This is a genomic window from Sphingobium sp. WCS2017Hpa-17, assembly GCF_031843765.1.
Classification (GTDB): Bacteria; Pseudomonadota; Alphaproteobacteria; order Sphingomonadales; family Sphingomonadaceae; genus Sphingobium.
The window spans coordinates 1-55,857 of sequence record NZ_JAVTIV010000006.1 but is presented as its reverse complement, the minus strand read 5'-3'; the positions used below and the strand labels follow the sequence as shown (position 1 = coordinate 55,857).

Below are 55,857 nucleotides of genomic sequence, written 5' to 3'. Positions count from 1 at the left end.
GAAGGGGATCAGCGAATTGACCACCGTCTTGCCGACCGCCGTCGCAATCTTGCCGGTGCGGTTCTCGTTCGCCGTGGCGCCCACGGTGAAATCATCACCCAACACGGCGTTCAATTCGCCCAGCGACGCCTTCAACCCCTTGCAGGTGCGCGATGGCGGTGCGGCATAGGGATTTTCCACCGCCTTCAGCAGGATCGGGGGAATCTCCTCCTTGTCCAGCCCCACGTCGCGGGCCGGCTGGGTCGCGATCTTGCCCGCCTTGTCCAGATTGCCCTCTTTCTTCTTCGCCTCTTCCTGATTGGCCTTGTCCGCAGACTGGTCCTGATTCTGGGCGAGCGCGGCGCAGGGCATGAGCAGCGCCAGAGCGGTTACGATTGCGATTGATTTCATGATGATCCTCCGCTCCGCAAAACCAGCGATCACGGCCATCGGTTCCCTTCCGAAACGAACAGCGAAGGAGACAGCTACATGCAGCCCCGCTATGCGAGGCCCATCCCCATGCAGGAGGCCCATCCTTGTCCGCATCCGACCCGCATTTCACCATCGCCTCTCCCGCCTTGTCCGCCACTATCGACCCGCTCGGCGCGGAACTCTGGTCGCTGACGGACAGTGAGGGCCGCGCGCTGATGACCGATGCCGATCCGCGCTGGTGGACGGGCCACGCCCCCCTGCTTTTCCCCTTCGTCGGCCGATCGCGCGGCGACGTCTACCGCCTCGACGGGCAGGAACATTCCATGCCCCAGCATGGCTTCGCCCGCCGCCGCCCCTTCGCCCCGGTGGCGCAGGACGATGCCAGCATCACTCTGCGGCTGGAGGCGGACGACGAAAGCCGCGCCATCTACCCCTTCGACTTCCGCCTAGACATGCGCTTTGCCATCGAAGGCGCCACGCTGCGCATGACCGCGACCGTCACCAACCGGGGAGAGGCCCCCATGCCCTTCTCCTTCGGCTATCATCCCGCCTTCGCCTGGCCGCTCCCCTATGGCGGCGCCGTGGAGGATCATCGCATCCGCTTCGAAAAGCCCGAATCCGCCCCGATCCGCAAGGTCGGCGACGAACCCGGCCTCATCGCCCTTGAGAATGCCCCCTCTCCGGTGGACGGCGACACGCTCGCCCCGGCTCATGCAATGTTCGAGGGCGACGCGCTGATCTGGGACGATCTCGCCAGCCGATCGCTGACATGGGGCGTGCCGGGCCGGCCGCACCTCAAGATCGACTTTCCCGACACGCCTTGGCTGGGCCTGTGGCAGAAACCCGGCGCCCATTATCTGTGCGTCGAACCCTGGGCCGGGATGGCCGATCTGGTCGGCTTCGACGGCGATGTCTGGGCCAAGCAGGGCATCATGACGCTGCTGCCGGGCGACGCCCGCAGCTTCCGCATGGACGTGACGCTGATTGGCGATTAAGTAGCCCGCTTTCCGTTCGTCCTGAGTAGCCGCTGAGCTTGTCGAAGCGGCGTATCGAAGGATGGGTTTCGCGCGGGTGCTTCGATATGGGCCTTCGCCATGCTCAGTCCCTACTCAGCACGAACGGCTGTTGATATTTCTGGAACTGTCATGACCATCCCATCCCGCCGCACCTTCGCGATCATCTCCCACCCGGACGCCGGTAAGACCACGCTCACCGAAAAGCTGCTGCTGGAAGGCGGCGCCATCCATCTGGCCGGCGAGGTCAAGGCGCGCGGCGCCAACCGCCGTGCTCGCTCCGACTGGATGAAGATCGAGCAGCAGCGCGGCATCAGCGTCACCTCCTCAGTCATGACGTTCGAGCGGACCCGCGATGGCGAAACCATCACCTTCAACCTGCTCGACACGCCGGGCCATGAAGATTTCAGCGAAGACACTTATCGTACCCTGACCGCCGTGGATTCCGCCGTGATGGTGATCGACGCGGCCAAGGGCATCGAGCCGCAGACGCGCAAGCTGTTCGAAGTCTGCCGCCTGCGCAACCTGCCGATCATCACCTTCGTCAACAAGGTCGACCGCGAAGGCCGCGAAGTCTTCGGCCTGCTCGATGAAGTCGCCGACCAGCTGCAACTCGACGTCTGCCCGATGAGCTGGCCCGCCGGCATGGGCGGCGAGTTCGAAGGTATCTACGATTTCGCCACCAACCGACTGATGCAGCCGACCGGCCCCAGCCGCGAATTTGACGGCACCCGCCACCAGTTTGACGGCCTGGACGACCCGAAGCTGGCCGATCATCTGTCCGACCGCGCGCTGGGCAGGCTGCGCGAAGAGGCGGAACTGGCGCAGGGCGGCTATGCCGAATTCGACCATGACCGCTATCGCGCGGGCGACCTGACCCCGGTCTATTTCGGATCGGCGCTGAAGCTCTTCGGCGTCACCGAGCTGATCGACGCCCTGTCCGCCCATGCCCCCGCGCCCCGATCGCAGCCGGCCGAACCCGCCGCCGTCGAACCCGACCAGAGCGAAGTCACCGGCTTCATCTTCAAGGTGCAGGCCAATATGGACCCCATGCACCGCGACCGCATCGCCTTCATGCGCCTCGTGTCCGGCAAGTTCCGCCGCGGCATGAAGCTGACGCCGTCGGGATCGGGCAAGCCGCTCGCCGTCCACTCGCCGATCCTCTTCTTCGCGCAGGACCGCGAACTGGCGGACGAGGCGTTTCCCGGCGACATCATCGGCATCCCCAACCATGGCGCGCTGCGCGTGGGCGATACGCTCAGCGAAAAGCCCGGCCTGCGCTTCACCGGCCTGCCCAATTTCGCGCCGGAAATCCTGCGCCGCGTCCAGCTGAAAGACCCGACCAAGACGAAGCAGTTGCGCAAGGCGCTGGACGACCTCAGCGAAGAGGGCGTGATTCAGGTTTTCTACCCGGAAATCGGCAGCAACTGGATCGTCGGCGTCGTCGGTCAGCTTCAGCTTGAAGTGCTGATCAGCCGGCTGGAGGCCGAATATAAGGTCGCGGCGGGCCTGGAACCCTCGCCCTTCGACACCGCCCGCTGGATCAGCGGCGACGAAGCCGCGATGAAGGATCTGGTCAGCTATAACGGCGCCAACATGGCCAAAGACCGCGACGGAAACCTCGTCTTCATGGCCCGCAGCGCCTGGGACATCGGTTACCAGCAGGAACGCCACCCCAAGGTGAAGTTCAGCGCGACGAAAGAACGCTAAGCATTCTGAAGTCGGCTGGAACGGCCAACGGCTCGCAGAATGCGAAAATAAAAAGGCTGATTGGTGATTTGAAATCATGAATGGGTAGATTGCTTCCGCCCATTCATGAAATTACACCTATCGTTTTGCCTGTCCAACTCGCTGTCTCACTTATGCGGCTCAGGCCGTCACCCAATCCTTGCGCAGCGCCTTGCCCGCCAGCGCCATGAACAGCCCCGCCAGCAGATAAAAGCCCAGCGCCGCGACGATCGCATAGCGTAGCGCTTCGACCCCATAGGTCGGCGTCAGCGCGTCGGACAGCGCGCCGACACTCCATGACCCAAGCCCCAGCCCGACCAGATTGTTGATCAGCAGGAAGGTCGCCGACGCACTGGCCCGCATATGCGGCGGCACCAGATGCTGCACGGCGGTCAGCACCGGCCCCAGCCAGACATAGACCAGCGCCTGCGGGATCAGGAACAGGGCGAAGGCGAAGGTCACGCTGCTCGACAGCACGCCGACCACGAACAGGGGCATCCCGACCACATAGCTGACCGCCGGCACCCAGGCATAATAGGCCTTGTCCTTTCCGCCCATCGCGTCGCCCAGAAACCCGCCCAGCAACACGCCCGCGACCCCGCCGATCAGCAGCAGCCCGCCCAGAAACTGCCCCGCGCCCAATATGTCGAGGCCGAAGCTGCGCATCAGCAGGCTGGGCAACCAGAAGGCGACGCCATAGCCGCACATCGAACTGCACGCCGCGCCCAGCGCCAGCATCCAGAAGCTGCGCTTGGCGGCGAGGATGCCGAACACGGCACTGACCGGCACGGCACCGCCTGTCTGCACCGGGCGCGCCGGCTCCCGCACGACAAGGCGGAAGATCGGCGCGATCAATATGCCCAGAACGCCGACCGCAATGAAGGCCGTCCGCCATTCCACCGCCTGTGCGATATAGCCGCCCAGCAGCACGCCGCCCGCTGATCCCAAGGGGATGCCCAGCGAATAGATGGACAGCGCCCGCGCCCTTTGATGCGCCGGGAAATAGTCGGATATCACGGCATAGGATGGCGCGACGCCGCCAGCCTCCCCCACACCCACGCCGATGCGGAACAGGAACATCTGGGTGAAGCTGCTCGCGACCCCGCACAGCGCGGTGAAGCCGCTCCAGATGGCGAGGCTGACGGTGATGACCCATGTCCGGCTGGTCCGGTCGGCTAGCAGCGCCAGCGGGATTGCCAGCGTCGAATAGAGCAGGGCGAATGCGATACCGCCCAGCGCGCCCAGCTGGGTATCGCTCAGCCCCAGCTCCGCCTTGATCGGCCCGGCGAGGATGCCGAGGATCTGCCGGTCGAGAAAGTTGAACGTATAGACCAGCAGCAGCATCGCCAGCACGACACCGCGATAGGCGGGGGAGGTAGTTCGGTCGGTCATGTGGGTTTCCTGTGAACCATTTCCATATCCGTTCGTCCTGAGTAGCCACTGAGCGAAGTCGAAGTGGCGTATCGAAGGACCGATGTAGCGCACAACCCTTCGATACAAGGCTTCGGCTTCGCTCAGCCTTTACTCAGGGCGAACGGAATTTCAGTGTCCAAACCGGTGCCAACTCAGAACTTCAACGTGCCCGTCACGAACACCTGCCGCGGATTGCCGTAAAAGGCGGTCAGTGTCCCCTCACGCCCCAATGATGGCGTCGGGAAACCGGCTGCATTGTTGATGATCGCGCCTGTCACCGGGTTGGCCGCGACGAAGGTGTAGCCCGACGTCTTATATTCCTTGTCCAGGATATTCTTGCCATGGACGCCCAGCGACCAGCGATCATCGGGCGCGGTATAGACGATGCTGGCGTCCCACAGCGCATAGCCGCTCTGGTCGATATAGGGATTGGGGATTTCGAACTGATAGGTCTTGGACCGCCATGACACCGTCGTCCCGGCATAGAGGCTGCCTTCGCCGATGGGTGTGTTGTAGCTCAGCGTCCCGCTCGCCGTCCATTTGGGCGTATTCTGCACCCGGCGATATTGCGCCACGTCGGTCGGCACACCGCCGATATTGGTGATATATTCCTGATATTCCGCGTCGATATAGCCGATCGCGGTAGACAGGTTCAACCGGTCGCCGCTCGACAGCAGGTCACGCCCCAGGCGGGCGTTGCTCTCGAACTCCAGCCCCTTGAACCGTGCCTTGCCCGCATTGGACACGATGCCGCAGAAGGACGGCGTCGCCACGCCGCCGACATTGACGGTACAGGCGACCGACCCCGGAATCTGCACATCCTTATAATCGGCATAGAAACCGGCGACGGCGACATAGAGCGCGCCGTCCATGAAATTGCCCTTGTAGCCGACCTCATAGCTGTCGACCTCTTCCGGGCGGAAGCTGAGGAAGGAGGCGATTTCGCTATCCTGCCGGATGCCGTCGCCATTCAGGTCCGGCGCATTGGTGCCTACGCCGCGCGGATCGAAGCCGCCGCCCTTGAAGCCCTTGGAATAGCTGGAATAGATATTATGATCCTGCGTCGGCTTGTAGCTGACGGAGAAGCGCGGGGTGAATTTCTTATATTTGGCCGATCCCCGGAAATCGGTGCTGGGCGCGCCAAACGGCAGGCCCGCACCACCGAACACCGGCGACCCGCCACCCAGATAGCTTTGCCGCAGGATCGCCGCGCGCCGCTCGTCCCAGGTATAGCGCCCACCCGCCGACACGCTGAATTGCGGGCTGAAATCATAGGTGAAGTCGCCGAAGATCGCATAGGTTTCGGTGTCGACATCGGCCTGCGTGAACGCCGTCAGGCCCGCCAGCGTGGTGAAGATACGCGTGTCGAACTGCGTGTCGGCACTGGCATCCAGATAATAGAGACCGATCATGCCCTTCAGCGGCCCGGCATCGACCTGCAACTGCACTTCCTGACTGAGCTGCTCGTTGCGGTAGAAGGCCGGCACGTCGACATCGACGGCGGGCAGCGCGTCGAAATCGATCGGCGACGCGCTGTCATCCTTGCGCCAGGCGCTGATCGACTTGAGCGTGAAGACATCGTTCAATTCCGCCGAGATATTCATCGACAGGCCATAGCTTTTCACCTGCTGCCGGGGATCGACCAGCCCGCCGCGCGTGTCGAACACGTTGCCCAGCACCGGCGCGCCCGATGCCTGCCCCGGAATCAGCCGATGGCCGCCACGCGGATTGCTCTTGTCCTTGGTATAGTCGCCGGTGATGCGCACCAGCACCGGCTCGCCATAGCCGCCCATTTCGAAGGTGGCGCGGCCGGCCCAGATATCCTTGTTGTAATTTTCCTGACCAGTGGTGAGGTTCTTGCCGAACCCGCCGCGCGACAGGCGGGCAAAGGCGCCGCCGACGCGGATCAGGTCGCTGATCGGCGCGGACACACTGATCAGGCCATCCGCCTGATCGTAACTTCCGTAAGTGCCCTTCACCTTCAGTGAAAAATCCTGTGGCAGCAGTTTGGTGACATATTTCACCGCGCCGCCGATCGTGTTGCGGCCGTAGAGCGTGCCCTGCGGTCCGCGCAGCACCTCGATCCGCTCCACATCATAGATGTCGAGCAGCGCACCCTGCGGCCGGTTGAGATAAACATCGTCCAGATAGATGCCGACGCCCTGTTCAAATCCCGACACCGGGTCCTGCTGGCCCACGCCGCGGATGAAGGCGGTCAGGGTCGAATTGGTACCGCGCGATGCCTCCAGCGTGGTGTTGGGGGTGATGTTGGCCAGATCGGTAATGTCGATCGCGCCACCCTTTTCCAGCGCCTCGCCGGAAAAGGCGCTGACTGCGATCGGCACGCTGACCAGAGTCTCCTCGCGCCGGCGCGCGGTGACGACGATCGCTGCGCCATCCTCGTCGGCGGCGGCCTGCGGCGTGGCGTTCTGCGCCAGTGCAGGCAACGCAATCATGCCGCCCCACGCGGCGGAAGCGAGGGCAATCGCACGGATGGTCTGATGGGCCTTCATCGGGTCGGTCCTCTCCTGGAAATGGCGCGCCCGGTCTGCCGGGTCGCTTTGCCTTGCCAACTCGATAATGAAAGTTGAACCAGCTTTCAACTTGAAATAAGGGGCTGGGGACGACAGTGCGCCGGTGCGGCAAAAAATACACATAATCAGGAGTGGAGATGACCGAGCAAGGCGCCGAAAAGGACGACAAGACGCCCCGTACCGCGCGCGGCGAACGCACCCGTCGCGCCCTGCTGTCGGCCGCTGCGGCGGAATTTGGCGAGAAGGGATTTCATGATGGGTCGATCAGCGGCATCACCCGCCGCGCTGGTTGTGCGCTCGGCAGCTTTTACACCTATTTCGATACCAAGGACGATATCTTCCGCGCCTTGGTGAACGACATGTCGGGGCAGGTGCGCGACTATGTATCCCCGCGCATCGCACAGGCGCGCGACGGCATCGACGCGGAACGGATCGGCTTGCTGAGTTTCCTGGAGTTCGCCCGCACCCACAAGGAAATCTACCGCATCATCGACGAATCCGAGTTCGTCGATGCCGTCGCCTATCGCGCCCATTATGAAAATACCGCCAGCCGCATGGCCGCCCGTCTGTCCGCCGCCGCCGCCCGCGGCGACGTGCGCCCCGATGTGGAGGAAGTCCATGCCTGGGCGATCATGGGCATGAACGTCTTCCTCGGCCTGCGCTACGGCGTATGGGATGACAGCCGCTCCGCCGAAGAGGTCGCCGCCATCGCCAACGCCCTCATCGAAAAGGGCATCGGCCCGCAGCGCTGACACGGGCTCCATCCGCCGCACGGCAGCCCCGGACTGGCGAGACGCCTGCAACCACCCGCCCTCCTCAAGACTCCTTCCCATGACCAACCATCATGCGAGAAGGATCATGGACCTCCCCCCACGCGCCAAGCGCTCCAATGTCTTCATGGACGCCCATCTCAACCTGGGCGAGCCGTTGTCGGCCAAGCAAGTCGTGCGCATCCGCGACATATCCGCCGGCGGCGCCCGCATTCAGGGCAAATCGCCCGGTGTGGGCGTCCGCATCGTGGTGACGCGGGGCGAAACGGATATGCCGGGCCGCGTCGTCTGGACTGCTGACCGTCATTTCGGCATGGAATTTGACGAACCGGTCGATGTCGATGCGGTGCTGAAGGCGGTGCCGCCCAAATCGCCCGATCGCCCGGTCTATGCTGCCGCCCTCACCTCCGGATTGGCGCATTTCCAGCGCTACACGCCACGCGGCCGCGCCACGTCCTTCGGTCAGCGGCTGGCAGGAGTGGCTCGCTAAACTATTTGCGCAGCAGGAACACCGCATGCTCCGCGAAGAGATTGGCGTTGGCGTGCGTCGTTTCCTTGTCGCCCTTCAGAAACCATTGCCCGTCGATGGTCCAGCCGCGCTCCTTCACCAGCGCGCGGAAATCATCGACTGTGACATGATGGATGTTGAGCGTATCATACCAGGTGTCGGGCAACAGCCGCGTCACCGGCATCCGGCCGCCCCACAGCAGCGAAATCCGCCCGCGCCAATGCGCGAAATTGGGGAAGGACACGAAAGCCTGTCGCCCGATGCGCAGCAATTCCTCCACCACCAGGTCCGGCCGCCGCGTCGTCTGCAACGTCTGGCTCAAGATCGCATAGTCGAAACTGGCGTCGGGATAATAGCCAAGGTCGGTGTCGGCATCGCCCTGCACCACCGACAGGCCACGGCCCACCGCGGCGGCCACGTTCGACCCGTCAATCTCCAGCCCGCGCGCGTCCACCTGCGCATTGTCGCGCATCGCCGCCATCAGCGCGCCATCGCCGCAGCCCACGTCCAGCACGCGCGCGCCCTGCCGCACCGTCCGTGCGATCAGCGCCAGATCGGGGCGCAGGGTCTCGCTCATGCCCGGCCGCCTTTCAGGAATCCGTCCACCACCCGGTTGAGTTCGGGACATTCCAGCAGGAAGGCATCATGGCCGAACGGGCTGGACAGTTCCACGAAACTGGCCTGCGCGCCCGATGCGTTGAGCGCATGGACGATGATCCGCGATTCGGTGGTGGGGTAGAGCCAGTCGGTATCGAAGCTGACGAGGCAGAAGCGCGCCTTGGTCGCGGTGAACGCCTTGGCCAGCGATCCGCCATGATCGTCGGCAATGTCATAATAATCCATCGCGCGGGTGATGTAGAGATAGCTGTTCGCGTCGAACCGCTCGACGAAGCTCAGCCCCTGATGCCGCAAATAGCTTTCCACCTGGAAATCCGCGTCGAAACCGAATGTCTTGGCGTCGCGCCCCTGCAAGCGTCGCCCGAATTTCTCGGTCAGCCCCGCTTCGGACAGATAGGTGATGTGCGCGGCCATGCGCGCGACGGCGAGGCCCGCGCTCGGCACCTGCCCGTCGGCATAATAATCGCCACCGCGCCAGTTCGGATCGGCCATGATCGCCTGCCGCCCCACCTCGTGAAAGGCGATATTCTGCGCGCTGTGCCGCGCGGTGGAGGCTATGACCACGCAGCTTTCAACCCGATCGGGGAAGAGCGTCGGCCAGGTCAGCGCCTGCATCCCGCCCATCGACCCGCCGATGACGGCGGACAGGCGATCGACGCCGAGATGATCGAGCAGCGCCGCCTGCGCGCGCACCATGTCAGCGATGGTCAGCACCGGAAAGCGCATGGCATGCGGTTCACCGGTCGCTGGGTCGATGCTGGCCGGGCCAGACGACCCCATGCAGCTGCCGATGACGTTGGAACAGACGATGAAATGGCGCGCCGGATCGACCGGCTTGCCCTCCCCGACCAGTCGCCACCACCAGCCGGGCTTGCCGGTGACGGGATGGTCGGACGCGACATATTGGTCGCCGGTCAACGCATGGCAGATCAGGATGACGTTGGATTTGTCCGCATTCATCGTGCCATAGGTTTCATAGGCGATATCGACCGGGCCAAGCAGCGCGCCGCTCGACAGATGCAGGGGACCGGTCAGGCGGGCCTGCCGGCGCAGACCGAAACGGCTGTCTTCACTGATGGGAACGCTGGCCATGATGCAGGCGGGGCTAGGACCGCCGCCCCACTCTGTCAATCTGGCGCATCGGCGGCACAGTCCCTAGATGGCCGGCATGACCAATGCCTTCCGCCCCCCGATCGTCGCCTATGGCCCCCTGAACCCCTATATGGACGCCGAGCTGGCCCGCCGCTTCACTGTTCATGCCGTAGCGGCAGACGCCGACCTTACCGCCCTGCCCCCACAGGTGCGGGCGGCGCGCGCGCTGGTCAGCTTCGGGTCGGTCGGCGCATCGGCCGCAATCATGGACGCGCTGCCCAAGCTGGAAATGATCGGCCTCTTCTCGGTCGGCTATGACAAGGTCGATGTCGATCACGCCCGTGCGAAGGGCATCCGCCTGACCAATACGCCCGATGTGCTGACCGACGATGTCGCGGATCTTGCCGTCGGCCTGCTCTATGCCACTGTGCGCAACATGGTCGCCAACGACCGCATGCTGCGCGCGGGCGACTGGGCGCGGGGCATCAGGCCGGCCTTGTCCGGCCGGGTGACCGGCAAGCGCATCGGCATATTGGGCCTTGGCCGCATCGGCCGCGCGATTGCGGCGCGGCTGGAACCGGTGGCTGGCGAAATTCTCTACCACAACCGGCGCGAAGCGGCTGACACATCCTGTCGCTATGTCGCCGACCCGATCGCTTTCGCACAACAAAGCGATGTCATCATCGTTGCCACTTCGGGCGGCCCGGAGGCGGCGAAGCTGGTCGATGCCGCCATGCTCGACGCGCTCGGCCCGGATGGTGTGATCGTCAATATCAGCCGGGGCAGCGTGATCGACGAGGATGCCCTGATCGCCGCACTGTCCGAAGGCGGTATCGCCGGCGCCGGACTGGACGTCTTCGCCCATGAACCCCATGTGCCGCCAGCGCTGATCGCGATGGACCAGGTCGTACTCCAACCCCATCAGGGCAGCGCCACCACCCACACGCGCAAGGCGATGGGCGACCTCGTCCTCGCCAATCTGGATGCATGGTTCGCGGGCAAGCCGTTGCTGACGCCGGTGGTGTAAAGGGGGGGGGGAGGCGCCACCTTCTAAACCCTCTCCCGTTCTTCACGGGAGAGGGTTTAGAAATGCTCGCTGCCATTCACTAACGGCCCGGCCGCAAGCCATCCAACATGCTTCCAATGTAGGATTTCCTCTGATCTACCCTGTCCGATGGACAGCCTCCCCCCTCGCCCTTTTCCGTGTCGCCTCCCTGTCGCAAGACAGACGCGCAGCCGTCGCTTCGCGTCGTCCAGCGGTCGCGTCGATGGCGCGCTGCTGTCACTTCCGCATCGCGCAGGTGGCGCGTCCGTGGCGCCTGGGAGAGGCTTCGCGAAAGCCTCGCGAGCGCTTCGGCCCCTTTTTACCCCTGCAACGGTGTGAACTTCGCCTGTCGCGTCGCTGTCGCCCTTCCACCCACTTTGCCTTTCGTCCGGAAGCCGCTAAAGCCCGCACCCATGACAAAGCCTGCTCCCAAAGACTGGATTCTCGGCATTCACGCCTATGTGCCGGGCAAATCGGCGGCCGACGACGGCCGTCCCCTCATCAAATTGAGCGCCAACGAAAATCCGCTCGGCACCAGCAAGGCCGTGCGCGAAGCCTTCGTCGCCGCGACGGCCGACATGGCAACCTATCCCGATCCCGCCGCGGAAAAGCTGCGCGCGGCGATCGGCGCCGTCCATGGCCTCGATCCCGACCGGATCATCTATGGCACCGGGTCCGACGAACTGCTGCATATCGCCGCCTCCGCCTATGCCGGGCCGGGCGATGAAATCCTCTATGTCCGCTATGGCTTTGCCGTCTACGACATCGCCGCACGCCGCGTCGGTGCGACGCCGGTCATCGCCCCGGACAAGGATTATGCGACCGACGTCGATGCCCTGCTCGCCGCCGTCACGGACAGGACCAAGGTCGTCTTCCTCGCCAACCCCAACAACCCGACCGGCACGATGACCAGCCGGGAAGAGATTGCCCGCCTGCATGCCGGGCTGCGCCCCGACATCCTCTTCGTCCTGGATCAGGCCTATGCCGAATATCTGGAAGAGGGCGAGGATGACGGCGGGCTGGAACTGGCGAAGACCGCGTCCAACATCCTCGTCACCCGCACCTTCTCGAAAATCTATGGCCTGGCCGCCGAACGGATCGGCTGGGGCTATGGCTCGCCCGAGGTGATCGACATCCTCCACCGCATCCGCGCGCCGTTCAACGTGACGACAGCGGGTCAGGCAGCGGCGATCGCAGCGATCGGCGACAGCGAATGGGTCGCGTTCAGCCGCACCCACAATGCCCGCTGGCGCGACTGGCTGGCGAGCGAAGTCGCTGCGCTGTCCAATCACGGCCTGCGCGCGGTGCCCAGCAAGACCAACTTCCTGCTGATCCTGTTCGACGGCAAGCTGACTGCGGAAGCCGCCATGAAGGGGCTGTGGGACGAAGGCTATGCCACCCGCTGGCTGCCCGGTCAGGGCCTGCCCAACGGCCTGCGCATCACCATCGGGACCAAGGCGCAGAACCGCGCCGTCGCGGCCAAGCTGCGCGCCATGGCGGAGGCCGCCTGAGCCCATGCTGCCGTTCGCGCGCGTCACCATCATCGGCCTGGGGCTGATCGGCTCCTCGCTCGCCCGCGCGATCCGGGCGGACATGCCCACCGTGCGCGTGACCGGCTATGACGCCGATCCCGCCGTGCGCGAAACCGCCCGGCGGATCGACCTGACCGACGATGTCACCGACACGGCGGGCGCGTCCGTCACCGACGCCGATCTGGTGATCCTGTGCGTACCGGTGCGGGCGATGGGCGCGGCTGCGGCGGAAATCGCCGACGACCTGCCGGCCGACGCGATCGTCAGCGATGTGGGTTCCTGCAAGGTGGATGTGCTGGCGCAGCTCAACGCCGCGCTGCCGGGACGGACCATCATCCCGGCGCATCCTGTGGCCGGCACCGAAAATAGCGGGCCTGAAGCGGGCTTTGCGACCCTGTTCAAGGGCCGCTGGTCCATCGTCACCCCACCCGCCGACGCCGATCCGACCGCCGTCGAACGGGTCGCCGAACTATGGCGCCGCGTCGGCGCGGATGTGGAGGTGATGGACCCGGCGCATCATGATCTGGTGCTGGCGGTCACCAGCCATCTGCCGCACCTCATCGCCTACACCATCGTCGGCACGGCCAGCGACATGGAAAATGTGACCCAGAGCGAAGTCATCAAATATTCCGCCGGCGGTTTCCGCGACTTCACCCGCATCGCCGCATCCGATCCGACGATGTGGCGCGACGTGTTCCTGGCGAACAAGGACGCGGTGCTGGAAATGCTTCAGCGCTTCTCTGAGGATCTGTCTGCGTTGCAGCGGGCGATCCGCTGGAATGACGGCGACGCGCTGTTCAACCTGTTCACCCGCACCCGCGCGATCCGCCGGTCGATCATCGAACAGGGCCAGGACGACGCCAAGCCGGACTTCGGCCGGTCGCACTGAAGCGGCTTAAAATCGCTTTCCTACTTTAGCCGGCCCGGCTTAATTGAGCGCGTTGATCGCCGCATGGACCCGCGCCTCGGCCTCCTTGCGGTCCAGGCCGACCGGAACGATCTCCCCCACCTTGTAGGTGATGGTGCCGGGACGTTTGAGGAATTTGCCGCGCGGCGACACCCGCCCGCTGTCGATGGCGATCGGCACGACGGGCAGGCCGAGCAGGCTGTACAGACCGGCGAACCCCGCCTTGAGTGGCGGCGATTCGCCATGGGGGACGCGGGTGCCTTCGGGGAAGAGGCAGATGGCGCGGCCCTGCCCGATCCGGTCCTTCGCCGCCGCGCGCAGGACGCGCAGCGCGCTCGCCCCGGCGGCGCGCTCGATGGGGATGAGGCCATAGCGGCGGGCGATGCCGCCCCAGAGCGGGATATCGAACAATTCCCGCTTGGCGCCGATCGCCGGCCGGTCGAACAGGCACAGCATGTCGATCGTCTCGAACATGGATTCATGCTTTGCGATATAGAGATAGGGACCGATCGGCAGGTCGCCCTCCACCACGATCCGCTGCCCCAGCAACTGCTGGACGCACCAGCGGTGGAACCGGCTCCAGTTGGTCGCGGTGTTCTGCACCATCAACGGCGTGGTCCAACCAAAGGCCATGGCCCACAACACGAAGATCAGGCTGCCGGTGTAAAAGGCCAGCGCAAAGAGAAGCGAACGGATGACGGTCAAGATAAGGTCCGATCAGATACCGATGAGCGCGGCGATGCGCCGCAGCAGATATTTATTATATTCCCGCGCCAATATGGTCAGGCTCGGGCGGCTGGGCACCGCGTCATAGACGATCGTGACCTTGCCGTCGGGCATCGACTGGCGCAGTTCCAGCGCAGCGCGGCGCATATGCCAGTCGGTGGTGATCAGGCGGACGGTCTTGTAATCACGCCGTTCCAGCCAGCGCGCCGTCTCCAGCCCGTTCGAGCGCGTGTCGATCGCTTCCCGACCCAGCGTGATACAGCAGTTGAACAGGCTTTCGGGCGCTTTGTATTGCACGGCCAGTTCCACCGGACGGACCGAGCGGTCGACCCCGGAAATCAGCATCCGCTTGGCCGCACCATCCTGCAACAGGGCGATGCCCCGGTCGATGCGGCCCGCCCCGCCGGTGAGCACGACGATGGCGTCGGTCTGCCGCCCGTCCAGCGGCTGCGGCAGGAAGATCCCGAACCAGGCAAAGCCCAGCATCCAGGCCAGCAGCGTAATGGCGACGAAGCGGACGATCACAGTGCCCGGCCCAAGGCGCGCAGTACCGTCCAGCGCGCCGTCAACGTCGCCAGCAGCACGCCGAAGATCGGCAGGGCCACAAGAATCAGCCAGCCGCGCATATCCAGTTCGACCGCACCGATCAGATCCGACCCGGTGGCGGCAAGGCGCAAGCCGATCAGCAGGATGACGAGCGCGGCAAAGGAGAAGCCCAGCGCGCTGCCCATCAGCGCGTCGAGGCCGATTCGGCGCTGGAACAGTCGGGCGATCTGCACGTCGGTCGATCCCATCAGGTGCAGCACGTCGATCGTGCCGCGATGGCTGTCATGTGCGCCCCGCGCTGCCAGCACCACGACCGCGCCGGTCGCTAGAATCATCAGCAGCACGACACCCGCCGACAGCCAGCCCAATGCCGTCAGCAGTCCGGCCAGCGGCAGCAGGAAGGCGGCATGCGGCTCGATCCGTAGCTTGGGCGAAACATCGGCGAGCAGGCGGCGCAAGCCACCGATCTTGGCCTCTGCGTCGCCCGGCGTCAGCATAACGTCGATCAGCGCTGGCACCGGCAGGTCGCCGCTGGTCGCCGCATCGCCCAGCCAGGGGCGCAACTGGTCGGCCAGCGCCGCCGGATCGACCGGCTCGGCGGCGCGCACGCTGCGGGAGGATCGCAGAGCCGTCAGGGTCCGGCCGGCCAGTTGCGCGCGGACCTGTGCGTCGGCCTCCACCACCTGCACGCTGGCGCGGCCGGCAAGGTCGGCGCTCATGGACCGGACAGCGGCGCCCAGGCCGAGGCCAGCGGCCGCGGCCAGCACGGTCAGGAACATCATGATGGCGATGATCCACGGCATGGGCCCGGCCAGACGACCGCCTGGCAGCAGGCGATGGCGCGCGGCGGCAGACGCCTTGCGATCTGCATGGCTGGGCATCAGGCGTTGCCCTGCGGTTTCGACTGGGACTGAGGCGGGTAGCGCAGCGTGCCGGTGGGGTCGGCCAGCCGCCCCTTGTCCAGCCGCATCATCTGCGCCCCGGAAACCTGCGCGATGAGGGGGAGGTCATGGGTGGCGACGACGATGGTGGTGCCCAACCTGTTGAGCGCCTCGAACAAGGTCATCAGGCGGCGAGCCATGTCGGCATCGACGTTACCGGTCGGTTCGTCCGCGACCAATATTTCCGGGCGGCCGATTACCGCGCGGGCGATGGCAACGCGCTGCTGCTCCCCGCCCGACAAGGTGGCGGGACGCGCCTGGCGACGATCGCCTAGGCCCACCCAGTTGAGCATCTCCGCCACCGGGGCGTCGATCTCGCCCTCTTCCATGCCCGACACGCGCAGCGGAAGGGCAATATTGTCATAGGCGGACAGATGGGGCACGAGCCGGAAATCCTGGAACACCACGCCGATGCGGCGGCGGAAGCCGGGCAATCTTTTCCGAGGAAGCGTCACCACGTCCTCGCCGAACAGGCGGATGACGCCGCGGCTGGGCCGCTGGGCAAGGTAGAGCAATTTCAGCAACGACGTCTTGCCCGCGCCCGATGCGCCGGTCAGGAAATAGAAGCCGCCGCTGGCCAGCGAGAAGCTGACATCGGACAGGGTTTCGCTGTCCAGACCATAGCGCAGGCCGACATTTTCGAACTGGACGATGGCCGACATGGCTGAATATTATCGCGCTGTCGCGCTCCCTGCTTCCCGGAGCATCAGCCATGGCACAGCGGGCGCCCCGCCGTAAAGCCCGCGCCGCACGATGCCACGAGTCGCGGCAGAATGACTCGGGTCGTCGTTGGCATCTTGCGCCCGAGTCCCTGCCATGCCTATGAAGCGGAATGATCCTGGTGTGCCCCAATTGCGCGACGCGCTATGTCGTGCCCGACACAGCCGTCGGTACGAACGGCCGCCAGGTCCGCTGCGCCGCTTGCAAGCATAGCTGGTTCCAGGCGCCGCCGGTCCTGCCCGAACGGGAAACGCCCGTTGCTGCCGCACCGGTCGAGGCTCCGGCACCGATAGCGCCGCCCGAACCCGTTGCGCCGCCTCCGCCGCCGCCCACAGCACCGCCGCCTCCGCCCGTCGTCGCGCCCGAACCGGTCGCCGCCGATCCTGTTGTGGTGGAAGACGCCGCCGTCGTCGCCGAACCGTCAGTCGCAGCATCCGTGACGGCGCCGGTTACCGCGCCTGCCGATCACCGGTTTGATGACATCTATGCCGGCGCGCCGGTTGATCCGGTCGAGGAAAGCCGTTTCGTCCCTGTCCCGGCCGTCAAGGCACGACGCAATCCGATCAAGCTGTGGACCTATGCCGCGATCGGATTCTGCCTGATCGTCGCCGCATTGGGTGGCGCCTTCACCTATTTCGGCCCGCCCGCCTGGATGGTGTCGATGGGCCTGGTCGCCGAGGAGGGCGATCCCGACCTGCTGTTCTACCTGTCCAAGCCTGCGGAACGCCGCAAGCTGCCGACGGGCGAGGAATATTTCGCCTTTGGCGCGCGGATCGTGAACAGCGGGACGCAGACACTGCCGGTGCCGCCGGTACTGGTGCAGTTGCGCGACCGGCAGAACCGGCTGGTGTTCAGTTGGACCACCAAGGCGGACAAGACGCGGCTGAAGCCCGGCGAGGAAGCGTCGATCAACGAGAGCCGGATCGACATTCCGAAAAATGCCGAAAATCTCTCGCTGACCTTCGTCCAGTAATTGGCGTTCAATAGGGCAATCGGTCAGGGATAGCTGACCGTCTTCGGACGCCCCTGCGGGATGGGGATGAACTCCTGATCGTCGCCGGGGATCAGCGGGAAGCGCATCGCTTCCCAATCCTCACGCGCCTGCATCAGCCGGTCCTGGGTCGAGGCCACGAAGTTCCACCAGACATGGCGCGGGCTGGTGAACGCCTCCCCGCCACACAGCACGACGCGGCCGCCATCGACGCTCATCAACGTGGCCGATGTGCCTGGGCGGAGGACGTAGAGCGTCTGCGGTGCCAGCATCCGGCCGTCGAGCGCCGCGTCGCCTCCCGATACATAGAGAGCCCGTTCGTCGGCGGACGGGTCGATGGCGATCCGGCCGCCGGGCGACAACTGGATATCGGCATAGATGGTCTGGGCATAGGTGGTGACGGGCGAGGTCTCGCCCCAGAGCGATCCCATGATGACGCGCGCGCGGACATGGCCGTCGTCGATCACCGGCATGCCACCCTCCCCCACATGCTCGAAAGCGGGGTCCATTTCCTCGAACCGGTCGGGCAGAGCGAGCCAGGTCTGGATCGCCGACAGCTTCGACAGTTTCACCCGCTCATCGTCGGGCGAGCGTTCGGAATGGACGATGCCCTTGCCCGCCGTCATCAGATTGACCGCGCCGGCCTCGATCAACTGCTCCGTGCCGAGGGAATCGCGGTGGAGAAAGGCGCCTTCATACATATAGGTGACGGTGGCGAGGTTGATGTGCGGGTGCGGGCGGACGTCGATCCCCTGTCCCGCGCCGATCTTGGCAGGGCCGGCCTGATCGAAGAAGATGAAGGGGCCAACCATCGTACGCCCCTTGACCGGCAAGGACCGGTACACCCGGAAATCGCCCAGATCATGGCTGGTGGGCGTGATCGTCTGGATGATGAGATCGTCGGCGATCATCAGGCTTCTCCGGGTGCACGGGCCTTGATGGCAAGGGCGTGGACCTTTTCGGCGAGCAGATCGGCAAGGGCGTCGTTGACGAGGCGCTGGCGCGCGACGCGGGTCTGGCCGGTGAAGCGATCGGACACGATCTCCACCGTGAAATGGCTTTCGCCCGAACCGTCATGGCCGGCATGGCCACGATGCTTTTCGCTGTCGTCGATGACGGCGAGATGCTCGGGCGTCAGGGCAGCGCGCAGGCGCGCTTCGATTTCGGTGGCAACGGGGCCTTTGAGGTCTGTGGTCATATTTCCTATATAGGCTGCTTTGCCAGCAGATCATCAGGACAATCTTGAGCAGCGACCCTTTCTCGACACGCCGTTTCAACCGTTTCCATGGCCGGGTGGAGGGCGACCGGCCCTGCGCCGCGCCCGGATGCCCGGAGCCGGGCGAGTTCCGCGCGCCCCCGGCAGAGGGCAGCGCCCGGCCGGGTGACGAAGGCCCGCGCTGGCGCTGGTTCTGCCTGGAGCATGTGAAGGCCTTCAATCAGGGCTATAATTTCTTCACCGGCATGTCGCCCGATGAGATTGCCGCTGCACAGCGCCCCTTTGCCGGGTGGGAGCGGGAAACGCGGGCCTTTTCCTCCAACGCCCATAGCCCGCCGCCCAAATGGGCGGATTTTTCCGACCCCCTCGACGCGATCGGCGCCAAGTTCAGGGAACGGATGGCCAAGGCGAAGGCGGACGCGCAAGTGCGGCAGGACGGGAAGTTCCTGTCGGCCGAGGATCGCAAGGCCATGTCGGTCATGGGCCTGTCCATCAATGCCGACCGCAAGGCGTTGCGAACGCGCTATACCGAATTGCTGCGCCGCTATCATCCCGACCATAATGGCGGGGATCGCAGTCATGAAGGGGCGTTGCAAAGCGTGATCGAAGCCTATGGTCATTTGAAGAAGGCTTCGGTTTTCGCTTAACTTCGCACTTTTCCCGCATATTTCGACATTATCGTGCGGGAATAGGAAATTTTGCTGCGCATGTGAGGGGTGAGCCGATGGGTAGAAAGAGCCGGCTGCCTTCATAGCATCAGGGCAGGATGTAGGACAGCGCAGCCCCCTTGCCCCCGTCCGACAGGGCTGTCATAGCGCCCGGCCTTTCAGAATCCCGGAGACTTTTCATGCAGCAGGTGCCGCGCGCGCTGGGCCTCGATTTCGGCACGACCAACAGCGTGGCCGCGCTGGCGGCAGGCGGGGATTCGCAACTGGTGGAATTTGCCGGCGAACAGGCGACCGGCGCGGTGTTTCGCTCCGCGCTCTGTTTCTGGCATGACGATGTGGTGAAAGGCGGCATGGCGCATGAGGCAGGGCCATGGGCGATCGCCGAATATATGGAATATCCTGAGGACAGCCGATTCCTGCAATCGTTCAAGTCGGTGGCGGCCAGCCCCATTTTCGAAAGCGCCAATGTGTTCGAAAAGCGGTTCCGCTTCGAGGAACTGGGACAGATGTTCCTGAATCGGATGATCGGCCATGCCGGCGGCATGCTGGACAAGCGGCCGGAGCGGATCGTTGTCGGCCGCCCGGTCGAATATGCCGGATCGCGGCCCGACGAGGCGCTGGCCCGCAAACGCTATGACGCGATGTTCGACGGGTTCGGCACCGAGGTGCATTATGTCTATGAGCCGCTGGGCGCAGCGTTCAGCTACGCCAGCCGGATCGACCACGCCGCCACCATATTGGTTGCGGATTTCGGCGGGGGTACCAGCGACTTTTCGCTGGTGCGGATCGAGGCACCGGGCGCGGCGCGACGGGCGACGCCGCTGGGGTCGGCGGGCATCGGCCTGGCCGGCGACCGGTTCGACTATCGCATCCTCGACAATCTGGTGCTGCCGATGCTGGGCAAGGGCGGTAGTTATCAGAGTTTCGGCAAGGAACTGGAGATACCGCGCAGCTATTTCGCCGACTTTGCCGACTGGTCGCGACTCGCCCTGATGCGCAATCGCCGCACGATGGAGGAACTGGCCCGGTTGCAGAAGACGGCGAAGGAGCCGGCGGCGATCGGCCGGATGATCACCGTCATCGAAAAGGAATTGGGCTATCCGCTTTATGATGCGGTGGGCGCGCTGAAACGGGCATTGTCGGAACAGGAAAGCGCGACTTTCCGCTTTTCGGGCGGTGGGCTGGAGATTGAGCAAAAGGTGTCGCGCGCCGATTTCGAGGGCTGGATCGGGCCCGATATCGCGCAGATCGAAGCGACGGTGGACAAGGCACTGGCCAAGGCCAATGTGACGCCTGATACTATCGACCGGGTGTTCCTGACCGGCGGATCGTCCCTGATTCCGGCGATCCGCGACATTTTCCGGGCGCGTTTCGGGCAGGACAGGCTGGCGACCGGGGGCGAACTGACCTCCATCGCCCATGGGCTGGCGCTGATCGGCGAGGAAGCCAATTTGGCGGAATGGGCAGCTTGATCGTCGCGTTGCGAAGCGCCACTCTATCGACACGCGCTTTGAATCTGGGTTAGGGCGCGAGTGACTCGCAGAAAGATGACGGACCCGATGACCGATATTTCCAACGTCCAGCCTGACACCCGCGCCGAAACGCTGCTGGAAGCGCCCGATCGCGAAGTGGATGCGCGGGAGATTTTCGGCATCGATATCGACATGAAGATCCCGGCCTTTTCGGAAGCCGACGAGCGCGTCCCCGACCTCGACCCCGCCTATGTGTTCGACCCGGACACCACTTTGGCGATCCTGGCGGGCTTTGCCTATAATCGCCGCGTCATGGTGCAGGGCTATCATGGCACCGGCAAGTCGAGCCATATCGAGCAGATCGCCGCGCGCCTGAAATGGCCGTGCATCCGCATCAACCTGGACGCGCATATCAGCCGTATCGACCTGGTCGGGCGCGACGCGATCGTGTTGCAGGACGGCCAGCAGGTGACGCAGTTCAAGGAAGGCCTGCTGCCATGGGCGTTGCAGCGTCCGGTCGCTCTGGTGTTCGACGAATATGATGCCGGTCGCCCGGACGTGATGTTCGTGATCCAGCGCGTGCTGGAGACGGACGGCAAGATGACCTTGCTCGACCAGAATCGCGTGATCCGGCCGAACCCGCATTTCCGCCTGTTCGCCACCGCCAACACGGTGGGTCTGGGCGACACGACCGGCCTCTATCATGGCACGCAGCAGATCAACCAGGGCCAGATGGACCGGTGGAATCTGGTCGTGGCGCTGAATTATCTGCCCGCCGCGACCGAGGCGCAGGTGGTGCTGGCGAAGTCGGGCGAATATGATCATGAGGGCGGCCGCAAGGAAGTCGAGAATATGATCAAGGTGGCCGAACTGACGCGGCAGGGCTTCATCAACGGCGATATTTCGACCGTCATGTCGCCCCGCACCGTGATCAGCTGGGCGCAAAATGCGCTGATCTTCAAGAATGTCGGCTTCGCCTTCCGCCTGAGCTTCCTCAACAAATGCGATGAGGCGGAGCGGGCGCTGGTCGCCGAATATTATCAGCGCGTGTTCGGTAAGGATCTGCCGGAAAGCGTGGCGAGCCGGGCGAACTGACCGTTCGCCCTGCTAGTGGCGCTTTTTGCACGGCAGGGAGACAGAAGATGATCGTCGTCGAACGGATCGACCCCAATGGCGGCACCGCGCACCGGATCAGCATCCGGGGCCATGAAATTGTCGCCGACATGTCGGCGCCGGACGGGCATGATGCCGGGCCGGACCCGCATGACCTCTATGATACGGCGCTGGGCGCGTGCAAGGCGATGACCATGCTCTGGTATGCGCAGCGCAACGCCATTCCGGTGGAGGCCATCCATGTCGGCGTGGTTCGCGATGCGAGCCAGGAGCGCAAGGGCATCTACAAGCTGACCACGCGTATCGCGCTGACCGGAGACATGAGCGACGAGCAGCATGACAAGCTGATCGCGGTGGCGGCGAAGTGCCCGATCCACAAGCTGATGAGCGAAGTCGAGACGCAGATCGAGACGATCGCCGTGCCCCGCGTCGGGGAGGCGGAGCGGCCATGAGCGAGGAAGCGGTGATGGAACGCAGCGGACTCCCATTGGCCAGCGCATTTAATTTGCGCGATTTCGGGGGTTATCCAACGGCCGATGGGCGCACGATCCGGCGCGGCATGCTGTACCGGTCGGGCACGATGGCGTTGCTGACGCCGGAGGACAGCGCGCAATTGCGATCATTGGGCATCCGGGCGATCTGCGATTTTCGGCGTCCGGGCGAGCGCAGGTCGGAGCCGACCAGTTGGCATGACGCGAGCGTCGATTATTATTGCCGCGACTATAGCGGGGCGACCGGCGTGCTGGTCGACATGGTGCGCGAGGAGCGGACGACGGCGGCCGACATGAAGGCCGCGATGCTGGCCGTCTATCATGAGATCGCAACCGACCATGCGGAGGCCTATGCCGCGATGTTCCGGCAGATGCTGGCGGGCCATTTGCCGATCCTGATCAACTGTTCGGCGGGCAAGGACCGGACCGGCGCGGGCGCGGCGATGGTGCTGGCGGCGCTTGGCGTGTCGCGCGACGTCATCATCGAGGATTATCTGCTGACCAACAGCCATGCCGACTGGACATGGCGACTGGCGCAGGGCGAGAGTCACCTCAGCCGGTTGAAGAAGGCGCGGGCGGATGTGCTGGAACCGTTATTGGTTGCCGACGTCGCCTATCTGGAAGCGTTGTTCGCGCATTTCGACCGGCTGCATGGCGGCGTCGACGGCTATTTGCGCGATGTGCTGGGTGTAGGTGTGGTCGAACAGGCAGCGCTGCGTGAGGCGTTGCTGGTTCCATGACCGAACGGTCCCCCATCGACGCCTTCAAGGATGTGCTGTCCGGCGTGGCGCGCGCGATCACCCGCGACGCAGAGGTCGAGGTCGGCTTCACCGCCGATACGCCCCATGCCGTGGGCAAGGCGATCAAGGTGCCGACGCCCGGCCGCGCTTTGCCCGCCGATCAGGTGGCGCTGGCGCGTGGCTTTGCCGATGCGTCCGCGCTGAAGCTGCGCCATCATAACCCCAGGATCCACGCCCATTCGGCGCCGGGCGAGGCCGTGGCGCGCGCGGTGTTCGACGCGGTCGAGCAGGCGCGGGTCGAGGCGATCGGCGCCCGGTCGATGGAGGGCGTGCGCGCCAACCTCAATCATGCGCTGGAGCTGCGGCTGAAGTCCGATGCGATCCGCCGGGCGCGGTCGGCCGACGAAGTGCCGCTGTCCACTGCGCTGGTATTGAAGGTACGCGAGCGGCTGACCGGTCAGGCGATCCCTAAGGATGTGGCGGCGGGCGTCGCGATGGTCGACCAGTGGATCGAGGACAAGGCCGGTGCCGATCTCGACGCGCTGACGATGGCGATCGACGACCAGCGCGCGTTTCAGAAGCTGACGACGGCGATGCTGGAGCATCTGCAACTGGTCGACGCCGATGTGCCGCCCGATACCGAAGAACCCGAAGCCGAGGACGAAGGCGAGGATCAGGAAGATCAACAGGAGGAAGGCGAGAGCGGCCAGGAGGAATCCGGCGACAGCGACATGAACGCCGAGGCGCGCGCCGAGGACAAGGGCGGCGACACCGAAGACGGCGAAACCGACTATAGCGACGAATTCGACGCCGACAGCGACGAAGGCGCGGACGATATGGGCGAGGAAGGCATGATGCCGGTCCGCCCCAACCGGCCGATGTCCGACCTGCCACCCGGTTTCGACTATAAGTCCTATACGATGAAGTTCGACGAGGTCGTCGCGCCGGAAGAGCTGTGCGACGAGGATGAGCTGGCGCGGTTGCGCGGCTTCCTGGACCAGCAGCTGGTCAGCTTGCAGGGAGCGGTCACGAAACTGGCCAACCGGTTGCAGCGGCGATTGATGGCGCAGCAGTCGCGGTCGTGGGACTTCGATCAGGAAGAAGGCATGCTGGACGCGGCCCGGCTGGCGCGGATCGTGATCGATCCTACCCATTCGCTGTCCTACAAGATCGAACGCGATACCGAATTTCGCGATACGGTCGTCACGCTGCTGATCGACAATAGCGGTTCCATGCGCGGGCGGCCGATCAGCATCGCGGCGATCAGCGCCGACATCATGGCGCGCACACTGGAGCGGTGCGGGGTCAAGACCGAGATTCTGGGCTTTACCACGCGGGCGTGGAAGGGCGGGCAAAGCCGCGAGGAATGGCTGGCCGCCGGACGGCCGCCGATGCCGGGTCGTTTGAACGACCTGCGTCATATCGTCTATAAGAAGGCGGACGATCCGTGGCGGCGCGCGCGCAAGAATCTGGGCCTGATGATGCGCGAAGGGCTGCTGAAGGAAAATATCGACGGCGAAGCGCTGCTGTGGGCGCATAGCCGACTGATCGCGCGGCCCGAAGAGCGGCGCATCCTGATGGTGATTTCCGACGGCGCGCCGGTGGACGATTCGACCCTGTCGGTGAATAGCGGCACCTATCTGGAGCGGCATTTGCGGCAAGTGATCGACTGGATCGAGAATAAGTCGCCGGTGCAGCTGGTGGCGATCGGCATCGGGCATGACGTGACGCGCTATTATCGGCGCGCGGTGACGATCATGGACGCCGAGCAGCTGGGCGGCACGATGGTCGAGCAGCTGGCGGGCTTGTTCGACGAGGATTGATCCCGACATAGGGACGGGTTGAGCCATGCGCCGGACAACGTTCGGGGCATGGTTCGCTATTTTCAGGAGAGTGATGACGTGAGTGTCGCCTTTCGTCGCGAGAGCGACGATGAGCATATGGAGCCCAAGTTCGAGCTGCCGATCCCTTCCGGCCCCAATTGGGTGACGGTGCGGGGATTGCGGCTGACGCGGGAGATGGTCGAGGCGCTGGAAGCCGTCGATACCGTCGGCATGGAGGAAGAGGCGGCCAAGAAGCATAAGCGGGTGCTGCGCTACTGGCGCACGCGGCTGGCGACGGCGGAATTGCGGCCGCCGGCGGATGGCGAGGTCGTCGCTTTCGGCACGCGCGTCACCTATCGACTGAACCGGCAGGAAAAGACGATCGCGCTGGTCGGTGATGACGAGGCGAATCCGCATGAGGGACGGATCAGCTTCTCCTCCCCCCTCGCCCGCGCGATGATGGATGCCGAGGTCAGCGAGAAGGTCGATTTTGCCGGGAAGGTAGAGGCGGTGGAGATCGTGGCGATAGCGGTGGTCAGCGAAGACTGATCTGCCCCCTAACCGACACAAAAAAGCCCGCCGGTTTGCGCCGGCGGGCTTTTTCATGACATAAAAAACGAATCAGGCGCCGCGGGCGGCCTCGAACAGGAACCATGCGCGCTGTTCGGCCTGATCGGTCCAGTCGTCGACAATGCCTTCAGTGGCATTGTCGCCCGCTTCAGTCGCGGCCGCCTTTACCGCGCGGAAAGTTTCGACCAGCGCCAGATTGTCGTCGCGCAGTTCCTTCAGCATATCGGCGGGCGCGACGAATTCGGCGTCATTATCCTTCACCGTCTGGTGGCGGGCGATGTCGCCGATGGAGCGCAGGGTGACATTGCCGGTCTTGCGCACGCGCTCCGCGATCAGATCGGTCACGCCCAATATCTCGGTCGCCTGCTCATCGAACATCAGATGATAATCGCGGAAATGCGGGCCGGAAACGTGCCAGTGGAAATTCTTGGTCTTGAGATACAGCGCATAGGCATCCGCCAGCGCGCCGTTCAGCGCATCGGCCACGGACTTGGTGGCGTTGCTCTTGAGATCGGTCGGGGTCTTCAGATCGGGGGCCGTCATGCCATGTCCTCCTGTTTCGCGAGAAATGATTTCGGACATATAATGATCGCGGGCGAAGTTGGTGCCATTTTTTGCAGCGCAAAATCCCGATCAGCCTGATCCAGCCGGTCGATCAGAGGCCGGCGATCAGAGCAGACCAACCGCCGAAAGGGCCATGAGCGCGCCCGTGGCGAGCATCAGCCCGCCGCCGCTCCAGCGGATCGCCCGCAGCGGCAGGACCGCCAGCATGCGGTCGCGGGCCAGCACGACAGGCACCAGCGCGGTGATGACACCGATGGCGCCGCCGATACCGGCAAGCCAGGGATCGGCGGTGCGGGTGGCGATGCCGAGTATCAGAAATTGCGGGCCATCGCCGAAACCCAGGATTAAGAGGCCGATGGCGGTGGTAAGGCAGGCGCCCAGCCGCCAGCCACTGAGCGTGTCGGGCTGACTGACCGGCCAGAACAAGCCAGCGCCCAGGAAGAGGACGGAAAGCGCCATGAACAGGAGCCGCGCGTCCGGCCCCAGCATCGGGCCGATCCACGCCCCGGCGAAGGCGGAGATGGCGGCATTGGCGATTGCGGCGATCATGATGCCGGCGATGATCGCGCCGTTGCGGTCATAGCGGGCGGCGAGCGCGAGGACGAGCAACTGGCTCTTGTCGCCCATCTCGCCAAGCAGGCAGCCGAGCAGGGCGATGAGTAGTGCGTCCATCAGGTCGTGCGAATCAGGCGCGCAACGGCAGCGTGGCGACCGCAGCGGTGCGCGGGATCATCGGGATGATCGCGGCGTCGGGCATATCCTCCGCAAGCGAATCACGCATCAGGTCGAGATAGGACAGAACGATCGGGCCGAGGCCGTGCAGCAACAGGGCCGATTCGAGCGTGCCGGCCAGCCGCTCGATCGTGTCGAGGCGAAAGGCGCGGGCGATATGGCGGATCTGGGCCAGTTCGTCCTGCATACGGAGTGCGGAGACATGGCCGCGCTGGCTCGCGAGGCCGTCGACCCGGCGCATCAGGTCGCTCAAAATGGCCAGTTTCGGATCATGTCGCATGGGAAAATCCCCCGTCTATCGCCCCATGAGAGATGATGCGCCCGATTGGTTAAAGCCATGTAAAGCGTGGATCGGACGCCGCCGATTATCGCCGCAGCCTTGACATGGAGCCGAATCTGCCCCAAGGGCCAGCGCTGAAACGGGGCGGTCCGCTGTGGGCCGCTTTTCTTTTTACGCATTTCAAGACCAGGGAATAGGGCCATGGCCAAGCCGGCAACCGTCAAGATCCGTCTCGTCAGCACGGCTGACACTGGTTTCTTCTACGTCACCAAGAAGAATCCGCGCACCAAGACCGAGAAGTTCAGCTTCAACAAGTATGACCCGGTCGTGCGCAAGCATGTCGAATTCAAGGAAGCCAAGATCAAGTAAGCCGCTTGCGGGCATCACGCCCGCGCGCCTGATCAGTCGCTTCTGACGAACAGGAAAAGGTCCGTCCCATGTGGGAGCGGGCCTTTTGCTGTTGCTGTCGATTCGGACTGTCCCGTGCTCTTGATTCAAAAGGAAAGGGCGCTCCTTGCGGAACGCCCCCACCCCAACCCAGGGCTGGGCCGGCCATGCCCCCGGCATGGCCTGAACAGCGCGGGGCGCCGTTCACCCAGCCCTCCTGAAGGGGAGGGGCTTTTCAAGTGCAATGCTTAGTTGCCGACCGGCTTGGCGTCGGTGCGACGCACGACGATGGTCGAGGAACGCGGCTGCTGACCAGCGACCGGCCAGTCACCCGTGGGATGCTGGATGTTCACGAAGAAGGTCTTGAGGTCCGGCGTATAGGCAAGGCCAGTGATCTCGCAGCCCTTCGGGCCGACGAGAAAGCGCGAGGACTTCTTGGTGGTCTGGTCGATGTAGAACATCGCGTTCTGGCCGAAGATCTGCTCGATCGTGCGGGCCGAATCACCCGAATTGCCCGGAACGCTGTGGTCGGTCTGGACCCACAGGCGACCCTTGGGGTCGATGCGGATGCCGTCGGGGCTGGAGAAGGTGTCGCCGTTGATATTGCCTTCCAGCTTGTCGCCGAAGCCGGCCAGCGACGGATCACCCGCCAGCAGGAAGATTTCCCAGCTGAACTTCATGGCGAGCGGCGAATTGCCCTCTTCCTTGAACTTGATGATGTGGCCATGGCGGTTGCGGGTACGCGGGTTGGCCGCATCCACGACGGCGCGGCTGCTGTTGTTGGTCAGGGTCACGAAGACGGCGCTGTTGTCGGGCGCGACCGTGATCCATTCCGGACGGTCCATGACGGTGCCGCCGGCAACGCGGGCAGCCGAGATGGTGTTGATGAGGACATCCGCCTGATTGTTGAAGTCGACGGTAGCGGGGGTCTGCGGACCCTGGCTGACATTGCCCGGATCAGTGGCGCCGACGATGAGGCCGTTCTGGCCCTGGACCAGCGCGCGCCATTCGCCGGTGCCGTCCGCGTTGAAGCGGGCGACATAGAGCGTGCCATGGTCGAGCATGTCGCGGTTCTGGCTGCGGTTGCTGCTGCTGAAGGCGCGATCGCAGACGAATTTGTAGATGCAGCCCGGCGTGCCGTCATGGCCCATGTAGAAGGCGACGCGGCTGTTCGCGTCGGCCATATAGGCGGTGTTTTCATGATCGAAACGGCCAAGTTCGGTGCGCTTGGTCGCCGCGTCCAGTTCCTGATAGGGGTCGATTTCGACCACCCAGCCGTAATTTTCGGCGGGCTGCGACGGATCGAGATAATTGTCGGTCGATTCTTCGCAGGTCAGGTAGGTGCCCCAGGGGGTACGGCCCGACGAGCAATTGTTCAGCGTGCCCTTGATCGAGGTCGAGAGCAGACCCGCAGCGCGGCCGCTGGCGCGGTAGAGGCTGTTGCCGGTGTAGCGCTTATTGTACTTGGAGCCGGCCTTGACCGCCCACTTGCCGTCCGAACCCTTGGCGATTTCGACGACGCCGACACCTACGGCCGACAGGGCGATGGCGCGCTGCTCTGCGGTGGCGGTGGTGGGGTCTGGCTGGCCATCGGCGAACAGGATGTTGAAGTCGGGCAATTCAAAGTTGGTCGCCAACAGGCCGCCGCTGTTCGCGTCGGTGCCGGACAGTTCATAATATTCCATGCCGTCATGATTGCCGCCGGCCCATTTTTCAGCCTGGTCCGCCGTCGGGAAGCTGCCCGAATAGGGCGTGCCGGCTTCGACCGAGTCGCCGGCCTTGAGCAGGATGTCGACGGTGTAACCGGTCGGCACGGTAACGGTATCGTTCATGTTGGCGGCGACGGGGGCGAAGCTGATCGCATAACTGTCCGTCGGGGTCGGCGTGGGGGTTGGCGTCGGCGTGGGCGTACCCGAATCATTGTCATCGTCACCGCATGCAGCAAGCGAGCCGAGCAGCGGCAGGACGGACAGGCCGAGCAGGCCGTTCTTGAGCACCGAGCGGCGGCCCGGATTGGCGGCAATGATCGCTTCCAGGCTCTGGTCGCCCATATCGATGGTGGGCTGCGCGGCGCGATAAGGCGCGCGCGCTTCGTCGGTCAGATGAGACATGTGAAAACTACCCCTGTGCCTACAGGCTGTCGGCAACGCGCCGCGCCCTTGCGCAGCGGGGGATGGCGCAGAAGAATGACGCACAAAGGGCGGGTTGATGAAGCCCGCATGAAAGGAAAATGACGATCCCGTGAAGTGCGTTACGGGACCGTTACAGAAGCGCGTTCACCTGTTCGACAAAGCGCAGCACCGAAATGGGCTTGGACACATAGGCCTGTGCGCCGGCGGCCCGGATACGATCCTCATCCCCCTGCCCCGCATAGGCGGTGACGGCCATGATCGGCACGGCGGACAGGCGATCATCCGCTTTCAGCGAAATGATGAGATCGAGGCCGCTGACATGGGGCAAGTGAATGTCGGTGATGACGAGGTCGGGCAGGAAGTCGCGCGCCTGGGCCAGTACGTCGCGCCCGTCGCGCAGGGGCAGCACTTCATGCCCGTGCGCGCGCAGCAGGTCGCAAAAAAGTTTGAGATTGAGTTCGTTGTCCTCGACAACGAGCACGCGCTTTGCCACCAGTCACCCGCGGTCCGAAAATGATTTTGGAGCGCCCGAACAGCCGCTCCGCCCCGAAAGCCGATCATGCGACCCGACACAGAGAATGGCAAGCAGGATAGCAGTCCCGACCCTGCGACTTTGGCGCTGATGGCGCTGGGATGGACACTGAGCGAGGGGTCGCGTGCCGACCGGTTGCTGTCGCTGACCGGGCTGGACGTCGACGCATTGCGCGCCGGGATCGGCGATCCCACCATATTGAGCGCGGTGCTGGCCTTCCTGGCCGACCATGAACCGGACCTGATCGCCTGCGCCGAGGCGATCGACACCACGCCCGCCGCACTGATCGTGGCGCAGGAGAGATTGAGCCGATGACCCGTCCCCTGATCATCACCGATTGCGACGAAGTGCTGCTGCATATGGTGGTGCCGTTCCGCCAGTGGCTGGACGAGACGCACGCCGTGCATTTCGACATGCAGGAACGCGGCTTTGCCGAGGCGCTGCGTCACAAAGATAGCGGCGTGGTCGTGGAGCGCGAACTGGTGTGGGAGCTGCTGCGGGGTTTTTTCGAGACGGAGATGCACCGGCAAACGCCGATCACGGGCGCGGTCGAGGCGCTGCACCGGCTGTCGGCGATCGCCGACATCGTCGTTCTGACCAACATCACCGAGCGGCACCAGCAACCGCGCGCCGATCAGCTGGCGACCCATGGCCTGCATCTGCCGGTTCAGTGGAACCAGGGTGGCAAGGGTCGCGCGCTGGCGAAGATCGTCGCGGAGCGGCAGCCGGGCGTTGCTGTGTTCATCGACGATCTGGCCGAACATCATCATTCGGTGGCGCTCCATGCGCCGGACGTATGGCGGCTGCATCTGGTCGGCGAGCCGGAAATGGCAGATTATGTCGAAGATGCGGCCTATGCTCATGCCCGGATCGACCAATGGGCGGCGGCCGAAAGCTGGATTGCCGAGAAGCTGGCGCAAGGGCCGGCACCGATCGACGTAGATAATAATCAAGGAGTGTTTTCATGAGCATCGAAGCCCGCCTGACCGAACTGGGCATCACCCTGCCGCAGGCCGCCGCGCCCGTCGCCGCCTATGTCGCGGCGGTCGAAGCCAATGGCCTGCTGCATATCAGCGGCCAGATCGCGCTGGCGCCCGACGGCCTGATGACCGGTCGCCTGGGTGAAGACCGCGACCTGGACTATGGCGTCGCTGCCGCGCGGGTGTGCGGCCTGAACCTGATCGCCCAGATCAAGGCGGCGCTGGGGTCGCTGGACCGGGTCGAGCGGATCGTGAAGCTGGGCGCCTTCATCAGCAGCGCGCCGTCCTTCACCGACCAGCCCAAAGTCGCCAATGGCGCGTCGGAACTGATGGTCGAAGTGTTTGGCGAAGCGGGCAAGCATGCGCGCAGCGCGGTCGGCGTGCCGGTGCTGCCGCTGGGCGCTGTGGTCGAGATCGACGCGGTCGTGCTTGTCAAAGCGGACGCCTGATTGGCTGACGGCCCGGCCCTTCGCCCATCGCGGACTGCATGGGCCAAAGGGCGGGCAAAGGCTGAGCGAAAACGGGATGGCGGCGTTCGACGCCGCCATCGCCGGGCATTTCGGCATCGAATGCGATGTCCGGGCGAGCCGGGATGGCGTCGCCTTCGTCTTTCATGATGCCGCGCTGACGCGGATGACCGGGCGCGACGCGGCGGTCGCGGCGCTGGACGCCGCCATATTGGACCAGATCACCCTGCCAGATGGCGGTGCGATCCCGCGCCTGTCGGCACTGCTAACGCGATGCGGGGGACAGACCCCATTGCTGGTCGAGATCAAGGCGGACGGACGGCAGGTCGAGGCCGTTTGCGCGGCGGTGGCGCGCGATCTGGCGGCGTGGCCCGATGCGCCGGTGGCGGTCATGTCCTTCAATCCATGGGCAGTGCGCTGGTTCGTGCGACAGCGAGTTGGACAGGTAAAAGGCCTTGTCGTGACGCAGCAGGGCAAGGGCTGGTTGCGCGGGTGGATCGAACGCGCCCTTGCACTTTGGCTGTCGACACCCGATTTTCTGGCCTGTGATATTCGCGACCTGCCATCCCGCCTGTCCCGCCATGCCCAAGCGAGGGGGCTGTCCGTGCTGACATGGACCGTGCGCAGTGAGGCCGATCGCGCGAGCGCCGCCTCCCATGCCGCCCAGATCATCTTCGAGCGCGCCCGTGACTGACGTGGTCGCCCGCATCGCATCGGGGGTCGCGGATTTCGACAGGGCGCAATGGGACGCCTGTGCAGGACAAGGTAACCCATTTATAAGTTGGGATTTTCTTGTCGCATTGGAGCGATCCGGCAGTGTCGGTAAGGGCAGCGGCTGGCAGCCCTTGCCGATCGTGATCGACGGGCCGGACGGGCAGATTGCGGCCGCCGCGCCGGCCTATGGCAAGAGCCATAGCCAGGGCGAATATGTGTTCGACCATGGCTGGGCCGAGGCGTGGGAACGGGCGGGCGGGCGTTATTATCCCAAGATCCAGATCGCCGCGCCCTTCTCCCCCGTGCCCGGTCCCCGGCTGCTGCTGCGCGACAAGGCCATGGCGCCCGCATTGATCGCCGGGATCGAGATGCTGGTGGAGCGCAACGCGCTGTCGTCGGCCCATGCGACCTTCATCGCGCCGGACGAGGTACCGCTGTTCGAGGCAGCGGGCTGGCTGATCCGGGAGGACAGCCAATATCACTGGACCAACCGGGGCTATGGCAGCTTTGCCGATTTCCTGACCGACCTGTCGAGCGAGAAGCGCAAGAATATTCGCAAGGAACGCGCCCGCGCGGTCGAGGGGCTGGAGATCGTCCACCTGACCGGCAGCGACCTGACCGAGGCGCATTGGGATATTTTCTGGGAATTTTATCAGGATACTGGCGCCCGCAAATGGGGGCAGCCCTATCTGACCCGCACTTTTTTCTCCCTGTTGGGAGAAACGATGGCGGACCGGGTGCTGCTGATTCTGGCGCTGCGCGATGGACAGCCGATCGCGGGCGCGCTCAACCTGATCGGCGGCGACACGCTTTACGGCCGCTATTGGGGTTGTTCGCAGGATGTGCCCAACCTGCATTTCGAGCTGTGCTATTATCAGGCGATCGACGCGGCGATCGCGCGCGGTCTGAACAAAGTAGAGGCAGGTGCGCAAGGCGGTCATAAGCTGGCGCGCGGCTATGCGCCGGAGCCGACCTTTTCCGCGCATTTCCTGCCCAATGCCGGATTTCGCCGGGCGGTCGCCGATTTTCTGGCGGCCGAGCGGGAAGGCGTGCAGCGCGACCGAATGTGGCTCGCGGAGCGGACCCCGTTCAAAAAAGGCGGCTGATCAGGCGGCGCGCAGCTGGCCGGCGGCGATGAGGGCGCGAGCCTGACGCTGAGCTTCGGCGATCTGGCGGGCGGTCATTTCCTCGGCGATTTCAGCGCGCATCGACTGGCCCTGCTCGCTGCCACGCAGCGCGGCGAGGTTGAACCATTTATGTGCTTCGATAAGGTCGATCGGCAAGTCGCCAGTGCCGCAGCTATAGGCGACGCCGAGATCGAAACACTCGTCCGCCGAACCATAGGTCGCCCGCGACTGGCGGGCCTGCATAAGAAATTCTGCGCTCTTGATACTGTTAGCCATGATCTTTCCCCCGTCTTTCAAACTAGCTCAATGGATTGCGACCCCTTTTCCACGAAAAGCAGGTTTGACCGGGAAGCGATAAAAAATAGTTAACGGGATTTTTGCCATAATGGCCTGATCATTAGACTTTCCGCTAAGGCAGAAAATTGATGATCCTGCGCACTTCTTATAGCCAGTAGCGGATTGGGACTGGCATCGACAGGCCATTGCCCGCATAGCCCCCGCATGAGTCCCCTGCCCCACGCTTCCCCCCCATCCGCGCCCAAGGATATCCAGTTTCGCGAATTCGTGCTGCTGTGCGCCTGCCTGATGGCGATGAACGCCCTGTCGATCGACCCGATGCTGCCGGCCCTGCCCGACATCGGCCGCGATCTGGCGATCCCGCATCCCAATGATCGGCAACTGATCATCAGCGTCTATTTTCTGGGGCTGGGCTTTGGATCGCTGCTGTTCGGCGTGCTGTCCGACCGGTTTGGGCGCAAGGCGGTGCTGGGCGGTGCGATGGCGCTGTTCATCGTCTCTTCCATCGCCTGCGCCAGCGCGCACAGCTTTGCCATGCTGCTGGCCGGCCGGGCCAGCGCCGGGTTTTTCGCCGGGGCGAGCCGTGTCATCACCGTGGGCATCGTGCGCGACCGGTTCAAGGGCGATGCCATGGCGCGGGTCATGTCACTGATCTTCGCGGTGTTCATGCTGATCCCGGTGATGGCGCCGAGTTTCGGGTCGGCGATCCTGCTGATCGCGCCGTGGCGCTGGATATTCTGGGCGCTGGTGATCCTGGCCAGCCTGATCCTGATCTGGATGATGGCGCGGCTGCCCGAGACGCTAAAGCCGGAAAACCGGATGCGAATCACGCCCGGCGCCCTGCTCCAGACGGTCGGCCTGGTCATCCGCACGCGCAGTTCGATCGGCTATATGCTGGCAAGCGGGGTGGTGATGGGCGGCCTGATCGGCTTCATCCTGTCGATCCAGCAGATTTTCTTCGATGTGTTCGACGCGCAGGCGATCTTTCCGCTGGGCTTTGCAGTGATCGCGGGCAGCATGGGAATCGGCAGCCTGATCAATAGCCGGCTGGTGTCGCGCTTCGGCGCGCGGCGCATGAGCCAGAGCGCGCTGATCGCCTTCATTCTGATCGCGGCCGTGCATCTGGCGGTGATCCTGGCGGGCATGGAGACATTGATCACCTTCATGGTGTTGCAGGCGATGACGATGATGACGGTGTCCTTCACCGCGTCCAATTTCAGCGCCATTTCGATGGAGCCGTTCCACAAGGGAGCGGGCGTCGCTTCTTCCTTCCAGGCGTTCCTGACGACGGCCCTGTCGAGCGCGCTGGGCAGCATTGTGGGTCGCGCCTTCGACGGGACCACCCTGCCCTTTACCATCGGGCTGCTGGTGTTCGGGGTCGGCTCCTTCCTGATCGTCATCTGGGCCGAGCGCGGCAAGCTGTTCACCCGGCCCAATCATGGCGCGATGCGGGAGGCGGAGGTCGACTTCCACTGACCGGTGGTGCCCTTTCCAGGGGGCTTCGACAAGGTTCAGCCCGAACGGGCGCGTAGATGATCCCAAGCCTATTCAGACAAAGAAAAAGGGGCGGTTTCCCGCCCCTTCTTTTTGCTCCGAACTCTTGCCGGATCAGGCGTCCTTGCCGCCCGGCGTGGGTGCGCCCGGCAACGGCGGCACCGGCTGGGGCGGGACATCGGCGTCACCTTCCGCCACATCCACCACGCCGCGCCCGACATGGCTGCGGCTGCGGCTGTAGCCGAAATAGACCAGCAGACCCAGGGTCGCCCAGCCGACGAACATCAGCTTGGTTTCAACGCCCAGGCTCCAGAAGAGATAGACGCAGCCGGCGATGGCGATCGGCGCGGTCACATAGATTGCAGGCGTCCGGAAAGGACGTTTGCGATCCGCGTCGGTCTTGCGCAAGCGCATCACCGCGATCGACACGGCGGCAAAGGCGAAGAGCGTGCCGGAGTTGGAGATGTCCGCCAGAATCCCGACCGGGAAGAAGGCAGCGAACAAAGCGACGAAGATGCCGGTCAGGATGGTGATGACATGCGGCGTCTTGTAGGTCGGATGCACCTTCGAGAAGACGGCCGGGAGCAGGCCGTCGCGGCTCATGACGAAGAAGATGCGGGTCTGGCCGAACATCATCATCAGGATGACCGAGGGCAAAGCGAGGCCAGCGGCGAGGCCGAGCAGGTTGCCGATCTGGGGCCAGCCGATTTCACGCAGGGTCCAGGCCAGCGCTTCCTTCGAGCAGGTGACGGCTTCGGTGCCGGCGGCGGCCAGCGCGGCGCATTGCTGCGACAGAGCGGTCGAACCGGGGGCCAGCGCTTCGCCAGCGGGGCCATAGACTGGCTGCGCCCCGACGGTGCCGATGACGCCGGCGGCGACCAGCATGTAGAAGATGGTGCAGATGCCCAGCGAGCCGATCAGGCCGATCGGCATGTTACGCTGGGGGTTTTTGGTTTCTTCGGCAGCGGTGGATACGGCGTCGAAGCCGACATAGGCGAAGAAGATGGAGGCAGCCGCCGCCGAGATGCCCGAGAAGCCGAGCGGGGCGAAGGGGGTGAACTTGTCCATGTTGATGACCGGCAGGGCCAGCACGATGAACAGGGTCAGCGCGGCGACCTTGATCGCGACCAGCACGGCGTTGACGGTCGCGCTTTCCTTCGTACCGATGACCAGCAGCCAGGTGACGAGCGACGCGATCAGCATCGCCGGCAGGTTGACCATGCCGCCATCGAACGGCCCGCGCGTCAAAAGGTCGGGGATGTCGAGATGGAATGTATGTTCGATGAGGCCGACGACATAGCCGGACCAGCCCACCGATACAGCGCCCGCAGCGACCGCATATTCAAGGATCAGCGCCCAGCCGACCATCCAGGCGATGAGTTCGCCCATCACGGCGTAGCTATAGGTGTAGGCGGACCCCGATACGGGGACCATTGCCGCCATTTCGGCGTAACAGAGCGCGGCTACCGCGCAGACGAAACCCGCGATGACGAAGGAGAGCATCATGCCGGGGCCGGCCTTCTGCGCCGCCTCCGCCGTGAGCACGAAGATGCCGGTACCGATGACGGCGCCGATGCCCAGCATGGTCAGCTGGAACGCGCCCAGTGACCGATGCAGCGATTTCTTCTCGGCCGTCGCCAATATGGCGTCGAGAGGCTTTACGCGCCCGAAAATCATGAATGATGCCCTTTTGTCTTCATTGTTTTGCCCGGGCGGCTTTGCACCCGCTCCCTTTGGCTATGAACGCGAGACTATCGCCTAATCCGCCACGCGCAAGTATGTTGCGTTCACGCGACATTCCGATGCAGTAGCGGCGCGGACTGACATGGGACTGACAGGAGCCGGACGATGATCGAATTGCTGCGCGCGCAGGGGCTGGAGAGCGTGCCCCATGGCTTTACCGGGCGGCGCGGCGGGGTGTCGGGCGGCATCCATGCGGGGCTGAATGTCGGGCTGGGATCGGCGGACGCGCGCGAGGCGGTGCTGCGCAACCGCGATCTGGCGCGCGACGCGCTGCTGCCGGGCGCGACTCTGGTGACGGTGCATCAGGTCCATTCGCCTGATGTGGTGAAGGTGACGGCGGCCATTGCCGAGGGTGATCGGCCTGCCGCCGACGCCATGGTGACCGACCGGCCGGGGCTGGTGCTGGGGATATTGACCGCCGATTGCGTGCCGGTGTTGTTCGCCGATGCGCAGGGCGGCGTCGTGGGCGCGGCCCATGCGGGATGGAAGGGTGCTATCGGTGGGGTGACCGACCGGACGATCGAGGCGATGGTGGCGCTGGGCGCCGACCGGAGCCGAATCGCCTGCGCCATCGGGCCGTGTATCGGCCGGCTGTCCTATGAAGTGACGGACGATTTCGCGGCGCATTTTGCGCAGGCCGATGCCGCGAACGAGCGGTTCTTTACGCCGGGGCGGCCGGGCCATTGCCAGTTCGACATCGCCGCCTATGTCGCGGCGCGGCTGGCGGCTGCCGGGATCGGGCGGATCGCGATGCTGGACGAGGATACATACAGCCAGCCCGACCGATTCTATAGTTATCGCCGGTCCTGCCACCGCAGCGAAAGCGACTATGGGCGACAGATTTCAATGATCGCGCTACCGGGATAATCAGCGCCGGGCCACGCTGGCATGCTTGTCCTCGCGGCGGCGACCGACCAGCATGCCGCGCTCCAGCCGGGCGCAAAGCGCCGCATAATAGTCCGAGAGGAAGGCGTAATCGTCGCCATCGTCGGGCAGGCCCGCCTTGCGCCGGATGGTTGCGGCTACGGTGACGATCGCATCGTCCTGTCCGTTGCGCAGGACATTTTCCAGCGTCTGCAATTCGTAAATGCCATAGAGGTCGAGCGCTGCGTCGGTGAAGATGCGGCGCGGTTGCTGCGCGCGGGTGGCGACCAGATCATCGCCCAGCTTGGCGCGGACGGTGTTCACGACCCAGGTGCCCGCCAGCAGATCCCCCACTCGCAGCCGGTCGCGGTTGAAGAGCGGGAAGAAGAGGAAGATGCCGGTCCAGCAGAGCGCGAAGAGGGTGAGGAAGCCGTCCGCCGCGCCATCCGCGGCCTGCATGCCGAGGAAGGAAAGCGGCAGGAAAATCTCGATCTCACGCAAGGCGTTGCGGGCGATCACCGCGCCGCCGGTCAGCCGTCCGCCATCGCGCGCGACGACGCGCAGGCCCAGCAGCCGCTTGCCCGGCGTGGCGCCGCGCCCGCCCATTTCGAACAGGATGAACCAGCCGTTGCGCAGCATGAAGGCGCCGATCAGCCAGAGGATCATGAAGATCTCGGCGCGCGCCTTGGCAATGCCGAGCAGGCCGATCGCGACGGTGGTGAGGATCAGGCTGATGAAAAGGATGAGGATGTCGAGGAGGAAGGCCGACGCCCGCGTCCCCGCGCTCGCCAGTTCGAGGCGCAGGTCGACCCCTTCGGGCGTGACGAAGCTGCGCCGCAACGAGGCGGGCGCCTTTCGCTCGCGCTTACGCCGCCAGCGCATCGGGAGCCTCCTGCCGGCGGGGGAGATAATAATAGGCCAGCCAGCCGGCGAGCGCGGCGAGGCCGATGCCGTAGCGCATCGCATCCTGCTGAATCGTCTGGCGTCCTATCCCTTCGAGCAGGCCGGCGACCAGCAGCATCAGCACCACGCCGGCCATGGCGATGGCGGCGCTGCGCCCAGCGATGACGGCGGCCTCGGTCCGTTCATGGCGGCCGGGGAAGGCGACGGCGGTGCCGATCCTCATGCCCGCCGCGCCAGCCAGGATGATGGCGAACATTTCGGTCGAGCCATGGATGGTGAGCCAGCCGAGGAAGTTGAGGCCCAGCCCCTTGCTGGCGAACAGGCAGAGCATCGCGCCCAAGGTGAGGCCGTTATAGAGCAGCAGCAGCACGGTCGGCACGGTGAAGGCGAAGCCCAATGCGAAGGCGAAGATCGCGACCTGGCTGTTATGGGTGAAGAGATAGGCGGCGAAGGTGGCGAGGCCCCCGCCCTCCTGCGGGCCGTAGATGGTGGCGCGCAGCGTTTCCACGCTTGCGGCGGGATCGCGGCCGCTGGCCATCGCGTCGGGGATGATGCTGTAATACCAGCTGGCGTCGGTGGCCACGAGCCACCAGCCGGCGATGACGCCCGTCAGCGTCAGCACGAAGCTGACCAATGTTTCGCGCCACAGCCCCTGTACCGCGAGCGGCCAGTCGGTGCGGAAGAAGCGGCCGAGTTGGCGCATGGCGGTGTCGGGCACGCCATAAAGCTGGAAATAGGCGCGGGTGCAGAGCTGCTCCAGATAGGTGGTGAGCGCCCGGTCGAGCGAGGTTTCGCGCGCCACCGACAGGGAGGACAGCGCCGAGCGGTAAAGCAGGGGCAGCGCGAGAATATCATCCTCCGACAGCACGCGGACCGAGCGCTTTTCCATGCGGGTGACGAGTTGGTCGAGCCGGTCCCATTCCGCTTCATGCGCGGCGCGGAAACGGCTGGCATTGACCAGCGGCGGGGCGGCAGAGCCCTGGACAAGAGCGCTCATAGCAGGTTCCTCCGCTTGAGATCGACATAGCCCTGGACCAGCCGGTCAGCGACGCGATCATGCTCCGCCTCGATCACATGGGCGCCGAGGTGGCGCAGCCGGGTCAGCACGGTCAGCCGGTCGCGCAGCAGGGCGGCGGCGGTGACGGCGCGGGTGACGTCGTCGGCGCTGGCCGGGCGGCGGTCGATGATGGATTCCAGTTCCTCGTCGCGCAGCACCACGACCAGCAGCAAATGCGTTTCCACAAGCCGGCTGGCGGCACGGACCAGAAATTCGGCGGAGGTGAGGTCGGTAAACTCGGTGAACAGCACGATCATGGAGCGGCGGGTGAGTCGGGTCGCCAGCGTGGTGAGGGCGTGGGTATAATTGCTTTCGTCGCCGCCATAGTCGATCTGGGCGGCGAGCCGCTGAAGTTCGCCGAAGGCCGCCGCGCCCGAGACGAGGCCGCTGGCAATGCGCGGGCGCGAATCGAAGGCATGGAGCGCGACCCGATCGCCCAGCTTCAAGGCGACCCAGGCGGTCAGCAGCATGGCGGACACCACTCGGTCGAGCCGGGGGAGGCCGGCCACCGGCTCGCTCATCTGGCGGCCGGCGTCGATGGCGAAGACGATCTGGTTGTTGCGTTCGGAGCGGAATTCCTTGGCGTGCAGCTTACTGTGACGGGCGGACTGTTTCCAGTCGATCGCGCGCCGATCCATGCCGGAGCGAAATTCGACCAGCGCGTCGAAATCGGCGCCGTCGCCACGATCGACCTGCGCCATCAGACCCTGAAGCGCATGGCGCTGGAAAATCTGTGCGCCGCGATCATGGACCGGGCGGATGTCGGGCAGGATCGCCATGCTGGCGTCGAGCGGCAAGATGCGTTGTTTCCAGACGAGGCCGAGCGACCCTTTCCAGCGCAGCCAGCCGCGGGCCACCCGCGCGGTGCCGCGCCGGGTGGTTTGCAGGGGAATGGCCGCTCCCCCCTTTCCTTCGGTCAGGTCGATCCAGAGGCCGTCTTCATCCTGCGTCAGCAATGGCCCTATATCGAGCAGCAGTTGCGCGCGTGCTGTGCCGGGGATGGTGACTGTCGCCCTGCCCTCCACGCTCGCCCCGACGCTGGCGGTCTTGGGGAGGGTGAGGTGCAATTGCGCCCGCCCCGGCCGCGCCCCGCCCAGTGCGTCGGCGAGGCACGCCAGCAGCACCGCGACCGGCCAGGCCAGCGCGGCATACCAGCGGCCCGGCAACATCAGCGCGACCAGCAAAGTGACAGGCACGCCGGCCGCCGCGCAGAGGATCGCAGTGCGGGTGGGGTAGATCATTGCGGGGCGCTCAGCGCGGCGCCTCGATCGTCTCGATAATGCCGGTCACGACATCCTCGATCCGGCGGCCGTCGATTTCGGCGGCGGGCGAGAGGATCAGGCGGTGGCGCAGCAAGGCGGGTGCGAGCGCCTTCACATCGTCGGGGATGACGAAGTCGCGGCCGTCGAGCGCGGCGCGGGCGCGGGCGGCGCCGGCCAGCATGGCGCCAGCGCGCGGGGACGCGCCGCTTTCCAGATCGGCGACGTCGCGCGTGCCACGGATGAGCGCGAGGATATAGTCGATCACTTCATCGACCAGACGGACTTCGTTCACGACGGCGATGGCTTCCGCAATGCGGGCGGCGTCGGCGACGGGGGTAACGCCCCATGTTTCCGGCGTCATCGCATGGGTGCGCGCGCCATGGGTGGCGACGATCCGCCGTTCCTCCGTGGCGCTGGGATAATCCACGCTCTGCTTGAAGAGGAAGCGGTCGAGTTGCGCTTCGGGCAGCGGATAGACGCCCTGCTGCTCGATCGGATTCTGGGTCGCAACGACCATGAACCGCTCGCTCAGGGCCAGGCTTTCGCCGTCGATGGTGACTGTGCGTTCCTGCATCGCCTCCAGCAACGCCGCCTGTGTCTTGGGCGGGGTACGGTTGATTTCGTCGGCCAGCAGCAGTTCGGTGAAGATCGGCCCGCGCGTCAGGGTGAACTGGCTGGTCTGGAAATTGAACAGGTTCGCGCCGATGATGTCGCCGGGCATCAGGTCTGGCGTGAACTGGATACGGCCGAAGTCGAGGCCGAGCGCGCGGGCGAAGCTGTGCGCGATCAGCGTCTTGGCGGTGCCCGGCGGCCCTTCCAGCAGGATATGACCGCCAGAGAAAAGCGCGACGAGCATGAGGTCGACCGTCGCCTCCTGCCCCACGACCGCGCGGGCGACCTCCTGCCGGATCACCTGACCAAGCGCCTGTACGTCGGTCACATTCATCAGCTCTTGTCCTTCTGCCAATCATGGAGCGCCTGCGCGGCATCGCGCAGGCTGTGTCGGTCGCTCGCCGCATCCGCCGCCTGCGCAAGGTCGGTGAAACGGTGCGCGCCCTTCAAACTATCGAGATACTGGTCGAGCGCCTGATCGCGCAGCCGTGCAGGCGCACCGAAGGCACGGGCCGCCCGTTCGCGGATGACGGCGGCATAGCGACCGCCGAGGCGCGATTCGCGGCCGGCCTTGCGGATCAGCAAAGCGCTGTTGTCGACCAGTGCGGTCTTGCCGAAGGCGACGGCGCGGGTCCGGGCGCGGGGCGGGCCGAAGCGGCCAAAGGCGTGGAAGCCGGCCAGCAGCAGCGTCGCGACGATCGCCAGCGTCATCGCCAGGAAGGGCGGTTCGAACAGCAATTTCAGCGGGCTGCGCGAATGGCCGAGACCGTTCATCGACACGTCGAAGGCGATGCCTTCGGGATCGGTGCTGTTCAGCCAGTCAAGCAGCGCCAGCGCGGACCGCGCCTGCGCCAGATCCTTCATGCCGCGATTGTTGAGCAGGTCGGGATCGGCCAGAACGAAGAGCGGCCCCTGCCCCACCTGCGCCAGCACGATGCCGCCGCGCCCGTCGGTCAGCAGCGGATGGAGGTCGCGCCACCGGTCCTGCTGCTGCTCATTGTCGGGATCGATGCCGGTGATGACCTGCACCGGGCGCGGGGTCCAGAACCGGCCGGGGACGCCATGGGACGTCAGCACGCCGCCGCCGCTTTTGCTTTGCCGCATGGTGAAGCGGACGCCGGGGGCGAGGACGCCGATCGGCTCGTCGAGCGGGAGCAGCCCCTGATAGCGCGCCCAGCCGGCATGGCCCTCATCCGGCACGGTGCGCCATTTGGGCAGGACGAACAGGGTCGGCCGGGTCGCGCGCTGGATCAGCGCCTGGCTGATGTCGGTCGCGCCGGTTTCGGGCGTGACGACCAGCAGATCCTCCGTCTCGAAATCATGGGCGTTGCGGACGATGCGGGGATTGCGGCCGGTTGCCTCCGCCAGCTTCACCAGCGCGGCATAGCCGGTGACGGCGTTGGACAAGGCATGCGCCCCGCCATTGCGGCCCGATCGCAGGTCCGGCGCATAGGCGCCCAGCACCAGCATGCCGACGAAACCGGCGATGCCGATCGCCAGCATCAGCGCGACGGTGCGGCCGCGAAACAGGCCGGCGTCGCTGGCCGGGCGGGTGGCGGCGATGTCGCTCATGCCGCCCAGTTCCGCGTCTGGGCGAAATCGGCATAGGCGTGGCGGCAGCGGTCCCATTCCGTAGCATCGATAGGGCGACCGCCGAACAGGCTGCGTTCGACCGCCTGCGCGATCTCCGTGAAGAGGCGGCGCGGTGCAGACGGGATGCCAGGCGCGCGGGCGAGGTCGCGGCTGGTGAGAGCGGGGCGGACGATCTGTGGCCGGCGACGGGCCATGTCCTCGACACTGCGCAGCAGGAGGTGATGCACGGCTTCGGCATAGCGGCCCTGCCCGGCGAGCGCGTCCGCCTCCTCCAGCCAGGCGCGGGCCGGGGCGGCGTCGGGCGTCCAGTCCTCCTCCGCCGCTTCCATCGATTGAGCGGTGCGGCGGCGACGCCATTGCGGCAGGCGCCATTCGCCATGGCGGATGCGGTCCACCACGATCCAGAGGATCAGCAGCGCCAGCGCGGCGATGATGGTCCACAGGAAGATGCGCGCATAGGGCGCGTCGGGCATGAAGCTGCCGATCCAGTGCAGGAAACGACCGACCGGCGCCAGCACCTCTTCCAGCCATTCGCCCAGTGCCTTGAGCCAGGCGGGCGGTGGCTGGCGGCCTGGGGCCGGCATCATGTCGAACTGAATATCGCCACCGGACCGCAGCGCGTCATGCGCCGCAGCCAGCCTGTCGTCCGATTGCGAATCTGGTCCGGCCATTGCTGCCCACCCCCGTTGGCCTGCGACCCTAGCGGCTGGAGACGGTGGCGCAAGTCATTCAAAGGATGACAAAGTCCGACAGATGAGACAGCATGGCGCAGGGTTTATCAACGGGGGTATCCGCATGGCGACGCAGGCAATGGCAGATGAGGGGCCGTCCTTTTCGATCGGGACGGTATTGGGGCGGGCATTCGGCACGCTGGGCAGCAATCCGGTCGCGACCTTCGGCATCGCCTTTCTGTTCGGGGCGGTGCCGCAGGCGCTCTACAGCTATTTCATCGGATCTTCGCTGGCGGTGGCCGACCGGGGCAGCACGATCGCGGTGATCGCCGTGTCGATCGCGGCCTTCATCGTCTTCATGCTGCTGTCGACGCTGGTGCAGGGCGCGCTGGTGCGCGCGACGCTGGCCCATGCCAAGGGCGAGAAAGCGAGTTTCGGCGCGTGCATCGGCACCGGCCTGTCGATGGCGGTGCCGCTGATCGGGCTGACGCTGCTGATAGTGCTGGGCCTGTTCGCCGGCTTCATGCTGCTGCTGGTGCCGGGGATCATGCTGTTCATCATGTGGTCGGTCGCCGCCCCCGCGCTGGTGGCGGAGGAAAGCGGCGTCTTCGCGGCGTTCGGGCGCAGCCGTTACCTGACCAAGGGCGCGCGCTGGCGGATCTTCGGTTTGGAGATCCTGATGATGATCCTGTTGTGGCTGGTGTCAGGCCTGCTGGGCGTCCTGATGATCACGGGCGGGATGATGCCGACCGTTACCAATGGCGCGGTGCAGCTTTCACCGACCTATCTGGCGCTGTCGGCCGTCACCAACACGATCTTCATCGCCTTGTGGAGCGTGGTGCATGCCAGCCTCTATACGTCGCTGCGGAACTGGAAGGATGGCCCGCAGTCGCAGGATCTGGCGGATATCTTCGCCTGATACGGCCAGGGACCGCTAGCTCAACAGGTCGTTGAAGCGCCGGTCCCATAGCGCCTTTGCGTCGAAGCCGCCCTGTGCCACGCCGAAGCGGCGGAACAGGTCGGCGGCCCCCTGCTGGTCGGCGATCGCCTTGTCGTCGATCGGCACCAGCCGGGTCTTGGTCTTCTTCAGGCGGCGCCATTCCAGATAATAGGACCGGTCGATGCCGGTCGCCTTGGCCAATATGTCGGCCCATTGCTCGTCATGACTTTCCATCCAGTCGATGGTGGCACGGAAGCGGAGCAGATAGTCGCCCAGGTCGCGGGCCTTGTCCGCATCCTCGATCGCGGCGCGGTTGGCGATGACGACGCCGTTGCCGGCATAATCCCCCTCCGCCAGCGCCACCAGATGGCCGCCATAATGGCGCTGCGCCAGGATCGTTTCGATCCCCTGCGTCACCCAGAAATCGAGCTGGCCCGAGGCGAAGGCGGCAGGCAGCGTGTCGCGGGCCAGGCTGACGGGGGTGATATCGTCCCATTTCAGCCCCTGCTGCTCCAGCAATTGCAGCAGATAATGGTGATAATTGGACGAGCGCAGATAGCCCACGCGCCGGCCCTTCAGATCGGCAGGCGAGCGGGCGGCCAGCCCCTTGCGCGCGACGAGGCCGAGCAGGCGCGCCTGCGCATCGGAGCGGATCAGCGCGACGATGCGATTATCCTTCAACGACCCGCCCCAGATGGTGAGCGGAATGTCGGTGAAGTTGGAGCCGGCATCCAGTTCCCCGCTGCTGATCGCCTGAAGCGACAGGTCGAAGGGCAGGATGGCGTAATTCACCGCATAGGGCGTATCCCCCTGCCCCGCGACGTCGAAGAAATTCTGATAACCTTCCTTCGTCGTGGAGATGCCGAGCGTGCGCCCCTTGGCCGTCGCGCAGCCCGGCAGGGCGAGTGCTCCGGCCAGCCCCATGCCGGCACCCAGCAGCGCACGACGGGTGAGGCCGGACTTAGAAACGCCAGGTTGCGCGGGCATAATAAAAGCCTCCGTAAAAGCCGAACGGGCTGTTCGACGCATAATATTGCGAGCCGCTGCTGTCGGCGATGGTGCTGCGTTCGGGATAAACGTCGAACAGATTGTTGGCGCCGACCGCGAAATCGAATTTGGACGACAGGTGCCAGTTCGCTTCCAGATCGGTGATCCAGCGCGCGCCATAATGCTGGTCGTTGACCGCACCGGCGGTGAGCAGTTGGACCGAGCCATAGCGTTGCACGCGCAGGTTGAGGCTGACAGGCTCCGTATCCCAGAGCGCGCCCAGGATCAGCTTGGTGCGGGGATTGCCGACCTCGATATAGCCCTGCGCCACGCGATCGAAGAGGGTCAGGTTGAGGCTGGCCAGTTGCGATGGCGTGGCGGCGATGTCGGTGATTGTGGTCTTGTTATAGTTGAAGCCGAGCGACCAGTTGATCTTGCCATAATCGCCCAGATTTTGGGCATATTGGCCGACCACATCGACGCCCAGCGTACGGGTGTCGATGGCGTTGGTGTAGTAATTGACGATCTGCCCCGTTTCCAGCCCGTTGGCGGCGAGGATGGCGTTGACGCCGGTGCCGGACAGTTGGCCGGTCTGGGAAATACGATCCTTGAGCCAGATGGCATAGCCATCGACCGTCAGAGTCGCGCCGGGCGAGGGCGTGAAGGACAGGCCGCCCGACAGGTTCACCGACTTTTCGGGCTTGAGCGGCTTGGCGCCCAGCGCGATGCCGGCCGCGCTGTCAGGCTTGACCGTGCGGGTGGTGGTGAGGCCGGTGATGACGCCATTGACGATCGAATAGCCCCGAGCGGCGCTGGCAAAACCCTGCTGCGTCAGAGATGGCGCGCGGAAGCCGTTGCTGACCGTGCCGCGCAGCGCCAGCGTGGGCGTGAGTTCGACGCGGGTGGTGAATTTGCCCACCACGACATTGCCGGCGCTGTCGTCATAATGTTCGAATCGGCCGGCGACGCCGACATCCCAGCCCGGCAGCAGCTGGGTGGACAGGTCGACATAGGCGGAGATATTGTTGCGGCGCAGGTCGGCGGCGTCCTGCGGCAGGATGGTGATGCCGCCCTGCGCACCGATGGCGGCGGCCTGACCCGCGAAGGGGCTGCCGACCGGATAGATATAGCCGCCATTGGCATAGGCCGCCTCATCCTGCACGATCGTCTGATAGCGCTCGTGTCGGAACTCCGCGCCGACCGCGACATTGAGCGGCGACGCCAGCCCAATGTCGAAGCCGCGACGGATATCGGCATTGCTGGTCCACTGGTCGAAGATCGCGTCGAACGTGTCGAAACGGGTGGGACTGTCCGGCCCCAGCGAGGGGTTGAGCGTATCTTCCATGCCATTGTCGGCATGGTGACGGCCGAAGGTGGAGCTGACGTCCCAGTCCCAGGCGCCGGCCTTGCCCTTCAGGCCCGCCAGAACCTGAAAATCCTTGTCGGGGAAGCGGCCGGTCGGCTGGATCACATCGTCGTAAAGCTCGGGGATGAAGCTGGTGCTGTTGGGCAGGCGGTAAGTCTGGCCGTTCTTGATGTTGCGGATGCCAAGCGTGCCATAGCTGTAGAGCGTCGTGGTGCCGCCTTCGCTGAGCGGCAATTCGGCATTATAGGCCGTATAAAGCGCCTTGGTCCGGGCCAGGCCGCCGCGCGTCAGGTGACGGTCGCGGGTCGCTTCGCGCGGGTCGGGCTGGCCGTTGATCTTGGGATAGATCTGGACGGTGGCGAGGCCGGGGCGGAAAGCGAAATCCTGGAAGAAATAGTCAGCCGACAGGTTGAGGAAGCCCTCATTGGGCAGGCGGAAACCGTGGTTCAGGCGAATCTGCGCCTGTTCGCCGTCGCTTTCATAACGCTGGCCGCCATAGAGGGTGGCCGATCCGCCCGAAGCGTCGCTCTTGAGCACGATATTGATGACGCCCGCGACCGCGTCCGACCCATATTGCGCCGCTGCACCGTCGCGCAGGATTTCGACGCGGGCGATGGCGCTCATCGGGATCTGGTCGAGATCGACGGCATTGGCGCCCGAAGCCTGCGCCGTGGTGGGCAGCGGGATCGAACTGGGATGGCGGCGCTTGCCGTTGACCAGCACCAGCACATGGGCGCCGGACAGGCCGCGCAGGCCAGCCGGGCGACCGAACGTGTTATAGGCGGCGTTGGAGCCGGTATCGACCTTGAAACTGGGTACGAGTGCGGACAGCGCGTCGCGCAACTGGCCTGCCGCACCGCCGGTCTGCACCAAAGCGTCATTGCCGACGACGTCGATCGGCGCGGTGCTTTGCGCCACGGTGCGGTCGGCGCTGCGGCTGCCCAGCACGACGATGTCGGCCCCGGCAGCGGCATCTGCTTCGGGTGCGTCGGCGGCGATGGCGCTGCCCCCCCAGGTCGCAGAACTCAGAAGCGCGAGCGTCAGCGCGCGGCGAAAAGATGCAGTCATGATGCCCCCGATATTCTTGTGTCGGGGATCGGCTAGGGTAAGCCATGGGACGCGACCAACGAGAAGCACGCATCCCCACATTGGTTCTGCTCAACCCTGATGGATTGAGGCGGGCGTGGCGACCGGTGAGCGGCGCTCAATGCTTTGGCATTTCGCATAAGTCGCGGTGCGATCCGCGTTGGAACCGATCGGCTCTCGCTCCCTATGCCCTGCCCGACAAGGAAAAAGGGGCAAGACCATGCTACATTATCGGGCGCGCAAAAATATATCGGCTTTCACCCTCACCCTGCTGGCCAGCGGGGCCGCACTGGCTCTGCCGGAAGCCGCACAGGCGCAAACGGCGGCCCCGGCTGCGGACGCTGCGGAAGGTGGCGATGCCGGCGTGGCGAGCATCGTCGTCACCGCCCGCTATCGCAAGGAAGATGCGCAGAAGGTGCCGATCGCGATCAGCGCGATCAGCGGCGACGCGATCACCTCGCAGGGTGCCTTCACGCTGAAGCAGTCGATCCAGCAACTGCCCAGCCTCAACATTCAGGGGTTCAGCGGCCGCAACCAGACCATCACCATTCGCGGTATCGGCACCAATGCGGGCGGCACCAATGACGGGCTGGAACAGGGCGTCGGCCTCTATGTCGACGGCGTGTACCGGCCGCGCACCGGGTCGGTCATCACCGACCTGATCGACGTCGACAGCATCCAGTTGCTGCGCGGGCCGCAGGGCACCTTGTTCGGCAAGAATACCGTCGCCGGGGCGATCGACATCAAGACGCGCGCCCCCAGCTTCACCAACGAGGCAAAGGCCGAGGCGACCTATGGCAATTATGATTATTTCCGTGGCTATGTCAGCCTGAACGCGGCGCTGAACGACGAACTGGCGTTTCGCGTGTCATATCTGCGCACCTCGCGCGGGGGCCTGATCCACAACACCGTCTATGATGAGGATTAGGACAATCTGGACAATCACAGTGCGCGGTTCGACCTGCTCTACAAGCCGACCGACAATTTCCGCCTGCGCTTCATCGCGGACTATTCGATCCAGAAAGGCGATGTCGGGTTCCAGAGCATCGCCAAGGTGCTGCCCACCACGCTGAACAACGGGACGGAGGTGCGCGGTTTCTATCGCCGCGCCGCCGATGTCGGCTATGTGCCGGGCAGCGTCAACGCCTTCGACCGGCAGGTCGATCTGGACGGCAATCAATATGACAAGATGCCAAGCTACGGCTTTCAGGCGCAGGCGGACCTCGACCTGACCGGGGTGACGGTGACGTCGATCACCGCCTATCGCAACTGGAAATGGATCCCCAATTATGACGGGGACCAGATCGGCGCGGACATTTCGCCATTCGGCGTGGTGGATACCGACCAGCAGCAGTTCAGCCAGGAATTCCGCGTCGCGTCCACCGGCGAGCGCACGGTCGATTTCAGCGCCGGCCTCTATTTCTTCTGGCAGGAGGCGGACGACAAGCAGCGCAGCATCTATGGATCGGATGCCGTCGCATGGCTGCGCACGGCGAACACGCCGACCGCGACCGTGTCACCATTGCCGGCCGCGATCCTCGACGGCCTCGAAGCCTACGCCCATGTCGTGCCAGCGACGCACAGCTATGCCGCCTATGGGCAGGCGACCTGGAACATCTCGCCACGCTTCCGCCTGACCGGCGGCCTGCGCTATACCTATGAGCATAAGACCGGCCTCTATGATGCGGAGGCGCGCGGCGATGTCACGCCGATCAGCGAACTGCCAGCGGAATATCAGGCGACGGCGATCGCGTTGCGGGCCGCCTATGCGCCGACCGCCAGTTACTATGTGAAGCGCAACAGCGACAATATCTCCGGCACGCTGATCGCGGCCTATGATATTTCAGACAATGCCCATGCCTATTACAGCTATGCACGTGGCTATAAATCGCCGGGCATCAATCTGGTGCGGCAGAGCGCGGGCGTCGATATCTTCGTGAAGCCGGAGAAGGTCGATGCGTTCGAACTGGGGATCAAGACCCGTTTTGCCGGCGGCGCAGTGGAACTGAACGGCGCGCTATTCTGGACCGAAGACAAGAATTATCAGGCCAATTATGTGAACACGCTGGTGTCGCCGGCCGTGTCCTACATTGCCAATGTCGGCACGCTGCGATCGCGCGGGATCGAACTCGACGCGCGGGTCGCACCGCTGGAGGGGCTGAGCGCAACCTTCGCCGCCACCTATAATGATGCGAAATATACCAAATATACCAAATATACCAATGCGGTGCCGGACTATCTCAACAGCTACAAGACGTCGGTCGACCTGTCCGGGCGGCAGGCGTCGGGTGCGCCCAAATGGGCGCTGGGCGGCACGGTGGACTATGTCCATGCCGCCGGTGGCGACCGTGAGGCCTATGTCGGGGCGGACGGCAGCTACCGCTCCAGTTTCCGCGCGGCGGTGAACCTCGACCCCTTCTCGCGCGTGCCGGGCTATGCGCTGTTCGGCGCCCATGCCGGCGTGCGGCAGAGCGAGGGCAAATGGGATTTGTCGATCTGGGTCCGCAACCTGTTCAACAAGGATTATTACAACACGATCAGCGTCAATTCGACCTATGGCGTGGCGATGGCCTCGATCGGCGAGCCGCGCCTTTACGGGCTGACGCTGCGCGGCAAGATCTGAAGCGTTCTTGAAGGATCAGCCGCCGGTAACAACCGGCGGCGGGTCGAAGACGGTGAGGCGCGGCGGTTCCCCGGTGAACCGCCGCGCTTCGATCAGGCAGGTCTGGGCGACGCAACCCTGCGACAGGCCGGACGCGCCGCGATCGAGCGTCAGCACATTGGGATTGCCATGGCGTTCGAGATCCGGGCCGGGATCGAACCAGGCGCCGGTCGCCAGCCGGGCCACGCCGGGCATGATCGCATCGCTCAGGATCGCGCCGGCAAGACAGCAGCCGCGATCGTTGAACAGCTCGACCAGATCGCCATCGACAATGCCGCGCGCGCCGGCATCCGTCCGATTGAGATAGACCGGCTCGCGCCCTGCGACCTTGCCCGCCCGGCTATAGGGGCTGGCGTCCAACTGGCTGTGCAGCCGCCGTTCGGGTTGGTCGGAGAGGAGGTGGAGCGGATAAGTTCCAGCCTTTTCGTGGCCCAGCCACTCATAGGGTTCCAGCCAGACCGGATGGCCGGGGCAATCGGGTAGCGCGAAACCGGCGATTTTCTCAGAGAAAATCTCGATCTTGCCGGATGGCGTAGACAAGGGATGGGCCGAGCAATCGCGGCGGAAATCGGCGTGCATGACGTGGGGGGCGTCATGGACCGACAGGTCGATCAGGCCATCCTCCCAGAAATGATCGAAATCGGGCAGGTTGATGCCGGTCGTGGCGATCTTTTCCACGCTTTCGTCATAGATGCGGCGGAGCCAGTCGAGCGTGTCCAGCCCTTCGGTAAAGGCCTGTTCCACGCCGAGGCGCCGGGCGAGCGCGGCGAAGATGGCATGGTCGTCGCGCGCTTCGCCCTGGGGCGGCACGGCCTGGCGCATGGCGACGAACAGCCCCTCGCGCGTGGCAAAGCCGATATCGTCGCGCTCCAGCGAGATGGTCGCCGGCAGGACGATGTCGGCCTGCCGCGCGACCGGGGTCCAATGCTGTTCCTGCACGATGATCGTGTCCGGCCGCGCCCAGCCCTGCCGCAAACGATTTAGATCCTGATGATGATGGAAGGGATTGCCGCCGGCCCAATGGACCAGTCGAATGTCGGGATAGACATGGACCCCACCATTATAGGTGAAGCGATCGCCCGGATGCAGTAGCATGTCGGTGACGCGGGCGCAGGGGATGAAGGCGGACACGCCGTTGCGTCCCTGTGGGAAGACCGGGCCGGGCAGGCGCGGATGCGCGCTGCCCATGACGTTCATCGCCCCATAGCCAAGGCCATAGCCGCCGCCCGGCAGGCCGATCTGCCCCACCATGGCGGCCAGCGTCACCAGCGCCCAGAAGGGCTGTTCGCCATGGGCGGCGCGCTGCAAGGCCCAGGCGCAATTGAGCATCGTGCGATGGCGCAGCAGGTCATGGCCCAGCGCGGCGATCTGCGCGGCTGGGACACCGGTGATCGCGGCAGCCCAGTCGGGCGTCTTGGGCGTGCCGTCCGCCTCTCCCAGCAGATAGGCGCGGAAGATGTCGAAGCCGACCGTGTGGCTGTCGAGGAAGCTGCGGTCGAACAGCGGATCGTGCAGGACCACCCAGGCGAGCGCCAGCATCATCGCGGTATCGGTGTTCGGGCGGATCGCGATCCATTCGCCCGCGTCCCCATCGCCGAGATTGTCGCCGACCGGACCGATATTGATGATCCGCGCGCCTGCCTCCCGCAGCTTTTTGAGGCCGCCGCGCACGCGGTGCCGTCCCGCGCCGCTGGAGGAGACGCGCGTATTCTTGAGCGGAACGCCGCCGAAGCTGACGAACAGGGTGCAATGCGCCTCCAGCACGTCCCAACTGGTATGCGACGCATTGCTGTCGTCCATGCTGGTCGCGATGTGCGGCATCAGTACACGGCCGGCGCCCAGGCTGTAGCTGTCGACGCTGCGGACATAGCCGCCCAGCATATTGTAGAAGCGGTGCAACTGGCTTTGCGCATGGTGGAAGCGGCCGGCGCTGGACCAGCCATAGGAGCCGCCGAAAATGGCCTCATTGCCATGGTCGCGCTGTACCCGCGCGATTTCGGCGGCGGTGATATCCAGCGCCTCGTCCCAGGGGAGTTCGACGAAAGACTCTTCGCCCCGGCCTTCTCTCGTGCGCCCCTCCAGCCAGCCCTTGCGAATCGCCGGACGCGCGATCCTGAGCCGGGTCACGCTGTCGTCCAGTTGGTCGAGGCCGATCGGATTGGGATCGGGATCGATGCGCAGCGGTGTCAGGCGCGGGGCCGCGCCGGCGGGGTCCGCCGCCACCTCATAGACGCCCCAATGGGCGGCCGAATAGCGGGTCATGAAAAGCTGGTGTCGAACAATGGCCGGACGTCCAGCTTGCGGTCGATCACTTTGGCGCGGAAATAGCGATCGGCGGTTGCCTGCTGCTGGGCGATCAGCGCCTCATCGACTTTGGCCGGGAAGCGGTCGGCACGGCTCTGCATGATACGCAATATGTCGAGCGCGAGGCCCGTATCCTTGTGCATCAGTTCGACATAGGCATCGCGGTTCCTGGCCGACCATTCCCAACCGCTGTAAAGTCGGTCGTGATAATCCTGGAGCAGCGTGCGCTTGTCGGCGATCGCGCCTTCCCGCCCGAACATCAGTCCGTATCCGGGGACCAGATCCTGCTTGCCGGACAGGATGCGGGCGCCCTCCTGCTCCGCCATGGCAGCGTTGGGATCCCAGATCGCCCAGGCATCGACCGCGCCGCTCTGCAAGGCCGCGCGCCCATCCGAGGGTGAGAGGAAGGCGAAGCTGACCGTATCATAGGGCTGGTCATAGGCCTCCAGCACGGCCAGCACATGATTATGGCTGACCGATCCGCGCGGGGTCGCGACCTTGCGCCCGGCCAGATCGGCGAGCGAGCGGATACGCGAATCCCGACGCACCAGCACCACCGGCCCCATGCCGCGCGTAGCCTGCGCGCCGATCGCCTTTATCTTCGCATCGGTACCGGCGGCGAAGATGAAGGCGGAATCCCCGCCGATGCCGCTGTCGATCGCACCGGCATTGAGTGCCTCCAACAGGGGCGCGGCATTGGGGAATTGCGACCAGACGATCTCATAGGGGACATCGTTCAACCGTTTTGCCCCCTGCAACACGACCCGCGATCCGCCACGCTGATCACCGACGAACAATTTGCCCACCCCACCCGCGCCATTGCCAGCACAGGCGGACAGGAGCGAGCCGGCGAGAAGGCCGAGAGCGTGACGGCGGGACAGACAGATGGACATAGGTAAGGCCGCTTTCGAAAAGAGACCCGCAGCCTAGCAGCGGGAAGCACTGCTGAAGCATGACGATCCCAAATAAGCTGGCGATTACTGCTCAGGCCCGGATACGCAGGAAGGGTAAGACCGATTGACGCCAGATACCCATATCAGCGCCTTTTCCCCATGGCCATTCCGGGGCAGAATCGATTCGCTGCGGATATACTGATGGCTTTGGCTGAATACTTCCTTCTCTGGCGACCAGGCAGCATCCACAATCGGCAATCCAGAAAATTCTCTCTCCGGGAACAACCTGTCATGGGAGAAGCTGCCATTGTGACCGATCAGATACTGATCCGAATTTATACAGAGTGCCTAAACTCTGGAGGAATTACAGAAATTCCCAATAATCTGTCTCATTCCGACAAAGGTAGAATAATTAATATTGCATTTACCATGAAATCCGTCCTTATTTCCGCAAAGGAAGAGGGGGTCTGAAAAGCCACGAAACCTGCTGGGGTCGCATCCAGACGGATTTTGGGGTGATTCAGTGTATCTGCTAAACAGATTTACAAAGATGGCTGCCGAGGTCGCGCTTCCCATTCCGCAGGCGAAGCGGGACGTTCGCCTGCGTCTCTACATCAAGTTGCTCGTTCTCGACTGTATCATCATTGGCGCCGTATTCCTGGCGGTGGGCGACCTGTTCGGCCCGGAATGGATGGCACTGGACAAGATCAACCTGATGGCGATGGTCATTCCGATCTATGTCGGCATTGCCATCAAGGGGAACGCCTATTCGCTACAGGCACTTGCAAAGCCCTTTCCCGCCGCGGCGCAGGCGATTCTCAACATGATGTTCGCGATGCTGGCGATCCAATGCGTCCTGTATTTTGCGCATGTAAGCGACGAAATTTCACGCTTCTCCTTTGCAGTCGCCTTGATTGTCAGCGCGCTGCTGCTGGCAGCCCTGCGCCGGCCTTTTGCGCGCTATGCGATGCGCCGGACCGGAGGCAAATTGACCGATGACCTGATTCTGGCGGACGGTGTAATAATCGGAGAGGAGACCGGCAGTTTTCTCGCCAATGCGGAACTGCACAACCTCCGGCCCGACCTGCATGACCCGCAGATGCTCAATCGTCTCGGCCGCTGGCTGCGCAGTTTCGATCGCGTGGTCATAGCGTGCCTCCCCGAACGGCGCCATGCCTGGGCCATCGTGTTGCAGGGCGCAGCCGTGCAGGGGGAAATCATGCTAACCGATGCCCGCGAATCCGGCGCGATCGGGCTGGGACAATGTATGGGGCATGACACGCATGTCGTGTCGAGAGGGCCGCTGAGCATGTCGAGTCGCGTGCAGAAGCGCGCCTTTGATCTGGCCATCACGGTACCAGCGATCATTGCTCTCGGTCCGTTACTGGTGCTGGTGGCGATCGCCATCAAGCTGGAAAGCCGGGGACCGGTCCTGTTCCTTCAAGAGCGGGTAGGTTTGGGCAATCGACTGTTCAAGATCGCCGGTCGACCGCCGGTAGAGTCAGGAAGTGGCGCGGTGTCGTGCGGCGCGCCTGTGGGGCTTGCCAGACGGTCCGTTTCCACTCCCTGCTCATCGAACCGGACGTGCAGATCTCCCGCATCCGGCTCTCGGACAAGATA

The 55,857-nt window shown here is 64.7% G+C and carries 56 protein-coding genes (1 of these 56 only partly in view); 28 read left to right on the top strand and 28 right to left on the bottom strand.

The genetic code is table 11. The features are described 5' to 3' along the window. On the bottom strand, nt 1–390 hold the 5' portion of the coding sequence (locus tag RQH62_RS11280; protein ID WP_311268854.1) for a hypothetical protein. It extends 135 nt beyond the left edge of the window; the window shows 390 of its 525 coding nt (coding positions 1–390); it begins with the start codon at nt 388–390; its stop codon lies beyond the left edge, outside the window. A gap of 125 nt (nt 391–515) precedes the next feature. Between RQH62_RS11280 and RQH62_RS11275 the strand changes: the two genes are divergently transcribed. Next, nucleotides 516–1,406 (top strand): aldose 1-epimerase family protein, encoded by an 891-nt coding sequence (locus RQH62_RS11275; RefSeq protein WP_311268853.1) that lies wholly within the window; start codon nt 516–518, stop codon nt 1,404–1,406. Nucleotides 1,407–1,556: 150 nt separating this feature from the next. Then, nucleotides 1,557–3,134, top strand: coding sequence for a peptide chain release factor 3 (locus RQH62_RS11270; protein WP_311268852.1), 1,578 nt, complete (start codon nt 1,557–1,559; stop codon nt 3,132–3,134). A gap of 159 nt (nt 3,135–3,293) precedes the next feature. On the opposite strand, the gene RQH62_RS11265 is transcribed toward RQH62_RS11270, so the two are convergent. Both RQH62_RS11265 and RQH62_RS11260 read right to left on the bottom strand, forming a co-directional pair. Continuing rightward, nucleotides 3,294–4,544: an MFS transporter gene (locus RQH62_RS11265; RefSeq protein WP_311268851.1), complete on the bottom strand. Its 1,251-nt coding sequence runs from the start codon at nt 4,542–4,544 to the stop codon at nt 3,294–3,296. Between the two features lie 173 nt (nt 4,545–4,717). Beyond that, nucleotides 4,718–7,078, bottom strand: a complete 2,361-nt coding sequence (locus RQH62_RS11260; RefSeq protein WP_311268850.1) for a TonB-dependent receptor — start codon at nt 7,076–7,078, stop codon at nt 4,718–4,720. Between the two features lie 158 nt (nt 7,079–7,236). Here RQH62_RS11260 and RQH62_RS11255 point away from each other — a divergent pair, with 158 nt between their 5' ends. Then, a complete protein-coding gene (locus tag RQH62_RS11255) occupies nt 7,237–7,851 on the top strand; it encodes a TetR/AcrR family transcriptional regulator (protein WP_311268849.1) in 615 nt (204 codons plus the stop codon). Nucleotides 7,852–7,957: 106 nt separating this feature from the next. Next, a complete protein-coding gene (locus RQH62_RS11250; protein WP_311268848.1) occupies nt 7,958–8,359 on the top strand; it encodes a PilZ domain-containing protein in 402 nt (133 codons plus the stop codon). A gap of 1 nt (nt 8,360) precedes the next feature. On the opposite strand, the gene metW is transcribed toward RQH62_RS11250, so the two are convergent. Together metW and RQH62_RS11240 are read right to left on the bottom strand one after the other, a co-directional pair. Then, on the bottom strand, nt 8,361–8,954 hold the full coding sequence (metW, locus tag RQH62_RS11245; protein ID WP_056692280.1) for a methionine biosynthesis protein MetW: 594 nt from the start codon (nt 8,952–8,954) through the stop codon (nt 8,361–8,363). Further along, nucleotides 8,951–10,087 (bottom strand): homoserine O-acetyltransferase, encoded by a 1,137-nt coding sequence (locus RQH62_RS11240; RefSeq protein ID WP_311268847.1) that lies wholly within the window; start codon nt 10,085–10,087, stop codon nt 8,951–8,953. Before RQH62_RS11240 ends, metW begins: the two co-directional genes overlap by 4 nt. A gap of 67 nt (nt 10,088–10,154) precedes the next feature. Here RQH62_RS11240 and RQH62_RS11235 point away from each other — a divergent pair, with 67 nt between their 5' ends. The 3 genes from RQH62_RS11235 (at nt 10,155) to RQH62_RS11225 (ending at nt 13,553) form a co-directional block, all read left to right on the top strand. After that, nucleotides 10,155–11,114 carry a 2-hydroxyacid dehydrogenase gene (locus tag RQH62_RS11235; protein WP_311268846.1) on the top strand — a complete coding sequence of 320 codons (960 nt, stop codon included), beginning with the start codon at nt 10,155–10,157 and terminating at the stop codon, nt 11,112–11,114. A 431-nt stretch (nt 11,115–11,545) separates the two neighbouring features. Continuing rightward, a complete protein-coding gene (gene hisC / locus RQH62_RS11230) occupies nt 11,546–12,643 on the top strand; it encodes a histidinol-phosphate transaminase (protein ID WP_311268845.1) in 1,098 nt (365 codons plus the stop codon). A 4-nt stretch (nt 12,644–12,647) separates the two neighbouring features. Then, nucleotides 12,648–13,553, top strand: a complete 906-nt coding sequence (locus RQH62_RS11225) for a prephenate/arogenate dehydrogenase family protein (RefSeq protein ID WP_311268844.1) — start codon at nt 12,648–12,650, stop codon at nt 13,551–13,553. Between the two features lie 39 nt (nt 13,554–13,592). Here the strand turns inward: RQH62_RS11225 and RQH62_RS11220 are convergent, their stop codons facing one another. The 4 genes from RQH62_RS11220 to ftsE are packed head-to-tail and all read right to left on the bottom strand — an operon-like array spanning nt 13,593 to nt 16,446. Continuing rightward, nucleotides 13,593–14,279, bottom strand: coding sequence for a lysophospholipid acyltransferase family protein (locus tag RQH62_RS11220; RefSeq protein WP_311268989.1), 687 nt, complete (start codon nt 14,277–14,279; stop codon nt 13,593–13,595). A gap of 9 nt (nt 14,280–14,288) precedes the next feature. After that, nucleotides 14,289–14,822, bottom strand: coding sequence for a YdcF family protein (locus RQH62_RS11215; RefSeq protein WP_311268843.1), 534 nt, complete (start codon nt 14,820–14,822; stop codon nt 14,289–14,291). Continuing rightward, a complete protein-coding gene (locus RQH62_RS11210) occupies nt 14,819–15,724 on the bottom strand; it encodes a cell division protein (RefSeq protein ID WP_311268842.1) in 906 nt (301 codons plus the stop codon). Before RQH62_RS11210 ends, RQH62_RS11215 begins: the two co-directional genes overlap by 4 nt. Next, nucleotides 15,724–16,446, bottom strand: a complete 723-nt coding sequence (gene ftsE, locus RQH62_RS11205; protein ID WP_311268841.1) for a cell division ATP-binding protein FtsE — start codon at nt 16,444–16,446, stop codon at nt 15,724–15,726. Before ftsE ends, RQH62_RS11210 begins: the two co-directional genes overlap by 1 nt. A gap of 170 nt (nt 16,447–16,616) precedes the next feature. Between ftsE and RQH62_RS11200 the strand changes: the two genes are divergently transcribed. Further along, nucleotides 16,617–17,477, top strand: a complete 861-nt coding sequence (locus RQH62_RS11200) for a zinc-ribbon domain-containing protein (RefSeq protein WP_311268840.1) — start codon at nt 16,617–16,619, stop codon at nt 17,475–17,477. Between the two features lie 23 nt (nt 17,478–17,500). On the opposite strand, the gene RQH62_RS11195 is transcribed toward RQH62_RS11200, so the two are convergent. Together RQH62_RS11195 and RQH62_RS11190 are read right to left on the bottom strand one after the other, a co-directional pair. Beyond that, nucleotides 17,501–18,406: a pirin family protein gene (locus tag RQH62_RS11195; protein ID WP_311268839.1), complete on the bottom strand. Its 906-nt coding sequence runs from the start codon at nt 18,404–18,406 to the stop codon at nt 17,501–17,503. Next, nucleotides 18,406–18,693, bottom strand: a complete 288-nt coding sequence (locus RQH62_RS11190; protein WP_311268838.1) for a BolA family protein — start codon at nt 18,691–18,693, stop codon at nt 18,406–18,408. The genes RQH62_RS11195 and RQH62_RS11190 overlap by 1 nt, the downstream gene beginning before the upstream one ends. Before the next feature lie 44 nt (nt 18,694–18,737). Between RQH62_RS11190 and RQH62_RS11185 the strand changes: the two genes are divergently transcribed. The 7 genes from RQH62_RS11185 to RQH62_RS11155 all read left to right on the top strand — a co-directional run bounded on the left by RQH62_RS11185 (nt 18,738) and on the right by RQH62_RS11155 (nt 25,567). Continuing rightward, the gene (locus RQH62_RS11185) at nt 18,738–19,358 is read left to right on the top strand and encodes a J domain-containing protein (protein WP_311268837.1); all 621 of its coding nucleotides are present in this window, start codon (nt 18,738–18,740) and stop codon (nt 19,356–19,358) included. A gap of 200 nt (nt 19,359–19,558) precedes the next feature. Further along, nucleotides 19,559–20,851 carry an Hsp70 family protein gene (locus RQH62_RS11180; protein WP_311268836.1) on the top strand — a complete coding sequence of 431 codons (1,293 nt, stop codon included), beginning with the start codon at nt 19,559–19,561 and terminating at the stop codon, nt 20,849–20,851. Nucleotides 20,852–20,938: 87 nt separating this feature from the next. Continuing rightward, a complete protein-coding gene (gene cobS, locus RQH62_RS11175) occupies nt 20,939–21,946 on the top strand; it encodes a cobaltochelatase subunit CobS (protein ID WP_311268988.1) in 1,008 nt (335 codons plus the stop codon). Between the two features lie 47 nt (nt 21,947–21,993). Beyond that, nucleotides 21,994–22,416, top strand: coding sequence for an OsmC family protein (locus tag RQH62_RS11170; protein WP_311268835.1), 423 nt, complete (start codon nt 21,994–21,996; stop codon nt 22,414–22,416). Next, a complete protein-coding gene (locus RQH62_RS11165) occupies nt 22,413–23,195 on the top strand; it encodes a tyrosine-protein phosphatase (protein WP_311268834.1) in 783 nt (260 codons plus the stop codon). Before RQH62_RS11170 ends, RQH62_RS11165 begins: the two co-directional genes overlap by 4 nt. Further along, nucleotides 23,192–25,018: a cobaltochelatase subunit CobT gene (gene cobT, locus RQH62_RS11160; RefSeq protein WP_311268833.1), complete on the top strand. Its 1,827-nt coding sequence runs from the start codon at nt 23,192–23,194 to the stop codon at nt 25,016–25,018. Before RQH62_RS11165 ends, cobT begins: the two co-directional genes overlap by 4 nt. Nucleotides 25,019–25,096: 78 nt before the next feature. Continuing rightward, nucleotides 25,097–25,567: a GreA/GreB family elongation factor gene (locus RQH62_RS11155; protein ID WP_311268832.1), complete on the top strand. Its 471-nt coding sequence runs from the start codon at nt 25,097–25,099 to the stop codon at nt 25,565–25,567. A gap of 72 nt (nt 25,568–25,639) precedes the next feature. On the opposite strand, the gene RQH62_RS11150 is transcribed toward RQH62_RS11155, so the two are convergent. The 3 genes from RQH62_RS11150 to RQH62_RS11140 form a co-directional block, all read right to left on the bottom strand. Beyond that, nucleotides 25,640–26,131, bottom strand: coding sequence for a DNA starvation/stationary phase protection protein (locus tag RQH62_RS11150; RefSeq protein WP_311268831.1), 492 nt, complete (start codon nt 26,129–26,131; stop codon nt 25,640–25,642). Between the two features lie 126 nt (nt 26,132–26,257). Then, nucleotides 26,258–26,824 (bottom strand): TMEM165/GDT1 family protein, encoded by a 567-nt coding sequence (locus RQH62_RS11145; protein WP_311268830.1) that lies wholly within the window; start codon nt 26,822–26,824, stop codon nt 26,258–26,260. A 13-nt stretch (nt 26,825–26,837) separates the two neighbouring features. After that, nucleotides 26,838–27,164, bottom strand: coding sequence for a hypothetical protein (locus tag RQH62_RS11140; protein WP_311268829.1), 327 nt, complete (start codon nt 27,162–27,164; stop codon nt 26,838–26,840). Between the two features lie 201 nt (nt 27,165–27,365). Between RQH62_RS11140 and rpmG the strand changes: the two genes are divergently transcribed. Further along, nucleotides 27,366–27,533 carry a 50S ribosomal protein L33 gene (gene rpmG / locus RQH62_RS11135; RefSeq protein ID WP_043154839.1) on the top strand — a complete coding sequence of 56 codons (168 nt, stop codon included), beginning with the start codon at nt 27,366–27,368 and terminating at the stop codon, nt 27,531–27,533. Nucleotides 27,534–27,799: 266 nt separating this feature from the next. Here rpmG and RQH62_RS11130 read toward each other — a convergent pair whose 3' ends face one another. Both RQH62_RS11130 and RQH62_RS11125 read right to left on the bottom strand, forming a co-directional pair. Further along, on the bottom strand, nt 27,800–29,662 hold the full coding sequence (locus tag RQH62_RS11130) for an alkaline phosphatase PhoX (protein WP_311268828.1): 1,863 nt from the start codon (nt 29,660–29,662) through the stop codon (nt 27,800–27,802). Nucleotides 29,663–29,813: 151 nt separating this feature from the next. Continuing rightward, a complete protein-coding gene (locus RQH62_RS11125) occupies nt 29,814–30,176 on the bottom strand; it encodes a response regulator (protein WP_311268827.1) in 363 nt (120 codons plus the stop codon). A 66-nt stretch (nt 30,177–30,242) separates the two neighbouring features. Between RQH62_RS11125 and RQH62_RS11120 the strand changes: the two genes are divergently transcribed. The 5 genes from RQH62_RS11120 (at nt 30,243) to RQH62_RS11100 (ending at nt 33,482) form a co-directional block, all read left to right on the top strand. Beyond that, nucleotides 30,243–30,530 (top strand): DUF3572 domain-containing protein, encoded by a 288-nt coding sequence (locus RQH62_RS11120; RefSeq protein WP_311268826.1) that lies wholly within the window; start codon nt 30,243–30,245, stop codon nt 30,528–30,530. Next, nucleotides 30,527–31,183 (top strand): HAD family hydrolase, encoded by a 657-nt coding sequence (locus tag RQH62_RS11115; RefSeq protein WP_311268825.1) that lies wholly within the window; start codon nt 30,527–30,529, stop codon nt 31,181–31,183. The genes RQH62_RS11120 and RQH62_RS11115 overlap by 4 nt, the downstream gene beginning before the upstream one ends. Further along, nucleotides 31,180–31,644, top strand: coding sequence for a RidA family protein (locus tag RQH62_RS11110; protein ID WP_120251100.1), 465 nt, complete (start codon nt 31,180–31,182; stop codon nt 31,642–31,644). Before RQH62_RS11115 ends, RQH62_RS11110 begins: the two co-directional genes overlap by 4 nt. 76 nt (nt 31,645–31,720) lie before the next feature. Next, nucleotides 31,721–32,356, top strand: coding sequence for a glycerophosphodiester phosphodiesterase family protein (locus RQH62_RS11105; protein WP_405053540.1), 636 nt, complete (start codon nt 31,721–31,723; stop codon nt 32,354–32,356). After that, the gene (locus RQH62_RS11100; protein ID WP_311268823.1) at nt 32,349–33,482 is read left to right on the top strand and encodes a GNAT family N-acetyltransferase; all 1,134 of its coding nucleotides are present in this window, start codon (nt 32,349–32,351) and stop codon (nt 33,480–33,482) included. The genes RQH62_RS11105 and RQH62_RS11100 overlap by 8 nt, the downstream gene beginning before the upstream one ends. Here RQH62_RS11100 and RQH62_RS11095 read toward each other — a convergent pair whose 3' ends face one another. Beyond that, the gene (locus RQH62_RS11095; RefSeq protein WP_120251102.1) at nt 33,483–33,779 is read right to left on the bottom strand and encodes a hypothetical protein; all 297 of its coding nucleotides are present in this window, start codon (nt 33,777–33,779) and stop codon (nt 33,483–33,485) included. Between the two features lie 225 nt (nt 33,780–34,004). On the opposite strand from RQH62_RS11095, the gene RQH62_RS11090 reads away from it, so the two are divergent. Continuing rightward, on the top strand, nt 34,005–35,276 hold the full coding sequence (locus tag RQH62_RS11090; RefSeq protein WP_311268822.1) for a multidrug effflux MFS transporter: 1,272 nt from the start codon (nt 34,005–34,007) through the stop codon (nt 35,274–35,276). 132 nt (nt 35,277–35,408) lie between these two features. Here RQH62_RS11090 and RQH62_RS11085 read toward each other — a convergent pair whose 3' ends face one another. Then, complete coding sequence (locus tag RQH62_RS11085; protein ID WP_311268821.1) at nt 35,409–36,971, bottom strand: amino acid permease; 1,563 nt, start codon at nt 36,969–36,971, stop codon at nt 35,409–35,411. A 171-nt stretch (nt 36,972–37,142) separates the two neighbouring features. Between RQH62_RS11085 and pgeF the strand changes: the two genes are divergently transcribed. After that, complete coding sequence (gene pgeF, locus RQH62_RS11080; RefSeq protein WP_311268820.1) at nt 37,143–37,904, top strand: peptidoglycan editing factor PgeF; 762 nt, start codon at nt 37,143–37,145, stop codon at nt 37,902–37,904. Here pgeF and RQH62_RS11075 read toward each other — a convergent pair whose 3' ends face one another. From RQH62_RS11075 to RQH62_RS11050, 6 genes are read right to left on the bottom strand one after another with little or no spacing between them, the layout of a single operon-like run. Beyond that, nucleotides 37,905–38,783 carry an RDD family protein gene (locus RQH62_RS11075; protein WP_311268819.1) on the bottom strand — a complete coding sequence of 293 codons (879 nt, stop codon included), beginning with the start codon at nt 38,781–38,783 and terminating at the stop codon, nt 37,905–37,907. Beyond that, nucleotides 38,767–39,801, bottom strand: coding sequence for a stage II sporulation protein M (locus tag RQH62_RS11070; protein WP_311268818.1), 1,035 nt, complete (start codon nt 39,799–39,801; stop codon nt 38,767–38,769). The genes RQH62_RS11075 and RQH62_RS11070 overlap by 17 nt, the downstream gene beginning before the upstream one ends. Next, on the bottom strand, nt 39,798–41,102 hold the full coding sequence (locus RQH62_RS11065; RefSeq protein ID WP_311268817.1) for a DUF58 domain-containing protein: 1,305 nt from the start codon (nt 41,100–41,102) through the stop codon (nt 39,798–39,800). Before RQH62_RS11065 ends, RQH62_RS11070 begins: the two co-directional genes overlap by 4 nt. Before the next feature lie 10 nt (nt 41,103–41,112). Continuing rightward, nucleotides 41,113–42,069, bottom strand: coding sequence for a MoxR family ATPase (locus tag RQH62_RS11060; protein ID WP_311268816.1), 957 nt, complete (start codon nt 42,067–42,069; stop codon nt 41,113–41,115). Further along, on the bottom strand, nt 42,069–43,307 hold the full coding sequence (locus tag RQH62_RS11055) for a hypothetical protein (RefSeq protein ID WP_311268815.1): 1,239 nt from the start codon (nt 43,305–43,307) through the stop codon (nt 42,069–42,071). The genes RQH62_RS11060 and RQH62_RS11055 overlap by 1 nt, the downstream gene beginning before the upstream one ends. Beyond that, nucleotides 43,304–43,999, bottom strand: coding sequence for a DUF4129 domain-containing protein (locus tag RQH62_RS11050; RefSeq protein ID WP_311268814.1), 696 nt, complete (start codon nt 43,997–43,999; stop codon nt 43,304–43,306). Before RQH62_RS11050 ends, RQH62_RS11055 begins: the two co-directional genes overlap by 4 nt. Before the next feature lie 124 nt (nt 44,000–44,123). On the opposite strand from RQH62_RS11050, the gene RQH62_RS11045 reads away from it, so the two are divergent. After that, nucleotides 44,124–44,918: a hypothetical protein gene (locus tag RQH62_RS11045; protein ID WP_311268813.1), complete on the top strand. Its 795-nt coding sequence runs from the start codon at nt 44,124–44,126 to the stop codon at nt 44,916–44,918. A 15-nt stretch (nt 44,919–44,933) separates the two neighbouring features. Here RQH62_RS11045 and RQH62_RS11040 read toward each other — a convergent pair whose 3' ends face one another. Together RQH62_RS11040 and RQH62_RS11035 are read right to left on the bottom strand one after the other, a co-directional pair. Beyond that, a complete protein-coding gene (locus RQH62_RS11040) occupies nt 44,934–45,926 on the bottom strand; it encodes an ABC transporter substrate-binding protein (protein WP_311268812.1) in 993 nt (330 codons plus the stop codon). Next, nucleotides 45,901–48,360: a TonB-dependent receptor gene (locus tag RQH62_RS11035; RefSeq protein WP_311268811.1), complete on the bottom strand. Its 2,460-nt coding sequence runs from the start codon at nt 48,358–48,360 to the stop codon at nt 45,901–45,903. Before RQH62_RS11035 ends, RQH62_RS11040 begins: the two co-directional genes overlap by 26 nt. A gap of 238 nt (nt 48,361–48,598) precedes the next feature. Here RQH62_RS11035 and RQH62_RS11030 point away from each other — a divergent pair, with 238 nt between their 5' ends. Together RQH62_RS11030 and RQH62_RS11025 are read left to right on the top strand one after the other, a co-directional pair. Next, entirely contained in the window at nt 48,599–49,306 is a 708-nt protein-coding gene (locus RQH62_RS11030) for a TonB-dependent receptor plug domain-containing protein (RefSeq protein ID WP_311268810.1), read from the top strand. A 126-nt stretch (nt 49,307–49,432) separates the two neighbouring features. Further along, a complete protein-coding gene (locus tag RQH62_RS11025) occupies nt 49,433–51,001 on the top strand; it encodes a TonB-dependent receptor (protein ID WP_311268809.1) in 1,569 nt (522 codons plus the stop codon). A 15-nt stretch (nt 51,002–51,016) separates the two neighbouring features. On the opposite strand, the gene RQH62_RS11020 is transcribed toward RQH62_RS11025, so the two are convergent. Both RQH62_RS11020 and RQH62_RS11015 read right to left on the bottom strand, forming a co-directional pair. Continuing rightward, nucleotides 51,017–53,302 carry a molybdopterin-dependent oxidoreductase gene (locus tag RQH62_RS11020; protein ID WP_311268808.1) on the bottom strand — a complete coding sequence of 762 codons (2,286 nt, stop codon included), beginning with the start codon at nt 53,300–53,302 and terminating at the stop codon, nt 51,017–51,019. Next, nucleotides 53,299–54,237 carry an ABC transporter substrate-binding protein gene (locus RQH62_RS11015; RefSeq protein ID WP_311268807.1) on the bottom strand — a complete coding sequence of 313 codons (939 nt, stop codon included), beginning with the start codon at nt 54,235–54,237 and terminating at the stop codon, nt 53,299–53,301. Before RQH62_RS11015 ends, RQH62_RS11020 begins: the two co-directional genes overlap by 4 nt. Nucleotides 54,238–54,396: 159 nt before the next feature. On the opposite strand from RQH62_RS11015, the gene RQH62_RS11010 reads away from it, so the two are divergent. Next, on the top strand, nt 54,397–54,708 hold the full coding sequence (locus RQH62_RS11010; protein WP_311268806.1) for a hypothetical protein: 312 nt from the start codon (nt 54,397–54,399) through the stop codon (nt 54,706–54,708). Nucleotides 54,709–54,787: 79 nt separating this feature from the next. Continuing rightward, nucleotides 54,788–55,857, top strand: a 1,070-nt coding sequence (locus tag RQH62_RS11005; RefSeq protein ID WP_311268805.1) for a sugar transferase, incomplete at its 3' end; no start/stop codon positions are given.

Excerpts from the sequence above, each read along its gene's own strand:
- RQH62_RS11195 (WP_311268839.1), bottom strand. The coding sequence starts at position 18,406 with ATGATCGCCGACGATCTCATCATCCAGACGATCACGCCCACCAGCCAT.
- RQH62_RS11085 (WP_311268821.1), bottom strand. The coding sequence starts at position 36,971 with ATGATTTTCGGGCGCGTAAAGCCTCTCGACGCCATATTGGCGACGGCC.
- RQH62_RS11045 (WP_311268813.1), top strand. The coding sequence starts at position 44,124 with ATGGCGACGCAGGCAATGGCAGATGAGGGGCCGTCCTTTTCGATCGGG.
- RQH62_RS11090 (WP_311268822.1), top strand. The coding sequence starts at position 34,005 with ATGAGTCCCCTGCCCCACGCTTCCCCCCCATCCGCGCCCAAGGATATC.
- RQH62_RS11015 (WP_311268807.1), bottom strand. The coding sequence starts at position 54,237 with ATGTCCATCTGTCTGTCCCGCCGTCACGCTCTCGGCCTTCTCGCCGGC.
- hisC (WP_311268845.1), top strand. The coding sequence starts at position 11,546 with ATGACAAAGCCTGCTCCCAAAGACTGGATTCTCGGCATTCACGCCTAT.
- RQH62_RS11120 (WP_311268826.1), top strand. The coding sequence starts at position 30,243 with ATGCGACCCGACACAGAGAATGGCAAGCAGGATAGCAGTCCCGACCCT.
- RQH62_RS11165 (WP_311268834.1), top strand. The coding sequence starts at position 22,413 with ATGAGCGAGGAAGCGGTGATGGAACGCAGCGGACTCCCATTGGCCAGC.
- RQH62_RS11060 (WP_311268816.1), bottom strand. The coding sequence starts at position 42,069 with ATGAATGTGACCGACGTACAGGCGCTTGGTCAGGTGATCCGGCAGGAG.
- RQH62_RS11170 (WP_311268835.1), top strand. The coding sequence starts at position 21,994 with ATGATCGTCGTCGAACGGATCGACCCCAATGGCGGCACCGCGCACCGG.
- RQH62_RS11270 (WP_311268852.1), top strand. The coding sequence starts at position 1,557 with ATGACCATCCCATCCCGCCGCACCTTCGCGATCATCTCCCACCCGGAC.
- RQH62_RS11065 (WP_311268817.1), bottom strand. The coding sequence starts at position 41,102 with ATGATCTACCCCACCCGCACTGCGATCCTCTGCGCGGCGGCCGGCGTG.
- RQH62_RS11075 (WP_311268819.1), bottom strand. The coding sequence starts at position 38,783 with ATGCGCTGGCGGCGTAAGCGCGAGCGAAAGGCGCCCGCCTCGTTGCGG.
- RQH62_RS11020 (WP_311268808.1), bottom strand. The coding sequence starts at position 53,302 with ATGACCCGCTATTCGGCCGCCCATTGGGGCGTCTATGAGGTGGCGGCG.
- cobT (WP_311268833.1), top strand. The coding sequence starts at position 23,192 with ATGACCGAACGGTCCCCCATCGACGCCTTCAAGGATGTGCTGTCCGGC.
- RQH62_RS11110 (WP_120251100.1), top strand. The coding sequence starts at position 31,180 with ATGAGCATCGAAGCCCGCCTGACCGAACTGGGCATCACCCTGCCGCAG.
- RQH62_RS11115 (WP_311268825.1), top strand. The coding sequence starts at position 30,527 with ATGACCCGTCCCCTGATCATCACCGATTGCGACGAAGTGCTGCTGCAT.
- RQH62_RS11050 (WP_311268814.1), bottom strand. The coding sequence starts at position 43,999 with ATGGCCGGACCAGATTCGCAATCGGACGACAGGCTGGCTGCGGCGCAT.
- RQH62_RS11260 (WP_311268850.1), bottom strand. The coding sequence starts at position 7,078 with ATGAAGGCCCATCAGACCATCCGTGCGATTGCCCTCGCTTCCGCCGCG.
- RQH62_RS11250 (WP_311268848.1), top strand. The coding sequence starts at position 7,958 with ATGGACCTCCCCCCACGCGCCAAGCGCTCCAATGTCTTCATGGACGCC.
- RQH62_RS11265 (WP_311268851.1), bottom strand. The coding sequence starts at position 4,544 with ATGACCGACCGAACTACCTCCCCCGCCTATCGCGGTGTCGTGCTGGCG.
- RQH62_RS11240 (WP_311268847.1), bottom strand. The coding sequence starts at position 10,087 with ATGGCCAGCGTTCCCATCAGTGAAGACAGCCGTTTCGGTCTGCGCCGG.
- ftsE (WP_311268841.1), bottom strand. The coding sequence starts at position 16,446 with ATGTCGGCCATCGTCCAGTTCGAAAATGTCGGCCTGCGCTATGGTCTG.
- RQH62_RS11095 (WP_120251102.1), bottom strand. The coding sequence starts at position 33,779 with ATGGCTAACAGTATCAAGAGCGCAGAATTTCTTATGCAGGCCCGCCAG.
- RQH62_RS11040 (WP_311268812.1), bottom strand. The coding sequence starts at position 45,926 with ATGCCCGCGCAACCTGGCGTTTCTAAGTCCGGCCTCACCCGTCGTGCG.
- RQH62_RS11190 (WP_311268838.1), bottom strand. The coding sequence starts at position 18,693 with ATGACCACAGACCTCAAAGGCCCCGTTGCCACCGAAATCGAAGCGCGC.
- RQH62_RS11180 (WP_311268836.1), top strand. The coding sequence starts at position 19,559 with ATGCAGCAGGTGCCGCGCGCGCTGGGCCTCGATTTCGGCACGACCAAC.
- RQH62_RS11150 (WP_311268831.1), bottom strand. The coding sequence starts at position 26,131 with ATGACGGCCCCCGATCTGAAGACCCCGACCGATCTCAAGAGCAACGCC.
- RQH62_RS11225 (WP_311268844.1), top strand. The coding sequence starts at position 12,648 with ATGCTGCCGTTCGCGCGCGTCACCATCATCGGCCTGGGGCTGATCGGC.
- rpmG (WP_043154839.1), top strand. The coding sequence starts at position 27,366 with ATGGCCAAGCCGGCAACCGTCAAGATCCGTCTCGTCAGCACGGCTGAC.
- RQH62_RS11030 (WP_311268810.1), top strand. The coding sequence starts at position 48,599 with ATGCTACATTATCGGGCGCGCAAAAATATATCGGCTTTCACCCTCACC.
- pgeF (WP_311268820.1), top strand. The coding sequence starts at position 37,143 with ATGATCGAATTGCTGCGCGCGCAGGGGCTGGAGAGCGTGCCCCATGGC.
- RQH62_RS11255 (WP_311268849.1), top strand. The coding sequence starts at position 7,237 with ATGACCGAGCAAGGCGCCGAAAAGGACGACAAGACGCCCCGTACCGCG.
- RQH62_RS11235 (WP_311268846.1), top strand. The coding sequence starts at position 10,155 with ATGGCCGGCATGACCAATGCCTTCCGCCCCCCGATCGTCGCCTATGGC.
- cobS (WP_311268988.1), top strand. The coding sequence starts at position 20,939 with ATGACCGATATTTCCAACGTCCAGCCTGACACCCGCGCCGAAACGCTG.
- RQH62_RS11055 (WP_311268815.1), bottom strand. The coding sequence starts at position 43,307 with ATGAGCGACATCGCCGCCACCCGCCCGGCCAGCGACGCCGGCCTGTTT.
- RQH62_RS11010 (WP_311268806.1), top strand. The coding sequence starts at position 54,397 with ATGGCCATTCCGGGGCAGAATCGATTCGCTGCGGATATACTGATGGCT.
- RQH62_RS11105 (WP_405053540.1), top strand. The coding sequence starts at position 31,721 with ATGGCGGCGTTCGACGCCGCCATCGCCGGGCATTTCGGCATCGAATGC.
- RQH62_RS11145 (WP_311268830.1), bottom strand. The coding sequence starts at position 26,824 with ATGGACGCACTACTCATCGCCCTGCTCGGCTGCCTGCTTGGCGAGATG.
- RQH62_RS11035 (WP_311268811.1), bottom strand. The coding sequence starts at position 48,360 with ATGACTGCATCTTTTCGCCGCGCGCTGACGCTCGCGCTTCTGAGTTCT.
- RQH62_RS11140 (WP_311268829.1), bottom strand. The coding sequence starts at position 27,164 with ATGCGACATGATCCGAAACTGGCCATTTTGAGCGACCTGATGCGCCGG.
- RQH62_RS11210 (WP_311268842.1), bottom strand. The coding sequence starts at position 15,724 with ATGCCCAGCCATGCAGATCGCAAGGCGTCTGCCGCCGCGCGCCATCGC.
- RQH62_RS11130 (WP_311268828.1), bottom strand. The coding sequence starts at position 29,662 with ATGTCTCATCTGACCGACGAAGCGCGCGCGCCTTATCGCGCCGCGCAG.
- metW (WP_056692280.1), bottom strand. The coding sequence starts at position 8,954 with ATGAGCGAGACCCTGCGCCCCGATCTGGCGCTGATCGCACGGACGGTG.
- RQH62_RS11200 (WP_311268840.1), top strand. The coding sequence starts at position 16,617 with ATGATCCTGGTGTGCCCCAATTGCGCGACGCGCTATGTCGTGCCCGAC.
- RQH62_RS11070 (WP_311268818.1), bottom strand. The coding sequence starts at position 39,801 with ATGAGCGCTCTTGTCCAGGGCTCTGCCGCCCCGCCGCTGGTCAATGCC.